Annotated in this window: 29 protein-coding genes and 1 other RNA gene; 4 read left to right on the top strand and 26 right to left on the bottom strand. The window is 42.9% G+C overall.

The features are described from left to right. Window positions 1-157 precede the first annotated feature (157 nt). Together EKM61_RS03735 and EKM61_RS03730 are read right to left on the bottom strand one after the other, a co-directional pair. Window positions 158-1,627, bottom strand: coding sequence for a sensor histidine kinase (locus EKM61_RS03735; RefSeq protein ID WP_068225170.1), 1,470 nt, complete (start codon window positions 1,625-1,627; stop codon window positions 158-160). Further along, entirely contained in the window at window positions 1,624-2,352 is a 729-nt protein-coding gene (locus tag EKM61_RS03730) for a response regulator transcription factor (RefSeq protein WP_068225172.1), read from the bottom strand. Before EKM61_RS03730 ends, EKM61_RS03735 begins: the two co-directional genes overlap by 4 nt. 242 nt (window positions 2,353-2,594) lie before the next feature. Between EKM61_RS03730 and EKM61_RS03725 the strand changes: the two genes are divergently transcribed. Both EKM61_RS03725 and ssrA read left to right on the top strand, forming a co-directional pair. Beyond that, the gene (locus EKM61_RS03725; protein ID WP_068225174.1) at window positions 2,595-3,371 is read left to right on the top strand and encodes a Cof-type HAD-IIB family hydrolase; all 777 of its coding nucleotides are present in this window, start codon (window positions 2,595-2,597) and stop codon (window positions 3,369-3,371) included. Between the two features lie 67 nt (window positions 3,372-3,438). Next, window positions 3,439-3,809: a transfer-messenger RNA gene (gene ssrA / locus EKM61_RS03720) on the top strand. 799 nt (window positions 3,810-4,608) lie between these two features. On the opposite strand, the gene EKM61_RS03715 is transcribed toward ssrA, so the two are convergent. The 12 genes from EKM61_RS03715 to EKM61_RS03660 form a co-directional block, all read right to left on the bottom strand. Beyond that, a complete protein-coding gene (locus EKM61_RS03715; protein WP_125636158.1) occupies window positions 4,609-6,225 on the bottom strand; it encodes a hypothetical protein in 1,617 nt (538 codons plus the stop codon). 109 nt (window positions 6,226-6,334) lie between these two features. Continuing rightward, window positions 6,335-6,697 carry a hypothetical protein gene (locus EKM61_RS03710; protein WP_068225179.1) on the bottom strand — a complete coding sequence of 121 codons (363 nt, stop codon included), beginning with the start codon at window positions 6,695-6,697 and terminating at the stop codon, window positions 6,335-6,337. A gap of 94 nt (window positions 6,698-6,791) precedes the next feature. After that, window positions 6,792-7,178 (bottom strand): hypothetical protein, encoded by a 387-nt coding sequence (locus EKM61_RS03705; protein WP_068225181.1) that lies wholly within the window; start codon window positions 7,176-7,178, stop codon window positions 6,792-6,794. A 202-nt stretch (window positions 7,179-7,380) separates the two neighbouring features. Continuing rightward, window positions 7,381-8,196 (bottom strand): enhanced serine sensitivity protein SseB C-terminal domain-containing protein, encoded by an 816-nt coding sequence (locus EKM61_RS03700; protein WP_068225183.1) that lies wholly within the window; start codon window positions 8,194-8,196, stop codon window positions 7,381-7,383. Window positions 8,197-8,490: 294 nt separating this feature from the next. After that, a complete protein-coding gene (locus tag EKM61_RS03695; RefSeq protein WP_068225185.1) occupies window positions 8,491-9,102 on the bottom strand; it encodes a hypothetical protein in 612 nt (203 codons plus the stop codon). Window positions 9,103-9,319: 217 nt separating this feature from the next. Then, entirely contained in the window at window positions 9,320-10,741 is a 1,422-nt protein-coding gene (locus EKM61_RS03690; RefSeq protein ID WP_068225186.1) for a helix-turn-helix domain-containing protein, read from the bottom strand. An 817-nt stretch (window positions 10,742-11,558) separates the two neighbouring features. Continuing rightward, on the bottom strand, window positions 11,559-24,116 hold the full coding sequence (locus tag EKM61_RS03685) for an MBG domain-containing protein (RefSeq protein WP_082918511.1): 12,558 nt from the start codon (window positions 24,114-24,116) through the stop codon (window positions 11,559-11,561). A gap of 402 nt (window positions 24,117-24,518) precedes the next feature. Continuing rightward, window positions 24,519-30,482 carry a KxYKxGKxW signal peptide domain-containing protein gene (locus EKM61_RS03680; RefSeq protein ID WP_068478753.1) on the bottom strand — a complete coding sequence of 1,988 codons (5,964 nt, stop codon included), beginning with the start codon at window positions 30,480-30,482 and terminating at the stop codon, window positions 24,519-24,521. A 2-nt stretch (window positions 30,483-30,484) separates the two neighbouring features. Continuing rightward, window positions 30,485-30,682: a hypothetical protein gene (locus EKM61_RS03675; RefSeq protein ID WP_068225197.1), complete on the bottom strand. Its 198-nt coding sequence runs from the start codon at window positions 30,680-30,682 to the stop codon at window positions 30,485-30,487. Beyond that, a complete protein-coding gene (locus EKM61_RS03670) occupies window positions 30,675-31,541 on the bottom strand; it encodes an SseB family protein (RefSeq protein WP_068225199.1) in 867 nt (288 codons plus the stop codon). The genes EKM61_RS03675 and EKM61_RS03670 overlap by 8 nt, the downstream gene beginning before the upstream one ends. Window positions 31,542-31,557: 16 nt before the next feature. Then, the gene (locus EKM61_RS03665) at window positions 31,558-31,746 is read right to left on the bottom strand and encodes a hypothetical protein (protein WP_068225200.1); all 189 of its coding nucleotides are present in this window, start codon (window positions 31,744-31,746) and stop codon (window positions 31,558-31,560) included. 53 nt (window positions 31,747-31,799) lie between these two features. Further along, window positions 31,800-32,639: a MucBP domain-containing protein gene (locus tag EKM61_RS03660; protein ID WP_158234215.1), complete on the bottom strand. Its 840-nt coding sequence runs from the start codon at window positions 32,637-32,639 to the stop codon at window positions 31,800-31,802. Window positions 32,640-33,553: 914 nt separating this feature from the next. Between EKM61_RS03660 and EKM61_RS03655 the strand changes: the two genes are divergently transcribed. Next, a complete protein-coding gene (locus tag EKM61_RS03655) occupies window positions 33,554-35,038 on the top strand; it encodes a helix-turn-helix domain-containing protein (protein WP_068225202.1) in 1,485 nt (494 codons plus the stop codon). Window positions 35,039-35,054: 16 nt separating this feature from the next. Continuing rightward, the gene (locus EKM61_RS03650; RefSeq protein ID WP_068225203.1) at window positions 35,055-37,037 is read left to right on the top strand and encodes a mucin-binding protein; all 1,983 of its coding nucleotides are present in this window, start codon (window positions 35,055-35,057) and stop codon (window positions 37,035-37,037) included. Window positions 37,038-37,190: 153 nt separating this feature from the next. On the opposite strand, the gene EKM61_RS03645 is transcribed toward EKM61_RS03650, so the two are convergent. The 12 genes from EKM61_RS03645 to comGA all read right to left on the bottom strand — a co-directional run bounded on the left by EKM61_RS03645 (window position 37,191) and on the right by comGA (window position 45,785). Next, window positions 37,191-37,487: a hypothetical protein gene (locus tag EKM61_RS03645; protein ID WP_068225206.1), complete on the bottom strand. Its 297-nt coding sequence runs from the start codon at window positions 37,485-37,487 to the stop codon at window positions 37,191-37,193. Between the two features lie 90 nt (window positions 37,488-37,577). Further along, window positions 37,578-38,963: an amino acid permease gene (locus EKM61_RS03640; protein ID WP_068376747.1), complete on the bottom strand. Its 1,386-nt coding sequence runs from the start codon at window positions 38,961-38,963 to the stop codon at window positions 37,578-37,580. A 131-nt stretch (window positions 38,964-39,094) separates the two neighbouring features. Beyond that, window positions 39,095-39,559: a hypothetical protein gene (locus EKM61_RS03635; protein WP_068225210.1), complete on the bottom strand. Its 465-nt coding sequence runs from the start codon at window positions 39,557-39,559 to the stop codon at window positions 39,095-39,097. A gap of 218 nt (window positions 39,560-39,777) precedes the next feature. Continuing rightward, window positions 39,778-40,974, bottom strand: a complete 1,197-nt coding sequence (locus EKM61_RS03630; RefSeq protein WP_068225212.1) for an acetate/propionate family kinase — start codon at window positions 40,972-40,974, stop codon at window positions 39,778-39,780. Window positions 40,975-40,987: 13 nt separating this feature from the next. After that, window positions 40,988-42,001 (bottom strand): class I SAM-dependent methyltransferase, encoded by a 1,014-nt coding sequence (locus EKM61_RS03625; protein ID WP_068376745.1) that lies wholly within the window; start codon window positions 41,999-42,001, stop codon window positions 40,988-40,990. A 54-nt stretch (window positions 42,002-42,055) separates the two neighbouring features. Next, window positions 42,056-42,400, bottom strand: a complete 345-nt coding sequence (locus EKM61_RS03620; protein WP_068225216.1) for a hypothetical protein — start codon at window positions 42,398-42,400, stop codon at window positions 42,056-42,058. Next, on the bottom strand, window positions 42,393-42,842 hold the full coding sequence (locus EKM61_RS03615; RefSeq protein ID WP_068225218.1) for a ComGF family competence protein: 450 nt from the start codon (window positions 42,840-42,842) through the stop codon (window positions 42,393-42,395). The genes EKM61_RS03620 and EKM61_RS03615 overlap by 8 nt, the downstream gene beginning before the upstream one ends. Next, entirely contained in the window at window positions 42,839-43,048 is a 210-nt protein-coding gene (locus EKM61_RS03610; RefSeq protein WP_068225220.1) for a hypothetical protein, read from the bottom strand. The genes EKM61_RS03615 and EKM61_RS03610 overlap by 4 nt, the downstream gene beginning before the upstream one ends. Beyond that, window positions 43,041-43,448, bottom strand: coding sequence for a prepilin-type N-terminal cleavage/methylation domain-containing protein (locus EKM61_RS03605; RefSeq protein WP_068225222.1), 408 nt, complete (start codon window positions 43,446-43,448; stop codon window positions 43,041-43,043). Before EKM61_RS03605 ends, EKM61_RS03610 begins: the two co-directional genes overlap by 8 nt. Continuing rightward, the gene (gene comGC / locus EKM61_RS03600) at window positions 43,445-43,729 is read right to left on the bottom strand and encodes a competence type IV pilus major pilin ComGC (RefSeq protein WP_225359736.1); all 285 of its coding nucleotides are present in this window, start codon (window positions 43,727-43,729) and stop codon (window positions 43,445-43,447) included. The genes EKM61_RS03605 and comGC overlap by 4 nt, the downstream gene beginning before the upstream one ends. Before the next feature lie 96 nt (window positions 43,730-43,825). Then, window positions 43,826-44,860 (bottom strand): competence type IV pilus assembly protein ComGB, encoded by a 1,035-nt coding sequence (gene comGB / locus EKM61_RS03595; protein WP_068225224.1) that lies wholly within the window; start codon window positions 44,858-44,860, stop codon window positions 43,826-43,828. Continuing rightward, on the bottom strand, window positions 44,814-45,785 hold the full coding sequence (gene comGA / locus EKM61_RS03590) for a competence type IV pilus ATPase ComGA (protein WP_068225228.1): 972 nt from the start codon (window positions 45,783-45,785) through the stop codon (window positions 44,814-44,816). The genes comGB and comGA overlap by 47 nt, the downstream gene beginning before the upstream one ends. Window positions 45,786-45,872: the final 87 nt, after the last annotated feature.

Below are 45,872 nucleotides of genomic sequence, written 5' to 3'. Positions count from 1 at the left end.
CGCGATTGAGAACCAGAATGATCCATTTTAATTTGAACAATATCCGGTTTATCCAATAAAAATCACCTCACCAATTATTTGATGAGGCAATCATAACTTGAATTAAATTATTTTTGAAGTCGGTCAGTTATTTACTGCTTACCTATTTTTTTGGTTGCTATTCAATCTTTTTAGTTTCTTTATCCTGACTTGTCTGTTCATCAGGGAAAGTCAACGTAAAGGTTGTCCCGTGATCCTTCTCACTTTCAACCTTTATCTGACCACCATGTAATTGAACAAGTTGATGCACAATTGCTAGCCCTAAACCAGATTCACCGTACTTAGTGTTCTTACGCGATGGATCTGCCTTGTAATACCGTTCCCAAATATTTTTAAGTTGGGCCTTAGTCATTCCGATTCCAGTATCCGCTACAGCGAAAATTGATTCGTGATACCCCCGCTTTGCCGTAATTGTAATCGTCCCATTTTGGGTAAATTGAATTCCGTTTTGAACCACGTTAAACATCACCTGAACAAACCGATCATAATCAGCGTAAATCGTGACTGCTGGACCAGGGGTAAGAACCAACTTATCACCGGCCTCTTCCGCCTTTTTAGTCAATTGCAATACAATATTATTTAGTGCATCCGTTGCGTCAAAATTACGCCGGGACAACGTGATTTGGTTAGTCCGAATTTTTTCGTAATCTAAGTTTTCGTTTACAATTCGAATTAGGCGCTTGGTTTCATTTTGCATTAATTCAATGCTCTTTCCCCGCATATCTTCTGGGATTGCATCGTACTGAAGCCCTTCTAATAAACCGTTGATCGTTGTCAACGGTGTGCGCATTTCGTGGGCGGCATCGGCCATAAATTGACGCCGCCGATCTTCCTGGCGCTTAATTTCCTCGTTTGAACCCCGCAACGAAACGGCCATTTTATTAAAGTCCTGCGCCAAATCATCAAGCTCATCCCGATTTTTTTCTTCAAGATGAATATCAAAATCGCCCCGGGCAACCTTGTGTGCGGCCCCTCGAACCCGGTTAATTCGTAAAACTTGGTACCGGGCTAACACATAACTCAAAATGATGGCGGCCACACTTGAAATTAACAGTGCGATAAATAAATTATGCTCGATTTTACTGATATTGGCCCGAATGTCCGACACCAACGAACCTACCGAAATAACCGCCCGTAATTTACCATTATAGAAGTAAGGCACCAAAACATCCGTCATTTCAGCTCGACTGTTTAAAACATTTGTGCCGTGGTCAGAGGTACGGTGAATCCGCTCCCCCTTCTGCAACTTATTCCAATCCTGTTTACTTAGTTGCCGCACAATACCATCATTTTGCGTTGGATAAATCATTTGGTTGTTCTGATTAAAAATCGCAAAGTGAACTTTCTGGTGCGATAAAACCGCCTCACTATTTTTCAACATACTGATTTGAAAACCGTGGGACGAATTTGTGCGTTGGTCGACCGACATTGCTTGTTGCATCAAACTATCAGCGTAACCTTCCAACTGGTCCCAAGTGCTACTGTAAACCATTCGTGTAGTAAACTGGATAAAAAAGGCCCCCACAATCAGGAGGGTCGTCATAATAACCGCAAAAAAGGCCAACATTTGCTGATAAATTAATTTCATGAGGCGACCACGCCCGAATCATCAAATTTATACCCAACACCCCAGACCGTTTGAATGATCTGTGGACCAACTTTTTCAATTTTTTGCCGTAATTTTTTAATATGAGCATCTACTGTCCGCTCATCACCGTAATACTGATAATCCCAAACGAGTTCCAATAGTTGTTCCCGTGAAAAAACCTGTTTCGGATTTTTGGCTAGCGTGTATAACAAATCAAACTCTTTAGGCGTTAAGCCTTCAATCTGCTTATCTAACAAATAAGCCTCACGGGTTTTTGTGTTCAACCGGAAATGATCCGTTTGAACGTCAAACCCTGACGTGGCCTCCTTATTTTCATCCGTCTTAGTCGGTTCACCTAACTCAGCCCGCCGATGTAAAGCCTTAATTCGAGCAATTAGGGTCATTGGGCTAAACGGCTTCGTAACGTAATCATCCGCGCCCATTTCCAGACCTAGAACTTGGTCGGACTCGGAGTCACGAGCCGTTAACATAATTATCGGGACAGTTTGGGAGGCCTTGCGAATTTCTTGAGCAACCTGCATCCCGTCAATTCCTGGCAAATTAAGGTCCAATGTGATAATATCCCAGTCATCAGGTGATTGCTTAAACTTGTCGATTGCTTCATTACCATCGTAGGCGAATTCAGCATCCCAATTTTCTTTTGTAAAAAACATATTCATCATTTCGGAGACGGATTTGTTGTCTTCAATCATTAGTAGCTTCATGCAAAATCGCTCCTTCAGCGTTTTTATAAATAATTATTTTTTAATTAGAATTTAGTTCGAAACTATTCACATTATACAATAATCTGCCTTAATTTAATTGGCTTTTTTTAATGTTATTAAAAGTTTAGAGTTTATTCGCAAAAAGGTCACACAATTTTCAGAAACAAGCTTTGTTATCCTTAATAACTTTGTTAAACTGGAGTTAAATTAAGATAGTTTGCCAGATTAAGGAGAGGATTCAATTGGCCTACCGTGCATTAGTTTTTTTCGATTTAGATGCAACGCTTATGAACGCCCAATCAAGAATTGATTTAGACGTTCAAGTTGCAGTTCGCAGTTTACGCGCTCAAAATGTGCTTCCAATTATTTCAACTGGCCGTTCACCATCGGAGGTGCTCAATATCTTTTTACAAACGGGCATTAACTCCTTTGTGTCACTTAATGGTGCCTACGTTGTTTACAATGGTCAGCCAATCTACCAAGGCAATATCGATCAAACGTTAGTTGGTAAAATAACAACGATTGCCGAAGAACATGGCGATGCCGTTGCTTATTATAATGATAAAGGTTACCGGGTTTCACGAATGACCGATACAGTCAAAAAGCAGTATCAGTACGTTAACGCACCTGAACCCGAAGTTGATCCTGATTTCTACAAATCTAATCCCGTTTATATACTACTTATTATCACAAAAGATAATGATAAGCGTTATATCTACCCTTATGGTGAACAACTAACCTTTTACCGCAACTCACCCTATTCAATGGATACTATTTTAAAAGGTGAATCCAAACAATTTGGGATTAACACTTTAATTAAGAAGATGGGTTTAGAGGATGTTCCAACCTACGCTTTCGGCGATGGCACTAATGATATTCCAATGCTAAACACCGTCGACCACCCCATCGCAATGGGTAACGGTATCACGGCCGTGAAGGACCGTGCCGAATACATCACTGCTAAAAATACTGAAGGCGGCATTATTCAAGGCTTGCGGCACTTCAATTTACTGCGCTAACTCCTCCTACTTTAAAAGTAAATCCCTTTACTTTTAGAGTGACTATGCTATCATTAAGTATGTTTTTGGGGACGTTATGGATTCGACAGGTGTAGTCGAGCTTGGATTGCGCTTCGTAGGTTACGGCTACGTTAAAACGTTACAGTTAATTATAACTGCAAAAAATAATAATAATTCTTACGCCTTAGCTGCCTAACCGTAGCGTTGCGTAGATCCGCCTATCATCGCCCATGTGGTGGATACGGGTCTTAAATTAAGTGGGCTACGTGCAATCTTCCCACCTGAAAGATTGTAAAGAGATTATCAGGTTAGCTAGTTAATGGTTGCCTTGTCATCTGGCGTTTTTGACTAGTGAACTTCTAAATGAGATGACTATGAGCGTAGAGTTCTAAGTGGCGGTACGCCTGGACGCGGGTTCGACTCCCGCCGTCTCCATAAATAAAGTTTAATAGCTTTCATAGCATTAAATAACCTTGCTAAATTAATAATTAGCAGGGTTATTTTTTTGCCCAAATGTATTGATTCACACTAAAAACGCGTCAAATGCGCGTCAAAAAAGTCACATACCAACCTGCCCCGCGTTCCATCCGCCAACGCCGGAATGGAAACTAACTAAATCTGTTCACATGTAATTTAGCGGCCAAGGGGCATTATTTTTAATAGTCATATAGCGCTGTCACCTCAATAATTAAATGACAGTGGTTTTTTCTTGAATTATTTTTCAACCAAACAAATTGAATACTAAGTTTAATCGCTGTGATTTATTTGTTTAGCTGGCCGCCTCTTTAGTTGCATTTTAACCTATTTCTGCTATTATTAGAGACATAAAAGGCGTTCGCTACTGGCATAGCAAACGCCCGGCGTGAGTATAGCACGTGTTTAGGGTAGGCTAGCCTTTGCGGTTAGCCTTTTTATTATCTCGTAGGCTTTAGCAAAATTAATTGCCGCCCTTGAAATAACAAAAATCATTGCGGCGTAAACCGTTCTGATCCTCCTAACACGGTGACTAAATAGCACACAAGCCATCACCACCGATTTGTATAGTATTGGTGTGATGATGTGACCTTTCGTGCTGCTCACTAGACCTCATTAAAGGGGATCAATCCTCAAACTCGGCCATAAATTCAGTATATGGGTTAAGGCCATTAAGCGTCAATCACTATTCTCACGATAGTTTTCTCTCTTCAATTAAGCAATCCACTTTATCAAACCAACCAAATAGAAGCTTTAAAGTTGCTCATTTTTTTAGCAATAACACAAGTTCTTCGGCAAAGTGCTTTGCTCCCGTCACTCTATTCATCCACGAATACGGCTCGTCATAATCAGGAATTTGCATGTCCCCTAAGTAGCGTACATTTGCCATCATAATGAAGCTTTCCAGCGCAGCGATATTTTCATTCCTACTGGCAGTGGCGTCACGCAGTACTACTAGAATTTGTGTAATTTGCTCGGCCTCTTTTCTATACTTTGCTAATTTCAATGCCATTTTAATCCGCCCAAGCTCTTTAATCAGTCTGACATTCAGGCCAACTATCTGCCCATATTCCGCTTGCTTATAAATCCGCAAACGGTTGATATAAGCCTTCAGCGCCCTACTTTTAGATAGATAATGACGGACACTACTATCACCAACCGTAAAAACAGCGTAGCCGGCAGGTTCCCTTTTAATTGCTGGCGTACGTATTACACCAGTACTTTGGAAGAATCCAGTAGCATCAAGCTTTTTCTTTTTAATAATCCGCTTTGCTTCTCTAATTGACATTGTTTTATCGGCTTTCGCTAGCCTTTTAGTTTTTTCTGGAACCATTAAGATTAATTCCTGGCGAATATTTTTGTAGATTCTATTTTTATCGCGCTGACTTAACACTATGTGATCGTATGGCGCTTGCCAATGGGTAATCATACTACTGTCAAAACTGAGTTGTGGGTCTCTGAAATCAATGTCGATGGTCATCACCCGATTACCCTCAGTGTATTGAAGACAGTAAAAGTGCGGTATTGTAATCTTGTAGTCACCGTCTTGTAACCTTTTTACCTGATCAATCATTTCATCAATGGCGGTAAAATAAGCAGCACTTGAAATTGTGGTTTCATCAACGAACATTCTAACTAAACTAAACCAATCGAAATCAATACCGGCCACCGAACCGCGCTGTGCGGCCTTCATCGTTGTTGTTATGGCGGCCATTAAGTTATCTGCTCTAGTTGAAGATCCCTTTGGATAGGCCTTCTGAAGACCAGCTAATGCACGCCGACAAGTCCTAATTAGTTTCTTTAATTTATTTTGCTTGGCTTGCTTGGTAGCAGGTGCAGGTCCCTTAATTAATAGAACAACCGACATAATTGGCATGATGAAACACGACACTATTAGACTGATAAAGGTCGTCAACACTGAAATTTCTAACGCCCCATTCGGCGATCCAACTATCGCCATTAGGCCCATACTAAGCAGTAAAATTCCAATCACACTAAATAAAACCAACCACGTTCTTCTAATTTTTGGCGCCCAAATAATAGGGTAAAGTAATGTAAATGTAAAACCCTGAACAATAATACAAAAAAAGATGCTGCCAATAGGATCGAAAGGTCGTAGCAACCACATAACAATGCCCAAAGTAGTACTATTTTCGGCAGGCAAACTTAACATTAAGGCCCGGACTTGAACTAGCGCAACTAAAAGCCAGGGCAAGACACAATTAATGATAATCAAATACCATTTTAGTAGACTTTGAGTTTTCTTTGTCCCCTGGCGCGGTCGCAAATAAAAACTAAGGCCGCCGAATCCTAATGTGCAACTAGCAAAGAACACACATAGCGGCAGATATATTTTTGAAACTTCAGTTTGCAACCCCATTGCTGCTAATCCTACACAAATTATTGTTAGGCCATAAATTACACTAAATTTCCCCGTATTAGTCATTTTGCTCTCCAATTACATTTAATTTCATGAAACCAACCGGACTTTATTTTGTGGCGCCCACGATTTTTCCCTCTCCGGTATTTTTATTAAGCCGAAAGATTCTGCCCATAAAATCCGTTGCAAAAAGTGCTTCATCCTTTAGAAAAATACTGGTTATGGGTAACGGACTAAATTTGGGAAACTCCTTCAAAACTGGAATTGGAAGTCGCCAAATTATTTGGCCGGTCCTTGAAATCGCAAATACGTTCCGAACAGCACTTCTTGTGAGTTTTATTCCAGTAGGAATTTCAAGGCGCACAAAGACCTGCTCGCCATCGCATCGGTATTGCGCAACATCGTAGTCAAAAATCAATTTATGTTCATTTACCGTTAATTCATTATTAATATACGATATTTGTTTCTCCATTTGATTTGGGCCACCTTAGCACCGACTTTTTTAAAGCAGCAACAATAAGCACGTACTTTATTCGCCACTTTAAACTTGTCCTTCAGTACTATCCCTATTTTTTCATTAAGTGAAATACTTTTAGCCAATTTTCTTTTCTTTTTTCTCTGTGTGCCCTTTTTACCAGTTTTTTGTATTCTGCTTTGGAAAAAATCTTCTGCGCATTTTCTGGAGCAATTAACACAAATTCCGGAAATTTTTCAAGAAAATCACGGTTGGTCTGGATTGGGCTCTTGTCCGGTTTCCAGATGCCAAAATCTGCATAATATAATAATTCATCCGCCGTATGTTGTCCCTGTAAGTAGGCATCCACGGCCTGCTTTTCTATTGGAACAGTCTCCTCATGAATAGGCATTCGCCAAACAATAAAACGGACATAGTAATCCTCGTCGGCCTTAAGTATTTTGATCTGATCTTGAATATTTTCATAGATTACTTTCATGAGCACTCACTCCACGATTTCATTGCCGGACCACCAGTAGCTTTAGAAGGTTTATTTATTGAAAAGGCCATAACAAAACATTGCCATTAAAATGTTTTGGCCGGCCAAATACCTTTAACGAACGTTATGCAAAATATAAAACTCTAGCGATGTTCCCTTAATTCTCACAATCGACCATTTAATAAATTCTAATTCACTAAAATTATCTGCGCGTATAAATCGGTTCTACTTTCTCGATTACATCAGAGAATGACTGACTTTCCATAATATCTATGTAGTGGCCACGCAAATAAGGCGTGACAATTTTACCTATTTTTGGATAAAGCTGGGCGCGGTTACCCGTATAATTGAGCAATAATAGGTAACTGCCTTCATCATCACGTACCCACCACCGCAGCCAAACTGCCTTTACTTCCTTTATTGCCGGTAATTGAGCGGCAAGTTCAGCCACCATTTCAGTTGGATAATCGGCCGGTTCACCAATTTCAACCGCTGCATCTTTTTTGATGACCTGGGTAACATGCCCGTGCTGCTCAATATTTTTTTGATCATGCATGTGCTTAACCTGTTGCCGGTAAACCACAAAATTCTCCGTAAAAGGATCAAGACTAAATCCGGCATCAGTGCCTTCTAACACCATAGTGGCAATATCTTCAAAATCAACGACCAATGCTTTATCACTAGGACGCTTTTGCCACTTTCTCAATTCATCCCAATTCGAAAACACTGGTAACATCGTTTCATTAGCAGTATTGGTCAGTAAGGGGAAACTAAATTTTTCATCTTTTTTCATAGTTAACATCGTTGTTTGTTCATTGATTTCCGCTTCCGTCGCGATAACCACTAAGAATCGCCCATTCAGCGCAATATAGCGAAAAATTTGTTCAATCAGCCCAGCTTCATCCCGTGGTTTACTTCTTAATAATCTAAAATACTGCTCTAATTGTGGATTGGTAGTTGGTTTGGTTAATCCTTGTTGGTTAGTTTTCTTTTTCTTAAAAACATCAAATAGACTCATCTTGGGCCTCCATTAATTTAGACAATCATCAGGTTATCGCAGATCCATCGATCTTTGCTTGGATACTATTTATCATAAAGGAGCGGCCCTTCTTTTTCAATTAGCAATCAAGACACCAAAAAAGCCGTGCCAAAATTAGATTTTGCCACAACTTCCGATCCTTAAATCCCAGAATAAATTATAAAGTTACAAATACAACGAACCAGTCTCAGATACTAGAAATATTTACTTAAAATAAAACAGTGATCCCATTCCCCATTGATATTCCAATATAGAATGGCCAGCTTATTTCAATCAGCCCTTAATCATTTCCCGTGCGTAAACAAATAATGCCCGGTCAACAATAACAGAGCGTTGCCTTAAATTAACACCTCTAGCAACTGAGGCTGGTGACCAAACAACGTTAATACTTAACTTTTCAAACGCCAAATCGAGCTCAATTGCAGTAATATCCTGACAATTCAGCAATCGGTATTGGCTTTTCTCAGTCTCAGCAGTATTTACTGCTAAAAATTTAAGTTTATCCAAGTTAATTATCAGTAAAAAGTTCGTGGTTTCATAAGTATTGTTTGCGTCGGTAGACTTTTCGGCACAATAAATCCGGGCCATACTTTCCGAAGGCAGCACAAGTGGCAGCCGATTTTTAAACCTAAGTTTGAATTCTTTTACATTGGAACAAAAAAGGCGTTCATCGGCAGCATTGGCCGCCTCCAACACTGCTAGCGCCCTGCGTGTAGCTGGCGCCAACTTGTCACTATGATTAAAATAGTCGTTAAACGTTTTTTTCGAAATTAATTTTTCTTCTAATAATTGATGCATTGGACTACCGACTTCTTGTCCAACTGGGTAAGAATCATTAAGCCAATCCTTCCCTTCAATATTTTGGCTTTTATCATGATTGAACAAAATAAAGGCCCCCTTTTTGATTTAAACAGAACGCTAATTTTCTAACTCCAGAAAATAGCAATGAAATTGACCGGCATTTTTACGATTAGGAAGTGTTTGTAAAATATGCCAAACTGAAACGTGGCGAACACGACAGACCAATTTTCTAAACACATTTAGGCCAAAAAATTAAGCAAGCATAGCAGAATAAATTAGGCAAGAAAACACAGGCTAATTTTCAAACGTGACCCAAGTTAACACCCAATAAATTGGCGAGTTCAAACACATTTTCATGAAAACTAAGGTTACTGTGCCAAACATAATTATTATCGGTTTGGTGCACTTGTTGATCGGTAATTAAAAAATATTTTTTGATATTTGAATTAGACTTGGTCACAATGGCCGTGTAGTTTAAAGGTAAATGCATATTTAACGTGTTTAACAACCGACTTTTGGTTAGATAGTTGGTGCTGATGTCAACAAAAATCAGCTGCTGATTGGTTGAAAAGTATGGTTGAATAATTGGAATGACACTTTTGATGATTGCGTCCTGATTAGTTTTTAAGTGAGTAAAATTTGAACCGTGTTTTGCAAATAATTGCTGTAATTCATGGTCGATAACGTAATAATTAGTTGAGCTTTCAACGTAATTCAGTGATAAAAATGGTAACGATATTTTTTGAACAAATTCAATAACCAGCCTTAAATATGGCTTTAGTTCTAAAACGTAGGCCGAAGAACGCGTTAACTTTAATTGATCAATTATCAAATCAGTTAGGTAAATGATTTCCGAATAGTAGGCATAATCCTTAACATGATGGTCCTGCGTTGCAAAATACGGACTTTGATTACAGAAATATTCCGCCCACATTATCTCCGGATATTTAGTCAACGAAATCGGCTTTTTACTGACAATGTTAGAATAATTCTCAAAATTATCATCCTGTAGGCGAAACCCCTGCTTATTCCTAATGGCACAGATTTTTAGAAAATCAGTTTGTTTTTTATTATCTAAAAACAGCGCGCCATGAGGTAATTTGCCAATTAATTTTTTAAAAACATTTTTCTGTGAAATCGGAACTAAAATGTCTTCCTCGGCCAGTTGAAACATCAGGTAAAAGAATATCCTTAGCTGCCGTTCATCACCTGTGATTTTAAAATCGCTAATATTTATATAGATACCAAAATCGCGTAAAACGTGCCTAATTAAATGAAAGTGGCGAACAATGGTTGACATACTGGCGTTCATAACCTTTTCCAGTAGTTCAATGGGTGTTTCCGGCGCGTAAAAAATATATTCCAAACACCGGTAAACTAAACTATTGCGCACTAAATTAGCCTTTAACGCACCAGTTGTTAACCGTTTTTCGGCGTTATTACTGACTTCTTTAGGGAATTCACTCTTTGCTTTTTTATGAATTTTGCGAATTTCTTGGTACACGGTTTGATAGGACAGATCGGCACACTTTTTACTAATATTTACCGTGCTGCCGTCCTTGCTACTTTTAAGATAATGAAACACCCGCAACATACGTAAATCTTTATTGGTTAGGAATAATGTGGAAAAAGAAGTGTCCTTGGCGCTGAAATCCTCTGCTGTAGAAACTGATTTGACGGCCCCTTGCGTCGTGGAATCTTTCGTGAATGTTTTGGCTTTCATATATAATCCGTCCTTAACTCTATTAACTGCTTAAATGACCTTTAAACTAATTTTTTATGACTTAATTAGCCAGAAACTACTAGTGAAATTAATTTCTAAACCTGCTTTAAGTTTTCATTCAATTACCATTATTTTTTTATTTATTTTTTGACAGCTTAATTATTAGAACTTTAATCAACTAAGCGACAATTAATCATCATTAATTGATTTTTTTATTTTGCTAACTCCAACTGCCGCTACCTAAATTTTAGCCCAATCCGCTTGATTATTCACTACCAATGAATCCCCATCTTTAGCCAAAATTAGCCAAAATTCGGAACTACTTATTTTTTAAAATCATAGGAAAGATTGGCAAGATCAAAAACAAGCGTCACCTAATTTACGGCCTGAAGTTTTCCAAGCTATCAGATAATCATTAAATAATGACTATTTCATGATAGAATTTCCTCTAAAAGGTCTCTAGCTAAAGTCTTACTCACAAATCACTTTTCATAAATATTCTATAATATAGTTGACTTAGCACACAAGAAAAGCGCTGCCATTCAACCCTGCCGACGCAACTAACAATTAGGCCGTTACCAATTCTTTTGGCCGCTTACTCTGGTAATCAATTAAAGTTGAGGACGCACAAACACCTCTTTTTAACCTTCTTTAGTAAAGATTGACCTTCTAAAGACGATTGATTTGATCATAAAAATAATGAACAGCAATATAAAAATACTTCCCGTAATTCAAAAAATCAGGGCACAAAAAAGCACAGCAACTTGAATTAAGCTGCTGTGCCTCTTTATCATACCTAAGTGCCTTTTAATACTTGTTAATTGCCATCTTCATCGTGTTTCCGGCGTTTGGCTGCACCTAGTAAGCCGATTGAGCCTAACATAGCTAGGCCAACTTCCGCTAACCAGCCTTCCTTGGCATCACCAGTTTGTGGCAAACGTTTCTGACCATTATCAGAAGTTGCTGCCTTGACTGCTGCTGTAGAGACAGGTTTAGTTGTCTTTGCCGTTGCTTTTGCCGTTTTGACTGTCTGCGTAGCCGCTACTTTTGGTGTTACTTTAGCAGCTGTTGGAACAGTCTTTTCTGTCGTTGACCTAACTGTTGGTGTCACTGTTTGTTCAGTTGGCGTTGCAACAGCTGGTGTGACGACTTTAGCTGGCGTTGTCGTCGGTGTTGCTGGTGTAGCAGCCGTCTGCTCGGCGTAAACCACCGTCTTGACAATATCCGAACTTGTTGCTGTTAGCCCAGTTACAGCAGCGATTGTACTCTGACTTGGTGTATAACCACTAACCATTGGTGTGTTTTGCGCATCAAAGCTAGTGTCACCATTAGTTGCCGTCCAAGGCGTATAAGTTAACTTGCCTGTGACTTCATTAACAACTGCTGTCCGGGTAAAGGTCACTGTATCAACCTTGTCGGGCACTAAAGTCTTGCCGTTGTTGTCAACGTAATGAATCGTCTCGGTCACGTTGTGCACAAGATCAGTTTCAGTTGTACCATCAGGCCACTTTGGTCCATCTGGATTAGTGGAATCAACTGGTGCACCAGGTGTTCCTGGGTTAGCCGGCGTTGCCGTTGCTTGACCCTGCTTAAAGTGAACTTCGAAGTTCTGGGTAGCTGTGGTGTTGTCATCAAAGACTGGTGTGCCACTGAAGCCATCACTCACTAACTGGTAGCCCTTTTGTGTGTAACTGGCAATCTTAGCAGCCGTACTATAACTAATGGTTGCACCAGATTTACCTGTAAGACTATCACTCGTTAATACTTGACCGGTATCGTCATCAATGTAGGTCACAGTCGCCGTTTGATCATCTTTGGTATACGTGATTGACGTATCCGTGCCTGGATCAACCGGTACTGCTGGTGGCAAGTAGCCATCGCCCGATGGGGTTAATGGATCACCATTTGGTCCAACTGGTGTTTCACCAGGTTCACTTGGCACAATTGGTGTCGTTGGTGTGGTGACTTTGCCTGGATTATCTGGATCATTTGGATAAGGAACATCCGTTTCACTGCCGCCGTTTGGTGGCGTGATCACGTTACCAACCTTGTTGTAAACGTAGGTAACCGTTAAATCACTGGTACCAATTGTGCCTTTGGCATTGCTTGGTACGGCCGTTAAGTAGTAACCATTAACAACTTTGGCAGTTGTCGTGTAATCATCGCCATCGTGCAACTTTGTCTGCGTCTCACTTGTTGCTACTTGTTTGCCGTTTTGATCAACGTAATTGACCGTTACGCCGTAATCGTTGGCAACATAAGTGATGGTTGTATCTTTGCCTGGATCAGCTGGTGTTGCTGGTGGCAAGTAACCGTCACCGGATGGGGTTAATGGATCACCATTTGGTCCAACTGGGGTTTCACCAGGCACACTTGGCACGATTGGTGTCGTTGGGGTGGTGACTTTACCAGGATCAGCCGGATCATTTGGATAAGGAACATCCGTTTCACTGCCGCCGTTTGGTGGGGTGATCACATAGCTACCAACCTTGTTATAAACGTAGGTAACAGTTAAGTTACCCTTGCCAATTGTACCCTTGGCGTTACTTGGTACTGCCGTCAAGTAGTAACCGTTCACGACCTTGGCCGTCGTTGTGTAAGCATCACCGTAACTTAAATCAGTTTTACTATCACTGGTTGCGACTTGCTTACCTGTTTCATCAACGTAGTTAGTGGTTAAGCTGTAATCAGCAGCGGCCGTAATCGTTAACTGGCCGGCTACAACACTAACCTTATAATTTGAATTATCACTAGCGGTTTGATTAACGTTAATCGCGTATTGACCAACCGCAGTGTCCTTGCTTAAATCACTTAACGTGTAGTTTAGGCTAGTTCCCTTTGTTGGTACGCCAGAAACAGTTGTCTTCAGATCACCAGTGTAGGCTTGGCCATCATAGGTCTTGCTAACAGATGGTGCGGTGATTGTGACTGCTGCTGGGGTAATCACGAATAACCCATTTTGAACGTCGGTGGCGTCAAAATCATAGTTTGGATTAGAAGTTTGTAACTTCTTCAGGCCACTGGCGTTTAAGGTAACCGCGTAGTTACCAACGTTTTGACTGTCAATGCCACTTAAATCAAAATCAGCCGCCGTTAAATCTGGTACGACGAAATTGGTATCTTTGCTTGGTGCCAAAACGGTATAAGTGGTTGGATCAGTGCTGGCATCACCGTCGTAAACCTTGGTTGCCCCTTGAACCACAACTGAACTTGCTAATTGTGGATTCTGACTTGGATTGTCAGGGTTCGTTGGGTTTTCAGGCGTATTTGGTGGTGTCACGTCTAAACCGGCTGGCGTAATGGTTAAGCTACCAGGATTTGTCGTGATCTTGTAATTGCTATTATCAGCAGTGTTTGGTGCTGTGACGTTAATCGCGTAATTGCCAACAGCCGCGTCACCACTAACATTGGTCAAACTATAATCTGGTGCTAAGCCCTTAGTTGGTACACCGGCTACGGTAGCCGCTAAATCAGCAGTGTAGCCTTGGCCATCATAAGTCTTGGACACAGTTGGTGCCTTGATGGTAATTGGTGCTGGCGTAATGACGAACAGGCCATTTTGAACATCGGTTAAATCAAACTTGTAGTTCGGGTTGGCGTCCTGCAGTTTCTTCAAACCACTAGCGTTTAAAGTCACACTGTAGTTACCCACATTCTGGCTGTTCACATCACTTAAATCAAAATCGCTGGCCGTTAAGGTTGGCATAACAAAATCAGAATAGTTACTTGGTGCCAAAACGGTATAAGTTGTTGGATCAGTACTAGCATCACCATCATAAACTTTCGTTGCGCCTTGAACGACGACCGAAGCCGTTAACTGTGGATTCTGACTTGGATCATCAGGATTCGTTGGGTTCGCTGGCGTATTTGGTGGTGTCACATCTAGGCCTTGTGGCGTAATGGTTAACTGACCGGGTTCAGTGGTAATCTTGTAGTTCGAATTATCAGTGGCCGTTGCGGTAACGTTGATAGCATAACTACCAGCGTTAACATCCTGACTCAAATCAGTCAAACTGTATACTGGCGCTACACCTGAGGCTGGAACACCCGCCGCTGTGGCCGTTATAGCACCACTATAAGCCTTGCCATCATAAGTCTTGGACACAGTTGGTGCCTTGATCGTAATTGACGCTGGCGTAATGGCGAACAAACCATTTTGGACATTCGTTAAATCAAAGTCATAGTTTGGATTAGCAGCCTGTAACTTCTTCAATCCACTAGCGCTTAGGTTAACCACGTAGTTACCAACGTTTTGACTGTCAATGCCACTTAAATCAAAATCATCAGCGGTTAAATCAGGTACGACGAAATCAGTATCTTTACTTGGTGCTAAAACAGTAAAGGTGGTTGGATCAGTACTTGCGTCACCATCGTAAACCTTGGTACCACCTTGAACCACAACTGAGGCCGCCAATTGTGGATTTTGACCTGGATCAGCCGGATTAGTTGGATTCTCTGGTGTATTTGGTGGTGTCACATCTAAACCAGCTGGTGTAATGCTTAACTGGCCCTTTTTCGTCTTGATCGTGTAATTTGAGTTAGCTGTCGCGTCTACTGCAACGTCAATCACATAGTTACCGACTGCAACGTCTGAACTTAGATCACTTAAATCATAACTGACGTTTGATCCCTTTGTTGGTACGCCGGTAACCGTTGCGGTAACTTTGCCACTATAAGCTTGACCATCGTAGGTCTTGCTGACAGATGGTGCTTTGATCGTTACTGGTGCTGGTGTAATGACAAACAAACCATTTTGGACATTCGTTAAATCAAAGTCATAGTTTGGATTAGCAGCTTGTAACTTCTGCAAACCAGTAGCGTTCAAGGTAACCGCGTAGTTACCCACATTCTGGCTGTTAATGCCACTTAAATCGAAATCAGCAGCCGTTAAGTCTGGTACCACGAAATCAGTATCCTCACTTGGTGCTAAGACCGTGTAAGTTGTCTGATCAGTTGCTGCGTCACCATCGTAAACTTTAGTGCCACCTTGAACCACAACTGAAGCTGCTAATTGTGGATTCTGACCAGGATCGCCAGGATTAGTTGGTGTTTCTGGTGTATTTGGTGGTGTCACATCTAAGCCCTTTGGTGTAATCGTTAATGTACCTGGAGTGGTGGTAATCGTGTAGTTCGAATTATCACTGGCCGTTGCATTAACATTGATATCGTAGCTACCAGCGTTAACATCCTGACTTAAATCAGCCAAGCTGTAAACTGGTGTAACCCCAGCACTTGGTACTCCGTCTACCGTGGCCGTTAAAACACCGGTATAAGGTTGACCATCGTAAGTCTTAGACGCACTTGGTGCCGTGATTGTAATTGGCGCTGGCGTGATGACGAATAACCCATTTTGAACATCGGTTAAGTCAAATTTGTAGTTCGTGTTGGCTGCCTGTAACTTCTGCAAGCCACTAGCACTTAAAGTAACCACGTAATTGCCAACATTCTGACTGTCAATGCCACTTAAATCAAAATCAGCAGCGATTAAATCAGGAATGATAAAGTCAGTATCTTTGCTTGGTGCTAAAACCGTATAGGTCGTTAAGTCAGTTGCTGCATCACCATCGTAAACTTTAGTCCCACCTTGAACCACAACTGAGGCCGCTAACTGCGGATTCTGACCAGGATCGTCAGGATTGGTTGGATTCTCTGGTGTATTTGGTGGTGTCACATCTAGCTCGGCCGCCGTAATTGATAACTGACCAGGTGTAGTCGTAATCGTGTAATTACTATTATCAGCGGTATTAGTTGTTACTACATTAATATCGTAATTTCCAACCGTTGTGTAACCGCTAACGTTGGTCAAACTGTAATCTGGTGCTAACCCCTTAGTCGGTACTCCGTCTACCGTGGCCGTTAAAGCACCACTATAAGGTTGACCATCATAGGTCTTAGACGCACTTGGTGCCGTGATCGTAATTGGTGCTGGCGTAATGGCAAATAAACCATTCTGAACGTCGGTTAAATCAAACTTATAGTTCGGGTTGGCCGCTTGTAACTTCTGCAAACCACTGGCACTTAAGTTAACCACGTAGTTACCGACATTTTGACTGTTCAAATCACTTAAATCAAAATCATCGGCCGTCAAATCTGGAATAACAAAGTCGGCGTAGTCACTTGGTGCCAAAACAATAAAGGTGGTTGGATCAGTGCTAGCATCACCATCGTAAACCTTAGTGCCACCTTGAACGACAACTGAGGCCATTAACTGTGGATTTTGACCAGGGTCTTCCGGATTAGTTGGGTTCGTTGGTGTATTTGGTGGTGTGACGTCTAAGCTTTGTGGTGTAATCGTTAATTTACCAGCAACAGTTGTAATCGTGTAATTGCTGTTAGCTGTAGCATCAGCGTTGACGTTAAGCTCATAATCGTCGGCCGCAACATCGGCACTAACATCCGTCAAACTATAAACGGGTTGGTCCCCTTTGGTTGGTACGCCAGTTAAAGTGGCAGTTAGATCACCACTATAAGGTTTGCCATCATACGTCTTGGAGACTGTTGGTGCCTTGATCGTAATTGGTGCTGGCGTAATCTTGAAACTACCAGTGCCAATCTCATCTGCAGTAATCGTGTAATTTAAATTAGCCGCGCGTAAATCAGATAATCCTTGCGCACTTAAAGTCACGGCGTAAGTACCAACGTTTTGACTGGTGATCCCACTAAAATCAAAGTCAGCAGCCGTCCACGTTGGGGCAACTAAACCATTGGATAAACTAACTTGATACATGGTTGGATCGGTACTAGCATCGCCGTCATACAACTTTTGTTGCGTGCCGAGACTAACTGAAATACCGTCAACAACTGGGTTGATCGTTAATATACCTGGTGTGGTCGTAATCGTGTAATTGCTGTTGCCGGCCGTATTTGGCACCGTAACGTTAATAGCATAACTATTAACCGCCGAATCACCACTAACATCAGTCAAACTATAGTCTGGTGTTAAACCTTTGTCTGGTAAACCAGTAATGGTACCCGTTAAAATGGCCGTGTAACCTTGACCATCATAAGTCTTCGCGACTGTTGGTGCCGTGATCGTAATGGACGCTGGTGTAATGGCAAATAAACCATTCTGAACATCCGTCGCATCAAATTCATAGTTGGTATTAGCAGCCTGCAACTTCTTCAAACCACTAGCATTCAAAGTGACCACATAGTTACCGACATTCTGACTATTCAAATCACTTAAATCAAAATCAGCAGCCGTTAAATCGGGAATAACGAAGTCGGCGTAGTTACTTGGTGCCAAAACCGTAAAGGTGGTTGGATCAGTGCTAGCATCACCATCGTAGGTCTTGGTCCCACCTTGAACCACAACCGAAGCCGTCAACTGCGGATTCTGGCCCGGATCGTCCGGATTAGTTGGTGTCGCTGGCGTATTTGGTGGTGTTACCTCTAAGCTTTGGGGCGTAATCGTTAACTGGCCCGGTGTCGCGGTAATCTTATAATTTGGATTATCTTCGGCCGTCGCAATAACGTCGATGGCATAACTATCAGCGTTAATATCTTGGCTTAAGTCGGTCAAGCTATAAGTTAAATCTACCCCGTTGCTTGGTACCCCGGTAACTTGGGCCACATCATCTGTCCCAGTATAAGGCTGGCCATCATAAGTCTTGTTTAACGTTGGTGCCGTGATGGTTACTGGTGCTTGAGTAATGACGAATAAACCATTCTGAACATCGGTTAAATCAAAACTGTAATTCGTATTAGCGTCCCGTAACTTCTTCAAACCACTAGCACTTAAGTTAACCACGTAGTTGCCAACATTCTGACTGTCAATCCCGCTTAAATCAAAATCATCAGCAGTTAAATCTGGAATAACAAAGTCAGTGTCTTTACTTGGTGCTAAAACGGTATAAGTTGTTGGATCAGTACTAGCATCGCCATCGTAAACCTTGGTCCCGCCTTGAACCACAACGGAAGTCGCTAATTGTGGATTCTCACCAGGTTCTTCAGGATTAGTTGGATCCTCTGGTGTATTTGGTGGTGTTACCTCTAAGCTAGCTGGCGTGATCGATAACTTACCAGCAACTGGTGTAATTGTGTAGTTACTATTATCGGCCGTATTTGGTGTTGTAACGTTAATATCATAATTACCAACTGCTGAATCGCCACTAACATCGGTCAAACTATAGTCCGGTGCCAAACCTTTGTCTGGTAAACCAGTAATCGTGCCCGTTAAGGCAGTCGTGTAGCCTTGACCATCATAAGTCTTAGAGACTGTTGGCCCTGTGATCGTAATTGGTGCTGGCGTAATCACGAACAAACCATTTTGAACGTCCGTCGCATCAAAGCTATAGTTCGTGTTGGCGTCCTGTAACTTCTTCAAGCCACTAGCACTTAAAGTCAGGCTGTAGCTGCCAACATTTTGACTAGTCAAATTGCTTAAATCAAAATCATCAGCCGTTAATGTTGGAATAACGAAGTCAGCATAGTTACTTGGTGCTAAAACAGTAAACGTGGTTGGATCTGTGCTAGCGTCACCATCGTAAGTCTTGGTCGCCCCTTGAACCACAACAGAAGCCGTTAGCTGCGGATTCTGACTTGGATCGTCCGGATTAGTTGGATTCGTTGGTGTGTTTGGTGGTACGGTTTCTAAGCCCTGTGGCGTAATTGTCAGATGACCTGGTGCTGTCGTAATCTTATAATTACCGTTTTTAGTAGCATCTGCCGTTACAGCAATGGGGTAAGTCCCAACATCGATATCGTCACTTAAATCACCTAAATCATAATCAGGTGCACTGCCATTAGCTGGAACACCATTAATAACGGCAACGTTACCTTTACCCGTATAAGCCTTACCATCATAGGTCTTATTTAATTCTGGCCCAGCAATCGTGATCAAAGCAGGTGTGATTGTTAAAGCCCCAGCCGTAATCATAGCCGTTGTAAAACTAAAATTAGGATTGGCGGCTTTTAGATCATCCTGACCCTTAGTACTTAGGCTCACACTATAAGCAGTATCACTAGCATCTTGACTACTTGGCGCTGTAAAATCATCCGCTGTCCAAGTTGGCGCTACGATACCCGTTGGTAAAGTTACTGTATAAGTTGGATCAGTGGTTGGATCATTATCATAAACCTTAGTATTAGCCCCAATAACAATCGCGCCATCGGCAATCCCGTAAGTTACTTTCTTAGTTACATCGGTACTAGCCTCAGTTAAACCAGTTACGGCCGCAACAGTTGGTTGATCGGCAGTGTAACCCTTAATTGTTGGACTGGTGACTGCATCGAAAGTTGTATCTTTATCGGTAGCTACCCAATCAGTATAAGTAACATCGCCAGTTACGAGATCTTTAGTGGCTGTTCGGGTAAAGCTAACCTTGTCCGTATGGTCACCCGCCGCAGTAGTCCCATCTTCATAAACATAAGTAATTGTTTCATTAACATCTTTAGTTAGATCATAATTATCTGGATTATCCGTTGGCGTTTCAGTGACTGTATCATCCTTGACGTAAACGTAGTAATCTTGGTCGATCGTGAAGTCTGAATCATACGTACCGGTTACGGCCTCGGCATCATAAGAATCTTCACCGGCCAAATGATAATTGGCCGGAATAACCAGTGTATTAGTATAAGTTCCACCAGAATTCCCAGTTAATTGTTGTTCAGTACCAGGTATTTCAGCTCCAATAGCTGGAATCCAATCGCTGTTCTTGTTTATGTTCACTTTCATATAATGAACGTTCACTCGCTGAGCCTGAACAACATAAAGATAAGTCACGGTTAATGAGTCACGACCAGTAGTCCCAGTAGCATTAGCTGGTGTCTCACTCAACATATAGCCGGCGGGAATATCACCAATCGCTAAAGGTGTGGTTGTATAGTCATCACCAATTTCGTAAGCTGTGGTATTAGAGGGTTTAATGGCAGTTAGTGCTCCATTAGCATCCTCTTGAATCCATTGTGTCGTGACATTACTTGTGGCAACAACCTTAGCATTCATAGTTTGGTCGGATTCAAGAATCGAATTATCTACAGTATTTTCGGCCTTGAAAACTGAACTAAAGGTCGCCGAACTATCAACTGGAACGTCATTGATATTTTGAACTTGAACCGGTAACCAAGCAACGGCTAAGTCGCCATCCGTCAATGAACCTATAGTCATCAAAACGGACTTAATTGTTGACCAGTCACTAACTTGATCGGCTGTGACAAAATTAGTTGTATCAATCTTTTCACCAGTAACTGGCGTTATATTCTCAGTGGAATAAAGTAAAGCAGCATCACCGGCGGCTGTCTGAGATTCAATGGTTCCTTCACCAGTCAAAATTAAATTAAATGTATCACCATTAGCAGTATTGGGTAAGTTAATTAGATTCTGCGTCCATGGTGAAGAAGCATCCGTTCCGTTAACCGTCACCATTTGAATCGTACTACTATTAATATCATCCTTTGTGTCCGTAGTCGCACCAGAGCTAAACCGAGCAGTTGTATTATCTGGATCAGTTGCATCATAATCCAAGAAAGTATTCTTCGCCGTCATTGGATCATCAACACCATCTTGTGAACCCATGAAAGAAGGAATAACAATTTGATAATTACTGGTAAAATCTTTACCATTTTGAGTTGGTGAAATGACCTCAACCGTTTGATTTCCATATTGCATTTCATAGGTCTTTTGACCAGAATATAAAGTATAAGAATCCTCGGCAGCAATTTGAATCGTATCATAGAAAGAAGCAGTAGTTGTTAATGGCAGCGCATCTTTGTTAACTGTCATATTTAGAACAAACCCATTATAACTATGAATTCCTGAAGAACTGTTATCAATAAATAAACTGCTGTTAATTGATGATAAATCAAGTTTTAAAATACGCTCACCATTTGGACCAATATAACCAAGATCTGTTAAATAATCATTAATATCCGGTAATGAAGTCATCTTACTTCCGGATGTCCAAGTAATCGAAGAAAAATCAAGCTCTTGGGGAACCGTCAAATAATAAGTACCAAGGTTACCAATCCTACTTGTTCCAATATAAAATGTGCCACTAACCGTATTTCCAGGACGATAAATCCCAGAAGGAAGAGAGCTGTTTCCGCCCGTAATGCCCGTAACAGAGACCGATAATGGTATTCCTGGTGCATTCACAATCGTCAAATTCTTGTAACTTTCAATTGGTGTGACAATTTGATCACTAGAATAATTAAATTTATAAATTGCTGTATCATTTATTTTCTTAGAAGTCAAAATGTTATTACCCATGTATTCAATACCCTGTTCAACTCCTGGTAAAACCTGATTCCACACCACAGTAATATTTTGAATATCGCTACCATCTTGTCCTACTGGTAAAAATAAAGCATTACTTTTTAAATCACTCGTAGCGTAAGTAGTCTGTTTACCATTCGAATCCGTTAAAACAATTGATTGAATAGTATTAAAAGTATCCGCATCAAATCCATAATAATATTGCTTACTGTTTTGATCGTATAGTGCTTCCGTACCATTTTCTAAATCAATCGACAATTTAGCGTTGGTCTGAGTGATATTTCCTGTATTTAAAAAAGATGCATAACGAGCATTGTTAGTAAATGAATAATTTCCAGATTGGGACTGCTTGTTACCTGAGGAATCAACACTATCTAAATAAGCGTTATTAAGGTCATTTTGACCATAATTATTTTGAAGACTACTGCCAAGTGTACCAAAAGTAATAGAACTAATCCCCAAATTTTCGTCACTTTTTGCCGTACTTACATTCAATGGTATCGTACTTGTGCCAGAAAGTAACTGAGTGTTATTAGCATTATATGTGGCGTCACCAGTTGAGCTTACAAACTGACCCGATATTGAAAAGGTATTTTCAGTGTCAGCCAATGAATTCGTGTACATACCCCAAAATTGGATATAAACAGAAGTACTGCTCGTGTAGGTTAAAAACGGTTTCTCAATGATAATTGGAGTGCCAGCACCTGCTTGTGTAATACCGCCATCGGACACTCTTGGTGTGGTAGCTTGATTAAAACTAGTAATATCACCCATACTGCTACCGGTACCATCTAAGAGAGTTCCACCTAATAACTTGAAACCGGTTGGAACCGTTAATGAAAAATTGCCATTCCATTTCACGTGATTTGGAGAAGTCAATTCCACGCCATAAGCATAATTCTGATTAACTACTAAAGTACCAGTTTGATTTTGATCCAAAATTACATTATTAAAAGAAAGTGTATTAGGATTACTAACTGTATAAGTTAGGGTCGACTGCGTAGCATCATTATCCGTCAATAAAACCTTATAAGTACTATCATCATTAAGACCATTTGGTGAAACAGTACCAGTTAAAACAATATTAATTGTCTGAATACCTGCTTGAGTGGCTGTATACGTGAAAACTGTGTTCATAGGAACTGCAGTAGTTGTCGTTTGTCCAGTCACATCAGCCGCAACTGTCGATTTCTTGACGCCCATAACATTGTCACTAGTTGCTGTAAAAATCCATGGCACGGTAATCGTGATCGCATCGCCCACTTGAGCATTGACTGTTGCGACCAAGTTATGTTGCTTACTGTAATTACTGTCTGTAATCGGTGTGCTGGCTGTTGCATCAGTCAGACTAAAATTAGAACTAGCTGCTGCTTTAGCGGAGATCACTTGTGCTTGGCCAGTTGCTACATATTTAGCTGCCGCGGCCGATTTAGTGGCCGTAAGTTCGGTTGCTGTTGGATCAGTTAAATTGGTGGTAGCCGTTGAAGCAAGATCAGTCTTGGCTGTGCTAGTCGCACCAACTTGACCAGCTGTCGTTTGGGTTGTTGTGGGTGTAGCAACACTACTAGCAGCCGTGGACTGGGCCGCAGTACTCGTGGCCGCTTTATTTGAAGTAGTACTTGTAATTGACTGAGCCGTTGTACTGGTGGCCGTTTTGGTAACTGCAGTACTTGGAGCTGTTGATTGAGCGGCAGAGCTAGTGGCCGTTGTGGTTGCTGGAGTGCTAGTAGCAGTGGATTGGGCCGCTGTACTAGTAGCTGTCGACTGTGTAGCGGTATTGGCAGCCGTTTTGACTGCAGCACTAGTTGTTGATTGAGCAGCAGTACTACTTGAGGCAGCAGTACTCGTTGATGTCGCAGCTGAGCTATTAGCCGCAGAACTTGCTGTGCTAGTAGTTGCAGCGCTAGAGGCCGTGGTACTAGTCTTTAAGGCAACTGCACTGGCACTGCTGGTTGCCGCCCCACTACTAGCCTGACTATTTGCCGCCTTGACTGGAACAGTGGCAGCATTCGCCTTCGTTGCTGGATTTGCTACAAAAGCACCCAAACTAAGCCCAAAGGCAGTCATTCCCATTGCAACCCACTGCTTTTTAGCTTTATACATTTTATAATGAGTTTTACTTTCACTAATAAGCATATCTCGATAATTGTATCTTCTCATTCTGTATTCCTCCCTGGTACCTAGTACTAATAAATTCGGTTCTATCTTAACTTCGTTGTTACACGCTTACTTTTTCCAATAATGACGCTTTACCATCCACCAGCCTGTTCTTTAAAAGGTCGGTTACCTCCCTTGCACAATTTATTAAGAACATTTAAAAAGATTAAGATTTCATAATGTTTACTTCGTAAGTATAATTCATAAATAGCCAAAATATATTGCAAATAGTGAATTAATGGTTCCGTTTTATTCACCTTTTTGCAAAAAAATCGGGACTTATTAAAATCTCGAATATTACGATCTATACGAAAAGGCCATGACAACTTTTGTTTTGTCATAGCCTTTTCGTGTAAATTCCTAGGTTAAAGCAAGTTTTTAAACCTCTTTTTCCTAGTTGTTTTATTAATCTTTATCATTTTTACGGTAGAACAGATTCGTTAAGACAAGTCCTAGGCTACTAATCGCCAAACCAAGATAGGCCAAGATACTACTTTGCGGTGTTTCACCGGTTGTTGGTAATTTGGTCTTGGTTGCAGCAATCGCTGTTGGTGCCGGTATCTGCTGCTTTATGGCCGATTTAGTCGCTACTATACTTCCTAATTGCTCTTTATTCGATGGAGCTGTTGCTAGAGTAACAGGATTACTAGTCGCAGTCGCTGCTGGTGTAATAGCAGCAATTGGCGCCGTACTTGTTGCTTCCTCTGCAGAAGTATTACTGGCCGCACTGACTGCTACCGCCGAGCTATCGCCAGCAGCTGAACTTGCAGCACTACTGCTTACCGCCGTCGAACTAGACGCAGTACTACTTGAGTCACTGTCGGCACTACTATTGGTGTTGGTTTCTGCATCGGCATTAACCTGAGCGGTTGCACTATTGGCCACAGTGGTCGCAGTAGTTGCTTGGGCTTGAGCCACGTTGGCTGCTGTCGTTGCCGTCGCCGCAGCTTCTTTAGCCGCTGTTGCTGCTGTTTGGGCCGCAACTGCCGTACTGGCTGCCTTTGCCGTAGCCAAATTAGTTTCTGCGGTACTAGCCGCCGATATAGTTATCGTTGCCGCACTCTTGGCCGCTGTCACCGCATTAGTGGCTTGACTGGCCAAAGATTGGACCGCCGAATTACTTGGATCGCTGTTGGCAGCACTTTGGGCAACTGTTGCCGCACTCTGCGCCATTACAACTGCCGTTGAAGCAGCGATTGCTGCACTTTGGACCACCTGAGCACTACTACTAGCCGCACTAATTGCCGCCACTTTAGCTGTACTCTCGGCCGCAGAACTGGCCGCACTGCTGCTGGCACTACTATTAGTGTTTGCATCGGCGTTAGCCAGGTTTTTCGCACTCGTTGCTGCTGTAGTTGCAGTGTTGGCCTGTGTTTGGGCCGTGTTGGCCGCTGTAATCGCAGTAGCCGCCGCTCTTTTAGCAAACGTTGCTGCTGTTTGAGCTGCCGATACCGTGCTAGCTGTCCTGGCCGTGGCCAAATTGGTCTGTGCTGTGCTAGCTGCTGTTGTAGCTGTGATGGCCGCACTCTTGGCCACCGTCTCCGCACTAACAGCCTGACTAGCCAAAGACTGAACCGTTGAATTACTTGGATCATTTGTTGCAGCACTTTCGGCAACTGCCGCCGCACTCTGCGCCATTACAACTGCCGTTGAAGCAGTGGTTGCCGCACTTTGGGCTACCTGAGCACTACTACTAGCCGCACTAATTGCCGCCACTTTAGCTGTACTCTCGGCCGCAGAACTGGCCGCACTGCTGCTGGCACTACTATTAGTGTTTGCATCGGCGTTAGCCAGATTCTTCGCACTCGTTGCTGCTTTGGTTGCAATAGTCACTTGAACTTGGGCCGTACTGGCTGCCGTTGTGGCACTAGTTGCAGCACTTTTGGCCACTTCTGCGGCTGCTTGAGCTGCGGCGGCCGTACTGGCAGCCTTAGCTATTGCCAAATTAATTTGCGCCGTACTAGCTGCCGTTGCGGCTGTAGTGGCTGCACTTTTAGCCGCAGTCACTGCACTAGCAGCTTGACTGGCCAAGGATTGGACCGTTGAATTAGTTGGATCACTCTTGGCCGCACTTTGGGCTACTGTTGCTGCACTTTGAGCCGTTACAACTGCAGTTGAAGCACTGGTTGCTGCACTTTGGGCTACTTGAGCACTACTGCTAGCTGCACTAACTGCCGCTACCTTAGCTGTACTCTCGGCCGCCGAACTGGCTGCACTACTATTAGCACTTACATCGGTATCCGCCTGAACCTTCGCATTAGTTGCTGCTGTAGTCGCAGTACTGGCCTGAACCAGCGCTGTGCTAGCCGCCGTAGTGGCTGTGGTTGTGGCACTTTTAGCCGCCGTTGCTGCCGTTTGGGCTTCAGCGGCTGTACTGGCAGCCTTGGCCGTCGCCAAGTTAGTTTGTGCCATACTAGCCGCTGTTGAGGCCGCGGTGGCCGCTCTCTTGGCGGCGGTTGCGGCACTGGTGGCCTGGCTAACTAATGAATGAACCGCCGGACTATTTGGATCACTCGTTGCCGCACTTTGAGCAACTGCCGCTGCACTTTCCGCGGTTACAACTGCTGTTGAAGCAGTTGCTGCCGCACTTTGGGCCATCTTGGCACTACTGTTAGCTGCACTAATTGCCGCCACTTTGGCCGTACTCTCGGCCGCGGAACTGGCCGCACTGCTACTGGCACTGCTATTAGCATCGGCGTCAGCTTGGGTCCTCGCACTAGTTGCTGCTGTTATTGCAGCATCTGCATGCGTCTTGGCCGTACTAGCCGCCGTAGTGGCTGTGGTCGCTGCACTTTGGGCTGCTGTCGCTGCGGTTTTAGCCGCGGCAGCCGTACTGGCGGCCTTAGCCGTTGCTAAATTAGTTTGCGCCGTACTAAAGGCTGTTGTGGCGGTAGTAGCCGCACTTTTGACCGCCGTTACTGCACTAACAGCTTGACTGGCCAAGGATTGGACCGCCGAATTATTTGGATCGCTATTGGCAGCACTTTGGGCAACCACTGCCGCACTTTCCGCCGTTACAACTGCCGTTGAAGCTGTTGCCGCCGCACTTTGAGCTACTAGAGCACTACTACTGGCCGCACTAACTGCCGCTACCTTAGCTGTACTCTCGGCCGCCGAACTAGCCGCACTACTATTGGCACTCGCATCCGAATCAGCCTGCGCCTTGGCATTAGTCGCTGCTGAAGTAGCAGTGGTTGCCTGAGCTTGGGCCGTGCTGGCCGCCGTTGTTGCACTAGTTGCCGCACTTTGAACTGTCGTTGCTGCCATTTGAGCCGCCGCAGCCGTACTGGCCGTCTTAGCTGTGGTTAAATTAGTTTCTGCCATACTAGCAGCCGTTGCGGCCGTCATGGCTGCACTTTTAGCCGCCATTACCGCACTCGTCGCTTGGCTGGCCAAGGATTGAACTGTTGAATTACTTGGATCACTGGTGGCTGCACTTTGGGCTACTACTGCAGCACTTTCCGCCGTTACAACTGCCGTTGAAGCTGTTGCAGCGGCACTTTGGGCCACTTGGGCACTACTACTAGCCGCACTAACAGCCACTACTTTAGCCGTACTCTCGGCCGCAGAACTGGCTGCGCTGCTGCTGGCACTACTATTCGTACTTGTATCGGCGTCAGCTTGCGCCTTGGCACTAGCCGCTGCCGAAATGGCTGTTGTGGCCTGAGTTTTGGCCGTGCTGGCTGCCATTGTTGCACTGGTGGCCGCACTTTGAGCAGCAGTTGCCGCCGTTTGAGCCGACGCAGCTGTACTGGCTGTCTGAGCCGTGGCCAAATTAATTTCTGCTGTACTAGCTGCCGTTGTGGCCGCGGTGGCCGCACTTTGGGCCGCCGTTGCTGCACTCGCTACTTGACCAGCTAAAGATTGAACCGCCGAATTATTTGGATCACTGGTCGCCGCACTTTGGGCAACTACTGCTGCGCTTTCCGCCGTTACAACTGCCGTTGAAGCAGTTGTTGCTGCACTTTGGGCCGTCCGGGCACTACTACTAGTCGCACTAATTGCGGCCACTTTGGCCGTACTCTCAGCCGCCGAACTGGCCGAACTGCTACTGGCACTACTATTCGTACTGGCATCTGAATCAGCTTGCGCTTTGGCACTAGTTGCTGCTGAAGTGGCATTAGTTGCCTGGGCTTGGGCCGTACTTGCTGCGGTTGCAGCAGTCATGGCCGCACTCTTAGCGACCGACGCGGCTACTTGCGCTGCCGCGGCTGTGCTGGCCGTCTTGGCTGTCGCCAAGTTAGTTGCCGCCGTACTAGCTGCTGTGGCCGCCGTTGTGGCAGCACTCTTAGCCGCCATTGCCGCACTCATCGCTTGGCTGGCCAAGGATTGAACCGCTGAATTACTTGGATCACTGGTGGCCGCACTTTTAGCAACTACTGCTGCATTTTCCGCCGTTACAACTGCGGTTGAAGCCGTTGCAGCTGCACTTTGGGCTACCTGAGCACTGCTACTGGCGGCACTAACGGCCGCCACCTTGGCTGTACTCTCGGCTGCGGAACTAGCTGCACTACTATTCGTACTGGCATCTGAATCAGCCTGCACTTTGGCACTAGTTGCTGCCGAAGTGGCAATAGTTGCCTGAGTTTGGGCCGTGCTGGCCGCTGTTGTGGCGGTTGTTGCCGCACTTTTAGCTGCCGATGCTGCTGTTTGAGCCGCGACGGCTGTGCCGGCAGTCTTAGCCGTAGCTAAATTAGTTTCTGCTGTACTAGCTGCTGTTGTAGCCGCACTGGCTGCACTTTTAGCCACCGTTGCCGCACTTACAGCCTGACTTGCTAACGATTGAACCATTGAATTACTTGGATCACTGGTAGCCGCACTTTGAGCCACAGTGGCGGCACTCTGGGCAGTAACTACTGCTGTCGAAGCCGTAGTCGCCGCACTTTGGGCTACCTGAGCACTGCTACTAGCCGCACTAACGGCTGCCACCTTAGCTGTACTCTCGGCTGCCGAACTGGCTGCACTACTGCTGGCACTACTATTGGCGCTAGCATCGGCGTCAGCCTGCGCCTTCGCACTGGTTGCCACCGTTGTTGCGGCAGTTGCCTGGGTTTGCGCTGTCGTAGCAGCAGTCTTGGCCGTAGTGGCAGCATCTTGGGTTAATTTAGAAGTACTCATTGCTGCAGCTACCGTCGTTGCGGCCTGAGTTGCTACAAAATTAGTTTGCGCGGTATTAGCCGCCGTTGTCGCGGCATTGGCAGCACTTTTAGCCGCCGTGGCCGCACTTACTGCTTGACTGGCCAAAGATTGAACCGCCGAATTACTTGGATCACTAGTCGCGGCCGTTTGAGCTACAGTGGCAGCACTTTGAGCAGTTACTGCCGAAGTTGAGGCAGCGGCTGCCGCACTTTGGGCCACTTGCGCACTGCTACTAGCAACACTAACGTACAGGCTGGTATCTTCACTACTGGCTGAAGAACTGCCACTAGATGAGTTATCCCCAAATTGATAACTTTGCCAGGCCTGTTCATAGGCCAAAGTAGTGACGTCAACCTTAATTGAGGCCGGCATTCCGGACGCTTCATACATTAATGTGAGTTTATCTGTACCAGATGCCTGCCCAATCAAACCACCAGTATAGGGACCCTGAGTTAGCTCACCCTGAGCATTTTCATAATTCTGACCAGTTAACTCAGTAAAACGCGCACTATCAGTGGCAATTGACTGTGTTAAATCAGCAATATGCTGGGTTAAATCAGTGGCAGTATAGCCCTGCACTAAATTGGCCGTTGCGGAACCTACACCAGTGCTATCCGGTGGTGTTGCGGCCGCCGTAACCGCAAGTGCGCGAGCCTGAGCACGTGCCACTGGCGCCGGTGAGTTACCAACACTACTTGCCGCTACCGGCGCACTCACGGGACTGTTAGTTGGTTCAGCTGCTAAGGCTGTAGCCGCCGTTGCCACAGATGCACTAGCAACTGAAACTGTATTAGCTGTTGGCACACTGCCCACACTTTGCGTGGCTGAAACAACGGACGCCGGTGTAACATTGTCGACTTGAGCACTTGCACCATTGCTGGAAACAGCAGTACTACTTTGTGGTGCAGAACTAACGTTAGCCGCTACAGAATCAGTTGTGACCTTAGAAGTTACCGTAGCTGAAGTCGCGGCACTAGAATTACTGGCACTTTCTGGCGTGGCACTGCTGGCTACGGAACTATTATTACCCACGTTACCGGCCGAACTAGCTTGTTGTTCGGTTGAACTTGATTGTGTAGTGGCAGCGTTGGCGTGCCCTGCAAAGGCCAAGCCAGCCCCGAACATCACTAGACTTGTTCCGGTAGTTAACCAGATTTTCTTTGCCTTGTATAACTTAAACCGCGTAATGGTTTGCTCCCGTTGTAATTTATCGTACTCAAACTTTCTCATTTTTATTTACTCCTTGTATTTCCAATTTTCTTATCTTTTGGAAAAACACCCAAATCAATCGCCGCGCCCAGTTTAATCGCTGGAGCAACCGCACTCATTCGCACGTGCTCTGCATTTAACCCCTGCATCGTCGTCACTTCATGCTGGGCCTTTTTTAACTCATGTTGTGACGGAATGACTTGTCCGTACTGATTAATCATATTTTGGTCGACCTCCAAAGAAAGTAGTTGCTTGATAAATTGGTGCAAATTGCTGGGAAATTAACTTGCCCATTTCATCATCTAGATTACCAACCAAAACGTCCTGATCGTATTCTAAAAATGGTTTGCAGGCTAAGGCCAGCTTCCGGGCAACCTTGCTCCCAAACTCACTCTGCTCACCACGATAGTCAGCAATCACTGCTAAATCGGCCTTATCATGGCCAGCGATGGTAACGTTAGCCAACCAAACTTCATTAATCTTATGCAGGTGCTTACACTGCTTTTTTAGCATCCCCATTAATTTCTTGGTCCCTAAACTTGGTAATTCAATCCGTAGTTTGTCATTCGTAGGCGCAATCAGTGGCACAACCTGATTGATGTACTGCCAATAATCCCTGGAAAGTGGAAAAGTCTGCTTACCTGGGTTAACCAACAATCCGGTGACGCCAAGACGTTGGGCCTCAGTCATTAATTCAGCACTGGAAAATCGAAACGTCCGAAAGTCCATGTTGGGGATCATCTCTTTAGCGAATTGTTTTAAAGCTAATTGGTCCGTAAAAACGGGAATATACTTTTTTCCGTCCGCTAAATAAGTTGTAATTGCGAGGCCCATTTCCAAGAGACTAGAATGTTCTTCCCCGGCCATTTTTTGCGTTGGCTGAACTTTAACCAAGGCGCGGAAATAAGTCTCCAACAACATCGCCGCAAAACGCCGTTCTAAATCATGATACTGTGGGTTCTCCATAAAATAGTTCAAACGAACAACAAAGGGCGTCGTCGCCTTCTTCTTTTCTGGATCTAACGCCGACTTTTCAGCAACTGCCTGAAGTACCGGATCTTTATTATCCTTAGCTAACATGGTTGGTGCCACCCTTCTATGACTGTCGGCTTAATTTTGAAATTGCGTCTAATAATTGGTTGCCACTCTTCACAAGATCAGCGATTTGGTCCGTCTGATTGTTTTCAACTGAAGACTCAATTGCCTCAGCAACTTGTTTCATGTTCTGGGTCATAACCTTCATTGGTGTTAGTTTGATTAATGCTTCGATTTCTTCATTGTTCATAACTAAGACTTCCTTTTCATTTTTTGAGATTCAGTCATTAAGTAACCCGATCTTCATTGATTTAAAATTCTAATTGCTAACATAAAATGCCGCATGTTGGTGGTTAAACGTTGCAGTTGCTGTTCGTCTAAGACCGTTTGATCGGCGTTACTATCCAGTAAAGCCGCTTGCTGTAACAAAATTGTTGCCAGTTGCAAACTAGCCTTAGCCGTAACTGGCGCCACACTGGTTTTAGTTGGTGGCAATGTTCCATCAGACTTGGTTGTTTTCGCCGCAGGAATTTCGGCGGAGATTGATTGTGGTTTGCTGGTTGGCATGTCGGCTGCGACTGCTGATTCAACACTAGTCGATTGGGTAGCCGTTCCCTTTTCACTATCCGTCTCAGTTGCCTGCGTTTCTTTTAGCTTCCTAGCTTCCGTAATACTTAAAATCAATAGGACCGTTTCCTGCGTCGGATTATCTGGCACAAAATCTTGCGGCTTAAAAATTTTACGAATGCTGGACTCTTTATCTACGCTTAAGTAATAATCCTTGCCGGCCACCTCTGGTAATTGCAGCGGTTGAACCTTATCTGGTTGCTCACTAATGGTTGTCAGTGCGTACACCTTACCCTGCAAATCAGATATCGTATTAAAAATTCGAACTGACCCCAGGCGTGCATAGGTCAAAATAATCATTGGCTTAGCTTCCGCCGGCATTTTGCCAACGGTTGGTCGTGACTTATCAACTAGTAGGTAACCACTAAAAGCTGGCGCGTTGACTTCATATCGACTCCCCACTTCACCAAAAAGGCTAAGATCTTCGTTCAGTGCGTTGCCATCACGATCAACGTAACGGATAACAATTCGGTTCTGCACCTTACCCAGACCCATGGAATTTGCGTCCTCCATCATGTCCCTCCTCATTTCATCATTTTCATTTGATCAATATGTAACTGTGTGCTTGAAGCACGAATGCGGCTCTCCTCCAGGTTAGGCTTGGGAGTGTTTTAACTAATATTTTCCTGGCCAATTTGGTGTTAACGTGCTGGGAAAGGCAGGTTCCTGCGGTTGCCATGTTTCAACTTGGCGCTTTTCGCCGTAGTTGAATGGACAACGTATGGAGCATTAAGATTATTAGCGATTTAGGCTAATAATCCTCAATTGCGGAATAGTAGTTACGATCGCCAAATAATCCACTACGTGAATTATTCGTCAATCTAGACTAATCCTCAGAGCCATGTTTCTTGCGGCATGTACTTTGCCACAAGAATGGCCATCGTTCGTAGCATCAAGATTATTAGCGATTTGGGCTAATAATCCTCAATTGCGAAGTAGAACCTGAACGCCTTTCCCCGCACTTCATAAATAACCAAAACTACTAATTCCGATTATGAACCTAATTTAGCAAATAATAAAAAATGATAGCACTAACAAACGGAATCATTACGGCCTTTAAAAATAGACTTAGTGTTATTCATCGATAAATAAAGTGTGTATTTTTTTTGAATTTAATTCAAGAGAAGCAGAGTCCCAACTTTTGTGGGAAAAATGGAAAAAGTCGGGAAAACCGGAAGTGGCCTGATAACTCGGCCTTAATAATCAGTCCAATCGGTTTTGAATAGCGCTTACAATACCTTTATAATAGGAATGGATAGTTGTTAATAAACCTAACACTAAAAAACAAACCAGCTCGGATTATTTCCACTAGCAGGGGTGGTCCTCATCTTTTCAGTAATAAGGGCTTTTTTTATACAAAAATGTAATAGAATAAAACTACAAGCTCAAATTACTGATATATCGATAATAAAAATTGATTGGTGGTTGCAATGAACTATAAACTCTTTTTTGAAAAAGAAGACCTAATTAGCTACTCACTCTTGCAGGTAATCTCACAACAACCAAATGGGAAGATTACTGAGAATGAGGTTCTATTGGACTTTTCGATTTCTTCTTATCGATTACAGCACGTTTTAGAAACTTTAAATCACGATTTAAAAAACGTTAAATCGAATGTTTCCAGCTATATTGATACTTCGGAAAAAAAGCTGCTCCACGGGATAAATATCACAACGACGGTCGTTCAGTCCATTCGCCTGATGTACTTAAAGCACTCTTTACTGTATGCGATGTTTGAATACCACTTCATTTATTCAAACCAATTATCCAACGCGGCTTTCATGAAGAAAAACTTCATTAGTAAGACAACTTTTTATAACTCCCAGAACAAATTAAAAGATATTCTGCAACAAGAAGATTTTTATCAAGTGTCCAGCGAATTCGGTGATAATGAACACGCCATTCGGCTGCATTTGTTCCAATTTTTCTACACGGCCTTCAATGGGATTGATAATCCATTCGCTGAGCTTGACGCACCGGCCGATCAAATTATTGAAAGTATCCAAACTAAATTTCAAGTGGCCATCACGCCAACGCAACGAACAAAATTATTAATCTTCTTGAAAACTTGGATTTTACGCATGAAGAATCAATGCTTCGTTACGAAACCAATGTTGGCCGAAACTAAATTAGATGCGTTAGATCACCAACTATTGGATCAAATCCAAGCAATTTTGAGCAAGACACTAACACTTCCGGTTGGCCAGATCGAACTGGATTACCTGGAAACTTTCCTCGTTATTCAGGGTTATAAGCCGGGCTACAGCGAGTTAACTTCTAAAATGACAATGCCGTTAGCTTACAGCTGGGCAACTGACCTTATGGCCCAGGTCAAGCAAAGCCAGATGCTCTTGGATAATGACGCCCTTAAAACAACTACTTTAGAAAGTGCCATTTTGCGCATTAATATCCAGTTCACGACTTTTTACGTTGAACCAACGACGTTTATTTCGCTTGATCAGGTTAGCTTTTTCAAGGAAACCTACCCGTTGTTTGATCAGGTCATTAGTCACTTTATTCAGACTCTCCATTCAAACACGACCATTAAGATGGGCCAAAATGATTCAGTTAACCTCTACTTCAGCTATATGTTTGCTTTTATCAATAATATTCCGATTAATTTATTACGAAATATGGTCTACATCTGTGTCGGTTTCTCGCAGGGCAAGCTTTACACCGATTACGTCATTCGAACGTTAACCGCGTTTAGCAACGCCCACATTATGATTGAGCGCATTCCTTCACCAGAAACCGACATCTACCTTTCAGATTTTTACAATAATAGTGTCCAACAGATTCAAATTACGTGGCGTAATCCACCAACACCACTGGATTGGTCACTACTAGGTGACACGATTATTGATTGTAAAAAACAAAAAATGACTAACGTTACTGACGACGATAATGAGCGTTAATTGGAGGTGATTTCTCATGCAACGCTTTTCTTATAAAGATCAAGGAACCCTCATTCGTTTCCACGTTTACCAGGAAAATAAAAGACAGTGGCTTGTCTCGGGCAAACTTTTGTTCGTTGGCGGTTTATCAACCCTACTGCTGGGAGCAACCACAGAACTGATCACTAGCCAAAACGTTCAGGCGGCCGTAACTAGTCAGGCCACCCAACAACCAACTAGCGCAACCGCGGCCAACTCTGGACTCCAGCCGCAACAGGTGGCACTTAAACCAACAACCAAAGCGGTCACCACAGATTCGGCCACGCCAGCGGCTGCTAGTTCTGAAGCAAATCAGGCCACCGTCCAAGTAAGTTCGGCAGCTTTCTTGCCGGCCAGCTCGGCACAAACGAACCCAGTTGCAGCCACTAGTTCGGTGGCCACCAGCACGGCACCGCAAACCAGTGCCACTACTACGCCGGCTGCAGTCGCTTCTAGCAGCACGGCAAGCGTAACTAGTGCACCGGCGGCTCAGGCAGCTGCTAGTCAGGCAGCCAGTCAAGCAAGCTCTTCTACGGCCGCCGCACCTGAAACGTCCAACATTGACTACCAAACGGATCCAAACGATCCATCGGCAGTCATCTCCGGAGGTACGCTGGCCTATATTGCCGGCTATACGCCGTATACAGACGCCGGCCAAGCACTAGCTTTAATTAACGCCAAGGACGTGACCCAAGGCTACTGGCTTCCGCAACCAACGGATCCTGGTCAAGACACGATCATCAATTACCGTGCTGATCAGCAAAAGGCCGTCGTCCGTTACGTTGATGACACAACACAACAAACCTTGGCTAGCTTTATTTTAAGTGGTGGCAGTGATTCAACCACTGCTTATTCAACCGCCAATGCCTTAGTCCGGTATAAAATTGCCGGTTATACGGTTAGCGATGATCAAGTTCCCGCAACTGGAATTTTATTTGACCACGATGACGCAACCGACCAACTTTACACGGTTCACTTAGCTGAAAAAATTGTCACGATCACACCGGAAAATCCTGGTCACCCGGGACAAGTTGTTGATTCAGAGAATCCGGCTGGTCCCACCTGGCCTACTGGTACGGCCGAAACCGATTTAAGTCGGGCTATTACGGAAACTATCTATTTTGTAAACAATGAAGGCAAAAACCTAGCAACGGCACAAAGCCAGCGGGTCACTTTTACCCGCCAAGCAACTTTTAATGAAGTCACTGGAAAAATCGTCTATCTAGATTGGCGTGCGACTAATGGCGTCAGCTCATTTGATACAAAAATGGCACCAACCATTTCCGGCTACACACCAAGTCATTCTATGGTAGCGGCGATCACCGATTTGACCCCTGCCAGCTCCGATGTTGTTAAAACGATTGTTTACACTAAAAACACCAATGACAGTCCTCAAGCAACACCAGTCACCCCCGCTAATTCAATTACGCCGGCGACTAGCACCACCATCAATCCTGATGTAACTAATAACGATAAGGCAGTGGCAATATCTGTGAAATCTAATAACAATAAAAATTTAACGGATAGTGCACCAAAACAAGCTGCTTTGGCCGCAGTGAATCTGCCACAAGCAACCAAGACCAAAACACAACGTTCAACCAAGCCGGTGGCACTAGTCAATAAGACTGGCCAAATGAGTTGGCTACTGAACGATACCCAGCAGGTTTATAACTTTATATTTGGAAACACCGATGAAAAACAAAAAACTGGCGTTGATTCCCAAACACCTACCACCAAGCAAACACGCCCGACTAAACCGGGCAAAACACAAGTGGCTCCAGGAAAACAGCAGGTTGCTAAAAAAGCGCAGCCAAAGAAACGACCACAGAGTTTACGGGCCGATTTTGTAAAACCGGAACCAACGTTAATCATTCAACATCACCCAATGCCAAATGATAACGCCGATCATTCACAGTTAGGCCTCTTCTTCACAAGTATTGCCGGAACAATTAATTTCGGCCAACGAGCGAAAACGTCTTAGTTTGTATTGAAAATTTAAGGCAAATTATAAAAAAACTGGCAACTAGCCAACTACTCACGCTTTATGAGTAATTTGGCTGGTTGCCAGTTTTTTTAATTTAGGTAAATTTGGGATTATTGGGGTAGGTAGATTCAGGATCAATGGTTTAGCGGCTCAAAGCTTTCCAGCAATTACATCAATTAACTCATCACGCCGATCAAGATCATCATCGCATTCGTAATAAGCACCGTGATAAACGTGCACCGCAGGATCATCTATATTCATATAACGTTCAGAAAACTTTTTTGCCTGGTACTGGCCATCTTTTTCGACAACAAATATAAGGCACCCAGTTGCCTCTTTTTTATTATGGGTAAAGGTTACTGGAAAGCTAACCTGTTGTCGGCCTGCGTGTTTCCGCCGGTCTCTGATAGTATGCGCAATATTGCTTGTAATAACGTCAAATTTCATGTGTAACTCCCTAACTTTAATATAAGGCCTTAACTTGCATCTGTTCTAAAACTATTTTAGTGGTTGTTTTAAAACGAATTAAACAAGCTCTTACTTAACTCGTTTGCCTGTTGCTCGGTGGCGATCATGCGAGAACCTAACCAAGTATAGGCCGGCAAACCAAATAACGGAAATAATTAAAGCAATTAATGTTGATTTTTCTAGACACAGTACTACCGCAACAAAAACCAAAAATGCTAAAACAAAGTAATCCGCAAATGGCTGCCATGGTGCTTTAAAAGTGCTCGCTGCGGCTAATTTTGTTTTCCGATAACGTAGGTGAGTTACAATAATTGCTCCCCAAATGAATAAAAAGCAAGTTGTCGCCACACTGGACACTAACGTAAAGACAATATTTGGAATAAACAGATTAAGCAGAACTGCAAAGGCAATAACAACCGTTGAAAATAGTAATGCCGAAGCAGGTACTCGACTCTTGGAAAGCTTACCGAAATGGTGTAAGAAGCGATTATCAGAATCATAGGCTAACGAAAACAGCATGCGTCCGGTGCTAAACAAAGAACTGTTACAGGCTGAGGCCGAAGCGGTGATTACGACAAAATTGACGATTCCAGCCGCCGAGCGAATCCCGATATTTTTGAAAACCTGCACAAACGGACTTTGTGAAGCCGATAAATGAGACCAAGGATAAATACACATAATAACAAATAATGCGCCAACGTAGAATAAAATAATCCGTAACGGAATATCATTAATCGCCTTGGGCAATAATTTTTCTGGATTTTGGGTCTCGGAAGCCGTCATCCCAACCATTTCAATACCAATAAAACTAAAAACGACCATTTGAAAGGATAAAATAAAGCCCTTAGCACCAGTTGGAAAAATACCGCCATAATTTGTTAAGTTAGATAAACTTGCTTGACCAGTTGGGGTTTTATAACCAACAATCACCATAAAAATACCTACAGCAATTAACGCAATAATAGCAACAATCTTAATTAGGGCAAACCAAAATTCAACTTCACCAAAGGCCCCAACTGTTATTAGATTAACGCCTAATAAAATAATAAGCATTAGTAGCCCGGGTAACCACTGCGGTAACGACGGAAACCAGAATTTCATGTAAAGCCCAGTTGCCGTGACTTCAGCCATCGCAATTGTGACCCAGCAAATCCAATAGGTCCAACCTGCGATAAAGCCAGCACTTTCGCCCAGATATTCTTTTATAAAATCAACAAATGAATGCAAATTTAAATCTGAGAGCAATAACTCTCCCAGCGCACGCATTAACATAAAACAAACAATTCCGGTTAATAAGTAAGCAAATAAAATTGAGGGACCTGCCAAATGAATGGATTTACCGGCACCTAAAAATAATCCCGTTCCAATCGTACCGCCAATAGCAATCAATTGAACGTGCCGACTTTTTAGGTTACGCGCCAACCCCTGCGTTTCACCCGTTTGTTTCTCACTCATTTTTTACAACTCCTTTTCTTTCTATTTTCTAATTATACCCCTGATTTTTCTCATAAAGATATAAAAAATAGATTTAGCGTTGTAAATGGCATTGAGAATTCCGCACAGTTAAATGAAATAATTTCACTTAACTACTTTTTGCTTGCTTGTTTTTGAATTAAATCGGCATCAAAATAGTGTTCTAGGTAGCTCTGTAACTCAGTTGGCGTTTTCTTGAAACGTAATTGATAATGTGCCATTGGTCCAGCTTGATAAGCTAGGTAAGTGACCTTTCTTTTCTGGTCAAATCGTAATTGAATACTAATAATCGTCGTGTACAAACGTGTACTATAAGCACCATTTAAAATACCTTTGACCATTAATCCTTTTGGCCAAACGGCAATTACAATTAATAAGCCGGCAGCAAAAATACTTTGAATTTTGGCTGTAACAAAGCTTTCGTTCGGTACCGTTAAACAAAGCAGCAATAAGGCTAGCAGAACTAGGCCCCCACGTACCCACCAATTAGGCCGCGCGGGAATTTTGATCAGCCACCAGAACCAACCTTCCACCAATAAAATAATTAAAAGTAACCCTAATTCTATTATACTTAACATAATGGTCTAAACCTTCCTAAGCTGTGTTTGCGGTTGAGACAAAAGTCCTGGCCGCTTACTATTCGCGAAAAGCAAAAAATGAATCAAAGGTTAGCCCTTAAGGCTAAACCCCTGATTCATTTCATTATACTAGAAAATATCGTAAGGCGTGCATCATTTCTACTTTAGAATTAAAGTCTGGTAAAGACACAATTAAACAACTAACTTCAAAGTTTAATTTATTTACTTAATCGGACAACATCCCGCGCAATCATTAATTCTTCATTAGTCGGAACTAACAACACCTTGGTTTTAGAATCATCCGTACTAATAATTCTTTCCTGGGCCATGACATTGTTCCGTTCATCATCAATTTTAGCGCCAAAATAGCCTAAGCCATCGATAATTCGCTTACGCATGGTCATATCGTTTTCACCAATACCGGCAGTGAACACTAACGCGTCCACACCACCCATTTCGGCCACATAACTACCGACGTATTTTTGAATCCGATTGACAAAGATATCAATGCCTAGCTGCGAACGTTTACGCGTATCCCGTGTCTTTTCAAGATCACGCATATCAGGCGAAAGTCCAGAAATACCTAAAATACCTGATTTGTGGTTTAAAATATCAATCATCTTTTCCGGATCAGAGATGTTTAATTTCTCCATGAGGTACGCCATTAATGAAGCATCAATATCACCAGAGCGCGTCGCCATCGTAATCCCAGCTAATGGTGTGAAGCCCATCGAAGTATCATATGATTTACCATCTTTGACTGCGGTAATCGAAGCACCAGCACCTAAATGTAAGGTGATCAATTTTAAGTCTTTCAGTGGTTTACCCAAGATTTCTGCCGCACGAGCAGAAACATAGCGGTGACTTGTCCCATGAGCGCCGTACTTACGTGCACCGTATTTTTCATAGTATTCGTAAGGAATACTGTAAAGATAATTTACAGCGGGCATTGTATGGTGGAACGACGTATCAAAGGCCGCAACACTGGTCGCTTCAGGTAATAACTTTCGAAAAGCCTGAATTCCCATTAATTCTGCCGGATTATGTAACGGTGCGTATTCAGCCAAATCATTAATCTGCTGTTCAACCTTATCGTCGACAATCGTTGATTCAGTGAAGATCTCGCCACCGGCAACGACACGGTGACCAACACCGGAAATCTCATGGATATCCTTGACAATCTTTAAATTAATTAACTCCTCAAGCAGCATTTTTACAGCAGCATTTTGATCATTGATGTCCAAGGTCTTTTGGAATTTCTCCTTGTTATCCGGACCATAATGTACTGTAAAAACAGAATCCTTCAAGCCAACTCGATCAACCATTCCTGAAGCAATGACCTTTTCAGCTGGCATATCAAATAATTTCCACTTTAAGCTTGAGCTGCCTGCATTAATTGCAATAACTTTTGCCATGTTACAAGTCTCCCTACTGTGCAATATTTTTTTCTTTCCACTCACTAATCTCGGCCACAAAGCGCTGAAAACCGGCCTGATCCTTAAAAGAAGGAAATTCCCCAAGCATCACTTTTTTAGCCTGCTTGGCCTGACCACCCTTATTTTGTAAGATCAAAATACCCTTTTGCGCCTTTTCGTCCTGGAACAACTCCCGTGGCAGATTTAATAGCCCCTGTAAATATGTTGCTGATGTCATCCATTTAGTTAACTCAGTGGCTTCTTGCGATTGAAAGAGTAAACTCGGCACAAGAAAGAAACCAAAACCGGCAGCCTTAGTGTAACGCATACTTTGTTCAATTAATAAATGGTGTGCGTACGAGTGACCGGTCTCGGCATGTGTCGCAAACTTTGCTGCCCGCTCGTCAATTGGGTAATAACCAATTGGTAAATCAGCTAGGCTAACATCAACCTTGGGCACCACTAGATCTTCAATTGCATCTTGATGAAAAAGTTCAACATCAGGGTGTTGTAATCGTGCGCCAACGTTGGCCAGGGCCAGCATCGTATCATCATTATCAATCCCATAACCCTTTAAATTGACGCCACTAGCCGTAAACAAGCGGTTAAGTACTGTATAAAGTAAATTGCCAGTTCCAACGGTTAAATCCAGCACCTGTTCTTGGTCGTTTAAACCGGCCAGATTTTCAATCAAATAGGCAACTAAAAAGCCAATTGCGTCCGGTGTCATTTGATGATTGGCCTGAATTGCATCCGTTCGTTCACCCCGTAGAATGGCCAGCTGAAACGCTTGCCGAATCTCATCGGTTGTTAAACGTTTTAAATTTATCTGTTGATAACTTGTTGTTAACTGCTGGCGAATTGCCTCGTGGGGCAACCCATCCTCTACTTTGATTTGACCGCCATCAACAATATTTTCTCCTGTTTCTATGAGTGCATCCATGTAAGACACATCTAAATCACGCTTTAACAACATTGCTGTTGTATCCAAATGTTTATATAATGCTTCAACATCTTTTTGTCCCAATCAATTCACCTCAAGCTAAATAAATAGACATAATACTATTTCATCTTAACGAATCTAATCTACTTTTTCAAGCGCTTTCGTTTTACTAGTATCAGACTTTTTCGTTATTGCGAAATCTCGGTGAATTTCCTTATTTGATTCCTTCAATTTAATAATAAATTGGTTATCTACAACCGTAACTTGTCCAAGCGAATAATTAAATTGATTTTTGGCGACACCTTGATCGAGTTGCGCTAGCGTCAAATTATAAAGCGTGTCCTGTTGGTAGCGACACTTGATCGTCCGTAACGTCATCACTTGCTGCCGATAAACCAATGCATACCCTTCAATCAATAAGATGGTAAGTGCTAAAAAGATAACCGCCGTGATTAAAACACTCCCTGAACGTCGTTTATTCAACTGTCGGACTCCCTTTAGGTAAATATTGTTTGCTGATAAAAGTTTGCCGGTTCCTCAACGTTATTTTGACCGTTAGAATTGGCTGCTGGTAACTCATTTTCACATTAGCCACTGACTGTAACAACGGCATATGACCTTTAGTCGCACCCCGAACACGCAGCATATCCTGATACTGCTCTAATTGATAGATCTTTTTTTCTTTCATTCGGTAAAAGGTAACTTGCTGGTCACTTCGACTAACAAAATAACTATCCGCCAAAAAATCACCCAATTGACAGTTAGCAACGTGAAAGTTCAGTGTTGTGTCATCATTGAAATAGGTGGTAATCCGTTTAAATTGGGTCAATTGGAACTGTAATAACCAGACGCTTAAAACCAACACAAATAACCCCAGGACAGTTTCAGCCAGCGTAAATCCGGCATGATTTGCTTTAAGTGTCATCGTCGATCATCCACCAAAATAGTCTTGGCTAACTTAACTTGGCTGGACTCGTAAATCAATTTTGCCTGACCTACTTTAGCTTGTTCAAGGTTCACTTGCCTTTGAAATTGTTGAAAACTTTCTCCAAAACTAATAATCCCTAAAGTGATTAAAAAGAGCGCAAACATGGTCTCCATTAAAACAAAACCTGATCGTAATTTATTCATAAGAACCCCACCCCATTTGCGGTTTTAGAACCGTATTATTTTTAAAATAATCGGAATGAAAAGTTATTTTAACTGGACTAACGTGTCCTTGATTACTTAGGGAAAATTGTTGTGGAAGCGCCCGCATTGTTTCTGGCAGTATAATTTGGTGGCTCCAGCCGCTGTCTTTACCCCGAAATAAAACTTGCTTTTGCGTAATACTCACCTGGACGCGATCCCGCTCCACGGCCGATTTAATCAAACTATAGTGCCACGCCTGATCAAATTGATTTAAAAAAATTGTTTCTGCCCGGTGATAATAAAAAGGGCGTAATTGGCTGGCAGGAAAGGTAATACATAAACTGGTCATCGCTAAAACAATAACCGTTTCAATTAACGTAAAGCCACGGTGACTAATCATTTTTCTTTGGCTTCAAGTGCCTTGGCCTTAGTTAATTGCTTCTCGGACAAATAACCCGCCTCTTTTAATTCATCCAGACTGGCACGCTTATTATCGTGATCATTGGCGTAAAGATCCCTTTGGGTTTGGACAACTGTTTTAAACGCGACATCGCTGGTTGACTCGGCATTCTTACGTTGAGCACCCACATTGGGTAACACGATCATAATTAATAAAGTAATAATGAATAAGACAGCTACCATTTCGATCAAGGTGAAAGCCCTTTTCGATTTTTTTAAAATTAGATAACTAAATTTTGAAACTGACCTTTTAATTTGTGCAAAAGAATCGCGCAACGACACCCTTCGACTCATTTTATTCTTCAAAATAATTTTCATTTAGTACATCCCCTCCATCATTTGGTACAGCGGTAGTAAAATGCTTAAATAGACACCGACAATCGTCAAAGCTATAATGCCAAAAAAGAAAGGTTGAACGTAAGTGACGATTCGTTCGATCTCTTGCAGCATTCTGCGGTAAGTCAATCTTGCCTGAACGATCAGTTCTTCTCCCAAAAATTCCTTAGTTTCCCCTTTTTGGACGAATAATGCTAATTCATCCGGAAATAACGCCTGTTCCGTTACGATATTTGCTAAGTTTTTACCTTCTGCCAATTGCGGCCGAATCTGCTTGCCGAGTTGATAAAGTAAACTGTTTTCCGAAAAATTGGCCAATAACTGACAAATTTCTTGTAAGTTCAATCCGTTTTTTAATAACGTTCCCAAGTTAAAAAGTAAATAATAATGGTAGTATTCACGGTACGAACGGCCAATAAGTGGTAAGCGGTTACGGAATACAGCTCTTTTTAGCGGATTCTTTTCAAAACGTAACTTCAAGTAAAAAAGCAAACTAATTAAACCGATCCCCGCCAAGCTGAGGCCAAAGTAACGCCAATAAAACAGGACATTTTGGTTCATATTGGCCTGCCAGGATAGTAGTTCGGGTTCAATCATCTGTTTGACAAAAAAGATGAGCCCGCCTAAAAGCAATAACAACACGAAGGGATAGCGCAATAGGCGTTTAAGTTGCCGCTTTTGCTTTTCTTGCTCAAGTAATAAGCGCCCGATTTGTTTTAGACTCTGCTGCAAATCACCGTGCCTTTCGGTAATTCGAATTTGGCTCACAACATCCGCGTTAATTCCCACCTCAAAAAAGGCATCTGCCAACTCTTTTCCGGAACTTAACTGTTGCTTAAGTAGAACTAACCGGTCCGATTGATTGGGTAATAGGACCAGCATAAATTCAATGCTTTGGGGTAAGGAAAAACCTGCTTCCAATAAATCGGCCAGTAACGAAAAAAATTCAATTTCGAAATGACGTCGTTGCTTACCCATTTTGATATGCTTTAACCGTTTCTGAAGAAATAATTCCATCCTGCCATGCCTGCTCCAATAATTTGGGCCAACCTGCCGGCGTTTTTCCGTTAAAGGCCGCTGCCAAGATCTGATTACTCAGTAAATCAAACAAAATAGCCGCCTGCTTTTTTTCAGTGGGTAAAATTCGTTGATAACAGACACTGGTTAGACAATCTTTTAAAGTTTCTTGGTCAATTTTAAAATCAGTTAGGCGCTTAATGACCCCGGTAGCACTCCGCGCGTGAACCGTACTCAACACCAAATGGCCACTTAAAGCCGCCCTAATCGCTGCGGCGGCAGTTTGTTCATCACGAATTTCCCCAATAATAAAAATATCTGGCCGGTGACGTAAACTGACTTTCAGTAATTCGGCGTAAGTCATATTCGCTTGTTCATTAACTTGAAGTTGCAGAAAATTATTTTCATAAATTTCAATCGGATCTTCGATTGCCATAACGATTTTTTCCTGAGCATTTTGCCGGGCAATTCGATATAAAGTTGTTGTTTTACCGGAACCAGTTGGTCCAGCAAACAACATTAGCCCACGTTGTTGACTTAATTGCTGCAACTGGGTTAATTGCTGGGGAAAAATAAATTGATTCGTATCGGCGTACGCGTAAATAAAGCGAATAACCATTGATTCAAGGTTTTCAAAATTTCCGACGGTGGATAAACGTAAAAATACAGTACTATCGGCCATTTTAAGTGTTCGTGCCCCTAATTGTGGCCGTCTCGTCTCACTAAGTGACATCTTGGCGCTATACTTCAAATGATTTAATAATGGCTTAACTTCCGTTCTCGTCATCATTTGCCACAATTCAATGCCCGTACTCGTTCGTTTTTTAATCTGATATTGCTGGCCAACCGGTAAAAAATATAAATCGGTCAGTCTTTGTTCAACGGCCATTCTTAATATTTTGGTTGCTTGTTCTTCAACAGACATGTTCTCACCTCCTCGTATTATTAAAAATGTATTCAAGTATTGACCAGCTTCGCTGTTTGGATGCTGTGTGATATTCTCTAATTGTTC

The organism is Loigolactobacillus backii (assembly GCF_003946275.1).
GTDB lineage: Bacteria > Bacillota > Bacilli > Lactobacillales > Lactobacillaceae > Loigolactobacillus > Loigolactobacillus backii.
Note: the sequence above shows the minus strand (reverse complement) of the source record. Positions and strands in the feature narration are given on the sequence as shown.

Bases quoted from the DNA above. Each gene is read 5' to 3' on its own strand.
- EKM61_RS03735 (WP_068225170.1), bottom strand. From the start codon at position 1,627: ATGAAATTAATTTATCAGCAAATGTTGGCCTTTTTTGCGGTTATTATG.
- EKM61_RS03730 (WP_068225172.1), bottom strand. From the start codon at position 2,352: ATGAAGCTACTAATGATTGAAGACAACAAATCCGTCTCCGAAATGATG.
- EKM61_RS03715 (WP_125636158.1), bottom strand. From the start codon at position 6,225: ATGGGGTTGCAAACTGAAGTTTCAAAAATATATCTGCCGCTATGTGTG.
- EKM61_RS03710 (WP_068225179.1), bottom strand. From the start codon at position 6,697: ATGGAGAAACAAATATCGTATATTAATAATGAATTAACGGTAAATGAA.
- EKM61_RS03705 (WP_068225181.1), bottom strand. From the start codon at position 7,178: ATGAAAGTAATCTATGAAAATATTCAAGATCAGATCAAAATACTTAAG.
- EKM61_RS03700 (WP_068225183.1), bottom strand. From the start codon at position 8,196: ATGAGTCTATTTGATGTTTTTAAGAAAAAGAAAACTAACCAACAAGGA.
- EKM61_RS03690 (WP_068225186.1), bottom strand. From the start codon at position 10,741: ATGAAAGCCAAAACATTCACGAAAGATTCCACGACGCAAGGGGCCGTC.
- EKM61_RS03685 (WP_082918511.1), bottom strand. From the start codon at position 24,116: ATGAGAAGATACAATTATCGAGATATGCTTATTAGTGAAAGTAAAACT.
- EKM61_RS03680 (WP_068478753.1), bottom strand. From the start codon at position 30,482: ATGAGAAAGTTTGAGTACGATAAATTACAACGGGAGCAAACCATTACG.
- EKM61_RS03675 (WP_068225197.1), bottom strand. From the start codon at position 30,682: ATGATTAATCAGTACGGACAAGTCATTCCGTCACAACATGAGTTAAAA.
- EKM61_RS03670 (WP_068225199.1), bottom strand. From the start codon at position 31,541: ATGTTAGCTAAGGATAATAAAGATCCGGTACTTCAGGCAGTTGCTGAA.
- EKM61_RS03665 (WP_068225200.1), bottom strand. From the start codon at position 31,746: ATGAACAATGAAGAAATCGAAGCATTAATCAAACTAACACCAATGAAG.
- EKM61_RS03660 (WP_158234215.1), bottom strand. From the start codon at position 32,639: ATGATGGAGGACGCAAATTCCATGGGTCTGGGTAAGGTGCAGAACCGA.
- EKM61_RS03655 (WP_068225202.1), top strand. From the start codon at position 33,554: ATGAACTATAAACTCTTTTTTGAAAAAGAAGACCTAATTAGCTACTCA.
- EKM61_RS03650 (WP_068225203.1), top strand. From the start codon at position 35,055: ATGCAACGCTTTTCTTATAAAGATCAAGGAACCCTCATTCGTTTCCAC.
- EKM61_RS03645 (WP_068225206.1), bottom strand. From the start codon at position 37,487: ATGAAATTTGACGTTATTACAAGCAATATTGCGCATACTATCAGAGAC.
- EKM61_RS03640 (WP_068376747.1), bottom strand. From the start codon at position 38,963: ATGAGTGAGAAACAAACGGGTGAAACGCAGGGGTTGGCGCGTAACCTA.
- EKM61_RS03635 (WP_068225210.1), bottom strand. From the start codon at position 39,559: ATGTTAAGTATAATAGAATTAGGGTTACTTTTAATTATTTTATTGGTG.
- EKM61_RS03630 (WP_068225212.1), bottom strand. From the start codon at position 40,974: ATGGCAAAAGTTATTGCAATTAATGCAGGCAGCTCAAGCTTAAAGTGG.
- EKM61_RS03615 (WP_068225218.1), bottom strand. From the start codon at position 42,842: ATGACACTTAAAGCAAATCATGCCGGATTTACGCTGGCTGAAACTGTC.
- EKM61_RS03610 (WP_068225220.1), bottom strand. From the start codon at position 43,048: ATGAATAAATTACGATCAGGTTTTGTTTTAATGGAGACCATGTTTGCG.
- EKM61_RS03605 (WP_068225222.1), bottom strand. From the start codon at position 43,448: ATGATTAGTCACCGTGGCTTTACGTTAATTGAAACGGTTATTGTTTTA.
- comGB (WP_068225224.1), bottom strand. From the start codon at position 44,860: ATGGAATTATTTCTTCAGAAACGGTTAAAGCATATCAAAATGGGTAAG.
- comGA (WP_068225228.1), bottom strand. From the start codon at position 45,785: ATGTCTGTTGAAGAACAAGCAACCAAAATATTAAGAATGGCCGTTGAA.